Here is a 55,126-nt window from a genome sequence, read left to right as displayed (position 1 = left end):
AACCACCCCGTGAACCACCCAGCCGAACCGGGCCTGAGCACGGTCCTGGACGAGCGGCGGCAGCTGATCAACCTGACGTACCGGCTGCTGGGCTCGCTGGCCGACGCCGAGGACGCGGTGCAGGAGACCTTGACCCGCTGGTATGCGCTGACCCCGGCGCAGCGGGACGTGATCGAGGCGCCGGGCGCCTGGCTGACCACGGTGGCCACCCGGATCTGCCTCGACCTGCTCGGCTCCGCGCGGGCCCGCCGGGAACGCTACGTCGGCGAGTGGCTGCCCGAGCCGCTGCCCGAACCAGCCGAGTGGGGCGGGGCCGATCCGGCCGACCGGATCACCCTCGACGAGTCGGTGAGCATGGCGTTCCTCGTCGTGCTGGACACGATGACCCCGGCCGAGCGGGTCGCGTTCGTGCTGCACGACGTGTTCGGATACCCGTTCACCGAGGTCGGCGCGATCGTCGGGCGTACCCCCGCGGCATGCCGCCAGCTCGCCGTCTCGGCCCGGCGCAGGGTCGGCGCGGCGCGGGCCGCACCGGCGCCCGGGGCGCGGCGCACCGAGGTGGTGCGGGACTTCCGGCTGGCGTGGGAAGCCAGGGACATCGCGGCGCTGCTGGGGCTGCTCGATCCCGACGCGACGGTAGTCGCCGACGGCGGCGGCCTGGTCAACGCGGTGCTGCGCCCGATCGAGGGCGGCGCGCAGGTCGCGCGGTTCGCGATCGGCATGGCCGAACGGCTGGCCGGGACGAGCCTGGTGGAGCGGACCGTCAACGGCCAGCCGGGGCTGGTGGCTCAGCGCGACGGTGCCGTCGTGGCGGTGTTCGCGTTCGAGGTGGCGGACGGGCTGGTCCGGCGCGTGTGGGCGGTGCGCAACCCGGAGAAGCTGCGGCCCTGGACCGCGAGCCGATAACGGGTTGTCGGCCGCTGGGATCATGGACGGATGACCGATCGAAAGCCGATGATCGCCGTCCTCACCGGGGCGGGCATCTCGACCGATTCCGGCATTCCCGACTTCCGAGGTCCGCAGGGTGTCTGGACCAGGGACCCCGACGCGGAGAAGCTGTTCACGTACGAGCATTACATGGCCGACCCGGAGGTACGGCGGCGGTCGTGGCTGGCGCGGGCGGACAACGCGGCCTGGGCCGCATTGCCCAACGCCGCGCACCTGGCGCTGGCCGAGCTGGAGCGGGCCGGGTTCCCGGTGCGGATCATCACGCAGAACATCGACGGCCTGCACCAGAAGGCCGGTTCGACCCCGCGCAAGGTGCTGGAGCTGCACGGCACCATGTTCACGGTGCGGTGCATGGGCTGCGGCGAGCGCGGCACCATGCGCGAGGCGCTGGACCGGGTCGCCGCGGGCGAGCCGGACCCGGCGTGCCTGTCCTGCGGCGGCATCCTCAAGGCGGGCACGGTCATGTTCGGCGAGAACCTGGACGGCGAGACGCTGAGCCAGGCGGGCGCGATCGCGAAGGCGTGCCAGGTGTTCTGGGCGATCGGCACGTCGCTCACGGTGCAGCCGGCCGCGTCGCTGTGCGCGATCGCGATGACGGAGGGCGCCCACATCACCATCGTCAACGCCGAGCCGACGCCGTACGACGTCATCGCCGACGAGGTGGTCCGCACGCCCATCAGCGAAGCCGTGCCGCAGCTGGTCCGGGCGCTGCTCGCGGCCCACGGAAACGGCGTCGCGGGCGGCGGGGGGCGGCGGTAGGGTCTCCGATCATGGCAGCGGCCCTGGAGCTCTATCTCGACCCGGTCGCCACCGCGCGGCTGCGTACGCTGTGGAACGCGCTGGAGGCGGAGGGGGTGCCGACCCTGCGTGACCTCACGCACCGCAAGCACCGGCCGCACCTGTCGATCACCAGCGCTGACGCGCTCGACGGGCCGGCCGTGCAGGCGGCGCTGCAGGGTATGCCGATCGCGCCGCCGATCCGGCTCACGTTCGACCACATCGGGCAGTTCCTGGGCCGGGTGCTGTGGCTCGGGCCGGTGCCCACCGCCGAGCTGCTGGCCCATCACGCCGCCGTGCACGAGCGGCTGACCGCCGCGGGCATCGAGACCGGCTCGTTCTACCAGCCGGGCGCCTGGGTGCCGCACTGCACGCTGTCGATGCGGGTGCCGCTGGTCCGGATGACCGACGCGATCCGCCTCTGCCTCGACATGCTGCCCCTGGAGGCGACCGTCACCGGCGCCGCCGTCGCCGACCACGCCCGCGACCTGTACCACCCGCTTCCCGCGAGCTGATCCGCCACGAGGCCGGGGCCCCGTTCATGCCGCTGGAGTCGCATGAACGGGGCCTCGGCCGGTCGGGGTGCGGTCAGCGCTGGACGCGGGCGGAGCCGCCGCCCATCAGCGCCTCGACCTCGGCGCGGGTCGCCATCGAGGTGTCGCCGGGGGTGGTCATCGCCAGCGCGCCGTGCGCGGCGCCGTACTCGACGGCGCGGGCCAGGTCACCGGTGGTGAGCAGGCCGTAGACGAGGCCGCTGGCGAAGCTGTCGCCGCCGCCCACCCGGTCCAGGATCTCCAGGTTCGGCCGGTGCGTGGCATGGGCGAAGCCGTCACGGCTCCACGCGACCGCGCCCCAGTCGTTGACCGTCGCGCTGCGCACGGTGCGCAGGGTGGTGGCGACCACCTTGAAGTTCGGGTACTCCTGCACCACCTGGCCGATCATCTTCTCGAAGTTCTCGGCCTCCAGTTCGGACAGGTCGTCGGCCGTCCCGGGCACCTCGAAGCCGAGGCTGGCCGTGAAGTCCTCCTCGTTGCCGATCATCACGTCGACGTAGCGGGCCAGCGCGCGGTTGACCTCCTGCGCCCGCGCCTTGCCGCCGATGCCCTTCCACAGGCTGGGGCGGTAGTTCAGGTCGTAGGAGATGATCGTGCCGTGGCGGCGGGCTGCGGCCATCGCGGCCTCGATCACGTCGGGCGTGCCGTCGGACAGGGCGGCGTAGATGCCGCCGGTGTGGAACCAGCGCACCCCGAGGGTGCCGAACAGGTGCTCCCAGTCCACGTCCTCGGGACGCAGCTGCCCGGCGGCGGTGTGACCTCGGTCGGAGACGCCGACCGCGCCGCGTACGCCGAAGCCGCGCTCGGTGAAGTTGAGGCCGTTGCGCACGGTGCGGCCGATGCCGTCGTAGGGCACCCAGCGGATCAGCGAGGTGTCCACGCCGCCGGTCAGGATCAAGTCCTCCAGCAGGCGGCCCACCTCGTTGTCGGCGAACGCGCTGACCAGCGCCGTGCGCATGCCGAAGCAGCGGCGCAGGCCGCGGGCCACGTTGTACTCGCCGCCGCCCTCCCAGGCACGGAACGAGCGCGCGGTGCGCACCCGGCCCTCACCCGGGTCCAGCCGCAGCATCACCTCGCCGAGCGAGACCAGGTCGTAGCGGCACTCCTCGGCCGGGCGGGCGTCAACGGGCATCGTCGGCCCCCTCGGTCAGCTCCCGCGCGGCGGCCACGGCGGCGGCGGTGCGGCGGGTGATCTCGGCGTAGTCGCCGGCCTTGAGCAGGTCGGCGGCGACCATCCAGGTCCCGCCGACGGCCAGCACGGCCGGAACGGACAGGTATGCCCCCAGGTTGGCGGTGGTGACCCCGCCGGTGGGCACGAAGCGCATGCCGGGGAACGGGGCGGACAGCGCCTTGACCATCGGGGCGCCGCCGAGCTGCTCGGCCGGGAAGAACTTGACCGCGGTCAGGCCCGCCTCCAGCGCCATCTGGATCTCGGTCGGGGTGGCCACGCCGGGGAACACCGGCACGTCCAGCTCCTGGCAGCGGCGTACCACCGCGGCGCTGAAGCCGGGGCACACGACGTAACGCGCGCCCGCCTCGACGGCCCGCTCCGCCTGGTCCGGGGTGAGCACCGTGCCCGCCCCGACGAGCAGCTCGGACGAGGCGGCCAGCCGCTTGATCGCGTCGATCGCGGCCGGGGTGCGCAGGGTGACCTCGATGGAGCGCAGGCCGCCCGAGGTGAGGGCGGCGGCCAGCGGCTCGGCCGCGGCGGCATCAGGAAGGATGACCACCGGCAGCAGCCGGTCACCGGCCAGCACGGTGGCGATGTCAGATGAGTGTTCATGTTGGTGAACTACAGTCACGTATGTGACCCTAGTGGCGGACGAAGGGATTGGCAATGAACCAGCAGGGGGCCGCCCGCCCACCGGTGAAGTCCGCCGACCGCACGCTGGAGCTGCTGGAGGCGCTCGCCGCCGGGGGCCCGCGCGGGCTGGTCGAGCTGGCCCGCGAGCTGGACATCCCCAAGAGCAGCCTGCACGGCCTGCTGCGCACGATGAGCCGGCGCGGCTGGGTGGAGACGGACCCCACCGGCACCCGCTTCGGCCTCGGCGTACGCGCGCTGCAGGTCGGCGCCGCGTACCTGGACAGCGACGACGCGCTCGGCCTGGTCAACGCCACCCTCGACGCGCTCGCCGAGCGCTTCGGCGAGACGGTCCACCTGGGCCGCCTCGACGGGCCGAACGTCGTTTACATAGCGAAACGGGAGTCGGCCCACCCGCTGCGCCTGTTCAGCGCGATCGGCCGCCGCCTGCCCGCGCATGCCACCGCACTGGGCAAGGCGCTGCTCGCCCAGCGCACCGACGCCGACGTGGACCGCCTCCTCGACTGGCCCCTGCCCGCCCTCACCGCCCACACCGTGACGACCCCCGAGGCCCTGCACGCCGAGCTGGCCACGATCCGTGACCACGGCCACGCCGTCGACCGCGAGGAGAACACCGAGGGCATCATGTGCCTGGCCGTCGCCGTCCCCCTGCGCCGCCCGGCCGTCGACGCCATCAGCGTCTCCATCCCCCTGGCCCGCCTGCGCCCCACCACCGAGGCCGACATCCTCGCCGACCTCCACCACCACGCCGCCGCCCTGACCGCCGCCGCCCACCTCCTCACCTGACCCCGCCCTCGACCCTCGAACCCGCCCTCGATCGTCGAACCCGCCCTCGATCATCGAAGTTGCCTGGCAGATGGGGGTACCTTGAGCCGGGATACGCCCATCTGCCAGGCAAGTCGGACGATCTTGGGGACTGTGGGTCAGGCGCCTAGGGCGGATTTGACCTTGGTGATGGCGGTGGTCTCGGTGTCCTTCACGCCGCCGGAGGCGGCGGCGACCTGGTCGCAGGCGCTGGTGATGACGGCGCGGAACTCGGCCAGGTCCTGCGGGTCCTTGGCGAGGATGCCGGTGGACTGCTGCAGGGCGGCCAGCACGCCGGACTCCATCTCGGCCGGTGAGCCCTTGGGCACCTCGGGCAGGCCGCCGGCCTTGAAGACGGCCTGCAGGTCGGGCGAGGCGCCGGCGAGCGCCTTGGCGCCCACGATGCTCTCCTTGAAGCTGGCGAAGAAGCCGGGATCGGCGTGCGAGACCAGGAACACGGCGCCGAAGGCGGCGGTGCGCAGGGTCTTTCGCTCTTCATCGGTGTATTCCGTCATGCGGCACATTCTGCGCAGATGAGGCCGTTCGCGAAGGGATTTCATGGCTTTTGCCCCCTTGGGCAGGGCGGCCCCCTAGGGTCGGGGAAGAGCATCCCGCTCCGAACACGGGGGTAACGGAAAATGGCAGTCGACCTCAACCAGATCATGAAGCTGATGAGCGACCCGCAGATCCAAAGCCTGCTCAAGGGCCTGTTCAGTCAGATGTCCGGGGGCGGCCAGGGCGGCGGTGGGCAGCAGGCCAACCTCAGTGGTCTGGTCGACCAGTTGAGCAAGTCGGGCCTCGGCCCCCAGGTGCAGTCCTGGGTGGGTACGGGCCAGAACCAGAACGTCACCGGCGCACAGCTGCAGCAGGCGCTGGGCGGCGGCACGATCGAGCACGTGGCGCAGGAGGCCGGCACGACGCCGCGCCAGGCCGCCGACCAGCTCGCCAAGGTGCTGCCGGAGCTGGTCAACCAGGCCACGCCCGACGGGCAGCTGCCCGACCCGCAGCAGGCGCAGCAGATGATGGGCAGGCTCTTCGGTCAGTGACCGAACACCTGCGCCGGGGCGCCCGTCCACGTGACGGGCGCCCCGGCGTCTTCACACCTGTCAGGCCGCCGCGCGGATGACCTGGAGCAGGCTGGCCTGATGGCGTTCGGCGTCGTACGCCGCCCGCCCGCCGCGCAGCCCGAACAGGCGCTTGCGGTAGACGATGAACACCACCGCGCCGATGTTGACCAGCAGCGCGGCGATCCGGACCCAGGTCACCCGCTCCACGAGTTCGTACACCTCCAGCGGGATGAACAGCGCCGTGGCCACCGCGGTCAGGTACTCGCCCCAGCGGCGCAGCAGCCACAGGCCGGCCGCTTCGGCGAGCTGCAGCAGGCCGTATGCGGCCAGCGCGGCGGCGATCCAGGTCAGCGTCTGCGGCCGGGCCGCGAGCGCGCTGCGGACCAGGTGCACCAGGGGCGAGTCGGCCAGATTCCAGTGCATGCGGTCGGCGAGCGGCTGGAGCAGCGGCAGGTCCTGGTCGAACGCCTCCCGTACGGCGGGCAGCGCGCCGCCGAGCCGCCAGAGCCCGTACGCCCCGGTGAGCAGCAGCAGGCCGCGCAGCAGCCGCTCGACGGCCAGCGCCCGCAGCACCACCGCGTCGCGCAGCAGCTGGCCGCGCAGCGGCACGGGGGCCTCGTCGGCCGGGCCTGCGGCGCGGGGCGCGCCGGGCACGAAGTCACCGCAGCGCAGGCAGCGCCAGGCGGGGCCGTCGACGGTCGTCACCCGCAGGTGCTCGTGTAGCTCGGGCTCGTCCGGGGCATAGGTCAGGTGGTGCCGGGCGCAGGCGAGCAGGTTCCAGTCCATGGCGCCTCCGCACGATCCGACCTGGTGTCCGTTTTAGTCCGCAATCAGGATGATTGTTACGGCATTGTCTGAGCGTGATATGTCCGTATTGCCATCGTCCGAAAGTACTACATCAACAATCCCCGAACGCCCCTAAGAAGGCGGTGACCTGCGCTGTTTTCACGCTCAGCGGTGGCTCCGGTCACCATTTGCGGGTGGGCACCCGTCGATCGGCTTTCTAAGCTCGGCGAATGCGTGGCAACGGAGCACACGAGCAGCGCGAGATCGGGCGTCACCGCGCCCCGGCTCGCCAGAACCCCCTGTCCAGCCCTTTCAAGTCCCTCACCAAGCGGTTCGGCCCGCTCTTCTCGGCCGCCGACTCGCGGAAGCTGATGGCAGTGACCGGCCTGGTCGGCGCCCTGGGCGTCGCGGCGGCCGGCGGAGTGGCGGCCAACGCCGCTCCCGACGAGAAGGTAAACCTGCACACGGCGAGCGTGAGCCGAGTCGAGGCCGAGAACGCGGCCACCCGCTCGATGACCCGTACGACCACCGGCACCGCGCCGGTGGAGACCGCCCCGAAGGCGGCCCCCAAGGCGGCCCCGAAGGCTGCCGTCGAGGCCGCTCCCAAGGCGGCTACCCAGGCGGCCCCGAAGGCCGCACCCAAGACCGCCCCCAAGGCGGCGGCGCCCAAGGCCGCCCCGAAGGCGGCGCCGAAGGCCGCGGCCCCCAAGGCCCCCGCCAAGCCGAAGGCCGCCGCGCAGCCCGTGCTGCGCCCGGTCGCGGGCCTGGACATGGTGCAGATGCGCAACGCGCAGGCCATCGTGCAGGCCGGTAAGGAGCTGGGCCTGCCCAAGCGGGCGTACGTGGCGGCGATCGCCTGCGCGATGCAGGAGAGCCAGCTGTACAACCTGGCCAGCACGGTCTACGCGGAGTCGTACAACTACACCAACCAGGGTGAGGGCTCCGACCACGACTCGGTCGGCCTGTTCCAGCAGCGCCCGACCTCCGGCTGGGGCACCGTCAAGGACCTGATGCAGCCGAAGTACGCGGCCACCCAGTTCTACAACGCCCTGAAGAACGTGCAGGGCTGGCAGGACATGCCGCTCACCCTGGCCATCCAGGAGGTCCAGGTGTCGGCGTTCCCGTACCACTACGCCAAGCACGAGACGCGCGCCCAGCAGGTCGTGGACGCGCTGACGAACTGACGTCAGTTCGGAAACCACCGATTGCCGCCGCCCCGGGCGTCCGAGTCAGCCGACTCGGACTCCCGGGGCGCGTCGCGTCCCGGGGGCAGCGCGGCCAGGTGGAACCGGGTCAGCAGGTGCGGCAGGATGGTCCGCAGCGCGGCCAGCGTGCTGCGGCGGTCGCCGCCCCCGTCGTGCAGCAGCACGATCGCGCCGGGCACGGTCTGCGAGTTCACGTCCGAGGCGATGCGGTAGGCCGGTGAGGAGTCCCAGTCCTGGGGATCGACCCGCCAGTGCAGCGAGGTCATGCCCAGTCGGTGCGCGGCCTCGACCACGCGCTTGGACCAGAAGCCGCCCGGCTGGCGGAAGTAGGAGATGCGCGCCCCCGGCACCGCCGCGCGGATGGCGGCGTTGGCCCGCTCCAGATCGGCCAGCACCGCCTGCTCGTCACGCATGCCCAGCGCCATGTCGTGGTCCCAGCTGTGGTTGCACAGCGTGTGGCCGGCGGCGGCGATGTCGCGTACGAGCTGCGGATACTTCGCGGCCTTGGTGCCCACCAGGCAGAAGGTCGCCTTGACGCCGTAGTCGGCCAGCATGGTGAGCACCTGCGGGGTCCACTGCGGGTGCGGGCCGTCGTCGAAGGTGAGCGCCACCTCGGGCGTGCCGGTGGTGAACCGGCTGCCGAACGGGCCGCCCTGCTCGGCGGGCAGCGGCGGGTGGTTCGGGCCGCTGACCGGCTGCTCGCGGGGCGGCAGCGGCGGGGGCATCCGGGCGGGCGGCGGCGCGAGGCGGGCCCGCGAGGGCCGGTCCGGCGCGGGCGAGTCGCGTTTGGCCACCGGATCACGCCCGCCGGTGAGCTGGCCGAGCAGGAAGCCGGCGCCGAGGAGCCCGAGGACCACCACGACGGCGACGGCGGCCAGCCGTCCCCCACCGCCCGATGCCGAACCGGTACGCATGCTGCCTCCTGCGGCCTACGTACCTGCACCATAACGAAATTGTCCAAAAGGGGCAGATGGTTTCACGTTAAGAAGGGCACCTTCCTCTACGCATAGCGTTAAGAAGGTGCCCTTCCTTTGCTTTAGCGGGTGGCGCGGACCAGGGGGAACGGCAGCGTCTCGCGGATGGAGCGGCCGGTCAGCAGCATCACCAGCCGGTCCACCCCGATGCCGAGGCCGCCCGTGGGCGGCATCGCGTACTCCAGCGCCTGCAGGAAGTCCTCGTCGAGTTCCATGGCCTCGGGGTCGCCGCCGGCGGCGAGCAGGGACTGCTCGGTGAGGCGGCGGCGCTGCTCGATCGGGTCGGTCAGCTCGGAGTACGCGGTGCCCAGCTCGGTGCCGAAGGCGACCAGGTCCCAGCGTTCGGCCAGGCGCGCGTCCACCCGGCTCTGCCTGGTCAGCGGCGACACGTCGGTCGGGAAGTCCTTGTAGAACGTCGGCAGGACGGTCTTCTCCTCGACCAGGCGCTCGTACATCTCCAGCACCACCGCGCCGCGGCCCCACTTCGGGTCGTACGGGATCTTCGCCGCGTCGCACAGCTTGCGCAGCTTCTCCACGTCGGTGTCGGCGGTGATCTCCTCGCCGAGCGCGGCCGAGATCGCCTCGTCCACCGTGCGCACCGACCACTGCCCCGACACGTCGTGCGGCTGCCCGTCGTGCATGATCACGCATTCGCCGTTGGCGGCCAGCGCCGCCTGCTGCACCACCTCGCGGGTCAGCGTCAGCATCGAGTCGTAGTCGGCGTACGCCTGATACGCCTCCAGCATGGAGAACTCGGGGTTGTGCTTGTAGTCCACGCCCTCGTTGCGGAAGGTGCGGCCCAGCTCGAACACCTTCTCCACGCCGCCCACGGCCAGCCGCTTCAGGTACAGCTCCGGCGCGATGCGCAGGTAGAGGCGCAGGTCGTAGGCGTTGATGTGGGTGGTGAACGGGCGGGCGTTGGCGCCGCCGTGGATGCGCTGCAGGATCGGCGTCTCGACCTCGATGAAGCCGCGCCCGGTGAACGACTGGCGCAGGCTGTGCACGGCCGCGCTGCGCGCCCGCAGCAGCGTGCGGGCGTCGGCGCTGGTGATCAGGTCCAGGTAGCGCTGGCGCACCTTCGCCTCCTGGTCGGCCAGGCCGCCGTGCTTGTCCGGCAGCGGGCGCAGGCACTTGCCGGTGATCTCCCAGGTGTCCACGTGCACCGACAGCTCGCCGCGTTTCGTGGTGACCACCTCGCCGGTGACCCCGACGTGGTCGCCGATGTCCACCGCGGCGGTCCAGGCTTCGATGTCGCGGTCCAGCATCAGCTGCAGGTCGCCGCTCCAGTCCCGGATCGTGGCGAAGACCAGGTGCCCGTGGTCGCGCTGCAGCATCAGCCGGCCCGCGACCGAGACCCGGTCCCCGGTGCGCGTGTCGGCGGGCGTGTCCGGGTGCCCGGCTCGGATCCCGCCGCAGGTCGCGGTCGGATGGAAGCCCACCGGGTACGGGTCGACGCCGTCGGCGCGCAGCCGCTCCAGCTTCGCCAGGCGTACCGCCATCTGCTCGTTGACGCTTTCGTCATGGGCCGCACCGGCCAGCTCGGCGGGAGTGGCCGGGGCGGGCAGCCCTTCCAGCACCGGGGCGGCGGTGGCGTCCAGCTCCACCACCGGGGTGCCCGGCACGGTCAGAAAGCCCTCCGCGATGGCCGAGGCCATGCCGACCTTGGCCAGGTCGCGCCGGTCGCCGAAGCACAGGAAGCGCGGCACCCACTCCGGCTGGTACTTGATGTTCGACCGGTACAGCTGCTCCAGCTGCCACCACTTGGAGAAGAACATCAGGATGCGCCGCCACAGCCGCAGCACCGGCCCCGCGCCGATCCGGCCGCCCTCCTCGAACACGGCGCGGAACACCGCGAAGTTCAGCGACACCCGCTCGACGCCGAGCTTGGGCGCCGCGTTCATCAGCGCGGTCACCATGAACTCCATCGCGCCGTTCTCGGCCTCGTGGTCGCGGCGCATCAGGTCCAGCGACAGGCCGTGCTGCCCCCACGGGCTGAACGACAGCAGCGAGCGCGCGATGCCGTCCCGGTCACGGGCCTCGACCAGCACGCAGCGGCCGTCGTTGGGGTCGCCGATACGGCCCAGCGCCATGGAGAAGCCGCGCTCGCTGTCGGTGTCGCGCCAGCGGGTGGCCAGCTCGGCGATCTCCTTCATCTCGTCGGGCGGGATGTCGGCGTGCCTTCGCACCTGCGCGGTGTACCCGGCGCGCTCGACCCGGTTGACCGCCTGGCGCACCTGGCGCATCTCCCGGCCGTCCAGCGAGTAGCGGTCGGTCAGCAGGATCGCCTCGTCGCCCAGCTCCAGCACCTTCAGCCCGGCCTTGTGGTACGCCGTGGCGCCCTCCTCGCTGGCGCCCATCGCCGCGGGGGTCCACGCGTAACTGCGCGCCTCCTCCAGCCAGGCGTCGATCGCGGCGCCCCACGCCTCCGGATCGCCGATCGGGTCGCCGCCGGCCAGGCTCACCCCGTTGACCGGCCGGTACGTGACGGCGGCCTTGCCGCTGGGCGCGAAGATGGCCAGCTTGTCCCGGCGGGTGGCGAAGTAGCCCAGCGAGTCGCGCTCGCCGTAGCGGTCCAGCAGCCCGCGCACCTTCACCTCGTCACCGGGCTCCAGGGCCGCGTTGACCTGCTGCGAGCGCAGCAGCGTGAACAGCGCGGCGAACACGGCGATCGCGCCGAACAGGCCGAGGATGAAGTTCACCCAGCCCGGGGCCGCCCCGATACGGGTCACGTCGAACTCGAACGCGCCGCCGAGCACCTTCTCCGCGGCGTACGCCAGCTGCTCCCCCGCGTCCCTGGGCAGCGTGCCGGGGAACGTGGCGACCAGGGTGTAGCCCAGGCCGATGCCGACCGCGGCGACACCGGCGAACACGCCCAGCGCCTTGAGCACCGCGCCCTTGCGCACCCGGGCGTAGAACTCGCGCCGGGCCAGGAACAGCACGACCAGCGCGGCGACGCCGACGACCACGGCGACGCCGGTGGCCACCCGGCCCCAGCCGCTGAACAGCGGCACGCCCGCGTCATCGACCAGCTCACCGCGCGGCACGAGCGCGATCACGCCGAGCGCGAGCAGGCTGGAGGCCACGTCGATGGCGAAGTACACGACCAGCGTCCACCAGGCCACCCGCTTGCGCCGCGCGGTCGCCCCGGCGAGCACGGCCATGAAGGCGGCGTAGGCGAGGTTGGCCGGGACCGGCACCAGCACGTCGTCGATGAGCCGCCGCAGCGGCTGGGTGCTGTGCCCGATCGCGCCGCCGAGCGCGGCCAGCGCGCTGATCGCCGCGAGGATGCCGAGCAGGATCGCGAACACCTTGGGCACGTGTGCCCGCCAGCCGCTGCCGTTCGTACGCCGTGCCGTGTCCACGCCGTCACCTCATTTCGCGGGGCATCAACACGAACATATGGCACTCACTACACTGAAACGCAGCAAATGCGATGAATACTCAGGTGCCGGAAGCGGGGGTGGGGCGGTGTCGGAGTGGTTCCGCCGCACGATCGTGGAGAGCGGCCGGCTGCCGCTGTTCTGCTTCTTCGCGGGCGTGATCGGCGGCTTCGTCTTCATCCGGGTCTCGGTCCGCATGATCCGGGCCCAGGTAAAGTGGTGGCCCGGCAACGTGACGCCCGGCAACGGCCTGCACATCCACCACGTCGTGTTCGGCGTGATCTTCATGCTGCTGTCCGGCGTGAGCAGTTTCGTGGTGCCCGACGAGCTGGTCGTGTGGCGCTCCATCCTGGCCGGCCTGTTCGGCGTCGGCTCCGCACTGGTGCTCGACGAGTTCGCGCTGATCCTGCACCTGGAGGACGTGTACTGGTCGGAGAAGGGCCGAACCTCCATCGACGCGGTCTTCGTCGCGCTCGCTGTGACCGGGCTGCTGGTGCTCGGCGTACGGCCGGTCGGCATCGAGGACTTCCTCCGCGCGGGCACACCCGACGGCATGCCGACGTACTCGCTGGCCGCCCTGGCCGCCGCGGCCAGCCTCGGCCTCGCCGCGATCACCCTGCTCAAGGGCAAGATCTGGACCGGCCTGCTGGGGCTGTTCATCCCCGTGCTGCTGTTCGTCGGCGCGATCCGGCTGGCCCGCCCGCACTCCCCGTGGGCCCGCTGGCGCTATACGAAGGCCACACCCAAGGCCGCCGCGAAGCTGGCCAAGTCGACATGGCGGGAGGTGCAGCTGCGCCGCCCCGTCATCAAGAGCAAGATCTGGCTCCAGGAGCTCGTGGCCGGACACCACGACGCGCCGCCCCAGGGTTAGGCGCCCGCCACTATGGTCGATCCGTCACCGTCGCCTGTGGAGGAGCCGCCGAAGGTGCGCCGCACTCACGTCATCGCCGTCTGGGCAGCATGCACCGTGGTGGGCGGATTCCTGCTCGCCCTGCCCGACGACGGCCCCCGCCTCATCTCGTTCAGCGAGGCGCACGGCCCCGGCCTGCTCGACACCGTCGGCGCCCTGCTCATCGCCGCCGGCTCCGCCCTGGCCTGGTGGTGGATCTGGCGCGACCGCCGCCGCCTCGCCGCGGCCCCCCTCTGGTGGCAGCTCGCCGCCCCCATCACCGGCGGCCTCGGCCTCGGCTTGATCACCGCCTCCGTGCTCGCCGACTTCCACCTCTGGTGGGCGGTCGGCGCCCTCCTGGTCACCCTCGTCCAGATCGGCCTCTTCGTCTCCGTCAGCGGCATCGGCGCCCACCGCCCCACCCGCGTCCGCGTCACCGGCTACGTCACCCGCGGCCAGGGCGACGCCATGCAGCTGCTCGTCTTCGAATACGCCGACCACCCCGGCACCCACCTGCCCGGCGGCGGCGTCGAACGCGGCGAACTCCTCAACGACGCCATGGTCCGCGAAACCTACGAGGAAACCGGCATCACCGGCCCGCTCACCGTGGTCAGCGTCGTAGGCGTCCAGAGCGGCCGCTTCACCGACACCCGCCGCCCCTACCTCAACGTCTACTTCCACCTCCACACCGACGACCCCCGCCCCACCTGGCCGCACACGATGATCGGCGACCCCGGCGTCTGGGACACCGGCGCCCCCGTAACCGCCACCTTCCTCCCCCTCCCCCAGGCCCGCGACCTCCTCCGCACCACCGGCAACCACCAACACGCCTTCCTCCACCTCCTCCCCACCCCCACCGCCCACCCGCTCTCCCCCCACCCCCTCTCCCCCGGCGATCTTGCGTGAACTGTGGGTACGACACGCGCGTTCCGGGCATAAGGGCAACAGTTCGTGCAAGATCGTCGGGTAGGTGCGGTGCGTTACGATCCGGGCCGTGGTTTCCCCTCATGACCGTTATCCGCTGCTGTTCGCGCCGCAGCGCTGGGAGTGGGCCGGTGTGGACGCCCGCTTCTCCGTGGTCGCGCCCGAGGACCGGCTGGTCACCAACGTGCACGTGGTCGGGTTCGCCGGCGACGAGGTGGTGCTCTGCCGGGACGGGCGCGACGTGTGGTTCCTGCCGGGCGGCACCCGCGAGCCGGGCGAGACGGTGACCGAGTGCGCCGCGCGTGAGCTGCACGAGGAGGCGGGGGCGGTGCTGAAGGGCCCGCTGTACGTGATCGGCGCGCACCACGCCGTGTCCGACCGGCCCGCGCCGTACCGGCCACACCAGCCGCACCCGGAGATGGCCTGGCTGTGGTGCTACGCCGAGGTCAGCGTGGAGCGGCCGCCGGCCAACCCCGACGACGGCGAGACGGTCCTGGAGGTGCGCGCCCACCCCCTCGACGAGGCCCGCCGCCTCCTCCTCACCGACGCCCCCTGGTACCCCGACCTCGTCTCCCTGGCCGCCCACCAACGCGCCACCAACACCGCCCACCCCCTCTAACCACCCCACCTCCCCCCCCCACCCGCCCCGTCCGAGGCCGCCTTCGGCGGCCAAGGTCATCGGACTTGCCAGGCAGATGGGCGAATGCGGCCGCAAGATACGCCCATGTGCCAGGCAAGTCGGACGATCAAGGCCGCCCGGCGTGGGCGGCACGGGCCGTGGCTGGGCGGCGGTCGGGGTCAGGGCGGCGGTCGGGTCAGTGGTCGGGGTCGGTGGTGGGGCGGAGCGGGACGACGAGGTAGCGCAGGTCGGCGCCCGGGTCGGGGGTGGCGGCGGTGAAGAGGGTCGGGCGCAGGGCGGACTGGATCTGCAGGCGCACCGGGGCGCCGGTGAAGGGGCGCAGCGCGTCGAGCAGGTATCGGGCCTGGTACTGCCGGGTGAGGCGGTCGCCGAGCAGGTCGGCCTTGAGGGTCTCGGCGGATTCGCCGGACAGCGGGTCGCTGCCGCGCACGCACAGCTCGCCGTCGCCGAGTTCGAGCGTCACCGCGCCGCGCGGACCGGCGTAGTGCGCCGCCCGGCCCACGGCGGCGGCCAGCTCGTCGGCGTCGACGCGTACCGTCGCCTCGGGTTCGACCCGCAGCAGCTGGTCGAGCTGCCGGTCGGGGAAGGTCACCGCCAGGGAGGCGGTGCCCACGGCCCAGCCGGGCCAGGACAGCGCGAAGCGGCCGTCGGCGGCGTGCAGGGTCAGCTCGACGGCGCGGCCCGCCTGCCGGGCCAGCTCCGCGACCAGGCCCGCCGGGATCAGCACGTCGAGCGAAGCAGAAGGCTCCCCGGTCGGCCCGGCGGCAGCGGCAGCGGCGGCCTCACGCCACGCGGGACGCGCCGCGGCGAGCCGGAAGCGGTCCGTGGCCAGCAGCGACAGCGTCGCGCCCAGCGAGCGCATCCGCACCGCCGTGAACAGCGGCAGCGCGTCCTCCCGCGAGGCGGCCGAGGCGACCGGCCCCGCCGCGGCCCGCCAGTCCGCGCCGCTCAGCACGCCCACCGCCTGCGGCGGGTGCGGGGGCCGGGGGTACGCCTCCAGATCGAGCTGGGGCAAGGCGAACCGGGCCCGGTCGGTGCGCACGGCCAGCCGCGCGCCCTCGGCGCACAGCCGCAGCCGCGGCGCATCGAGCGTGCCGAGCGTCTCGGCCAGCGCCCGCCGCGACACCACGACCTCCCCGTCCTCGTGCACCTGCGCCGGAACCTGGACCCGCGCCCACACCTCCCCGTCAGAGGCCGACAGCTCCACCCCACCGGCGTCCGCACTCAGCAGCACCCCCGCCTGCCCCGGCTGCGCGGACCGCACCGGCAGCAGCTTCAACAGCTGGGCCGCCGCCTCAGCAAGCCCCCCGCTCTCCACGCTCATATCCAGCCCCATGCCGCGCACCGTATCCACGCCCCCCGACAAGATCGCGTCGATCTTGCGCGAAGTGTTGCCCCTTTGCCCGAAAAGCGCGTGTCGCACCCACAGTCCGCGCAAGATCGCCGCAGCAGAGGGATCGCGCAAGATCGCCGCGGCAGAGGGGGGCGGTACGGTGCGCGGCATGGGTGATGAGGTGGTGTGGCGGGCTGTGGGGGCTGCTGTGGGGTGGCTCGACGGGCACGGGGGAAGCGGGGTGCAGGAGCAGACGATGCGGATTCTCAAGGTGACCGAGGAGGCGGGGGAGGTCGCGCGGGCGTGGATCGGGGTGCAGGGGCAGAACCCGCGGAAGGGGGTGACTCACGAGGCGCGGGAGGTGGCCGACGAGCTGGCCGATGTGGTGCTGTCGGCGCTGGTGGCGATACAGAGCCTGGGGTTCGATCCGGCCGAGGTGCTGTCGGGCAAGGCGGCGAAGGTGCTGGACCGGATGGGGGCGCACGAGGCGCGCGAGGGAGGACCGGAAAGCGCCGCGCGCCGTGATCATGCGTAGCCCTCGCTCGTTGCACCCTCGGTAGCTCCCTCGACCCATGGAAGAGAGCCCGATGGTGGAGATCAGGCGGCGTTCGCTGCTGGGCGGCGCGGCCGTGGCGGGTGGTCTCCTCGCCGCCGGGCCGTTCAGCGGCTTCCTCGCCCGCGAGCGCGCGCCGGAGGTGCCGCGCAGCAGGGTCGGGCCGGTCGCCGACCTGCGGGACGGGGTGGCCCGGCTGTGGGTGCCGGAGGGCTTCGCATACCGGTCGTTCCACGACACGGAGTGGCCGGTGGTGCTCGACGACGGCTCCCGGCTGCCGGGCAGCCACGACGGCATGGGCGCGTTCCAGGCGCCGGGCGGCAACACGATCCTGGTCCGCAACCACGAGGTCAAGGTCACCGGGCAGGCGTTCGGGCCGGGCGCGGTCACCTACGACCCGGCGGCCTGCGCGGGCGCCACCACGGTCGAGGTCACCCGGTACGGCGAGGTGGTGCGGGCGCACACCAGCCTGAGCGGCACGCACACCAACTGCAACGGCGGCCGGATGCCGTGGGGCACCTGGATCAGCTGCGAGGAGACCGTGCACGGGCCGGACGTGGCCGGGGCGGGCAACTACCTGCTGCGCGAGCGGCACGGCTACATCTTCGAGGTGCCCGCGAGCGGCGTGGTCGAGCCGGAGCCGATCACGGCGGCGGGCCGCTTCTCGCACGAGTCGGTGGCGTACGACCCGAAGGGCGGGATGCTCTACCTGACCGAGGACAACTTCGGCTCGGCCAGCTGCTTCTACCGCTACCTGCCGCCGCGCCCGCCGGACCCGTACCGCGCGGACCGGCGCGGGCTGGCCGACGGCGGGCGGCTGCAGGCGCTCGCGGTGAAGGACCGGCCGCGCGCCGATCTCGCGTGCGCGCAGCCGCCGGGCACCGTGCTGCCGGTGACCTGGGTCGACATCGACGACCCGGCGCCGCGCTTCCCGTACACGGAGGGCATCCCCGCGCCCACGTCGCAGGACAAGGCGCTGCGCTACGTCGGCGAGCAGGGGCGCGACGGCGGCGCGGCGATGTTCTCCCGCCTGGAGGGCTCCACGTTCCGGCAGGGCGTCGTGTACTTCACCTCCACGCAGGGCGGCGGCGAGCCGGAGGAGGACGACGGGCCCTTCGACGGCGGCTACGGCAACGGGCGCGGGCAGATCTGGGCGTACCACTGCGCGGAGGAGGTGCTGCGGCTGGTCTACCAGGCGCCCCGCGTGGACGGGCTGGACTTCCCGGACAACGTCACCACCAGCCCCAGCGGCACCCTGATCGTGTGCGAGGACGGCGAGAACAACAACTACGTACGCGGGCTGACCCGGCGCGGGGAGCTGATCGACATCGCGCTCAACCGGCTCACCAACCGCGCGGGGGTGTCGCGGCAGCGCGACGAGTTCGCGGGCGCCGTGTTCAGCCCCGACGGGCACACGCTGTTCGTGAACGTGCTGGCGCTGCACGGGATGACGGTGGCCATCTGGGGGCCGTGGGCGCGGCTGGGAATCTGAGCGCGGGTTCACGCGTACGGCCGCAGCAGGCTGGAAAAACTGCTAGGAGCCCACGTCCAAATGCGAGATCATCGAGACATGGGCACTCTGCCACAGCTGCCGACCAGCCTCACTCTCGATGACGCGGACACACCCCGGGACATCGTCGACGCGATGATCCTCGCCCCGTTCAGCACGGGCGAGCAGCCGTACGCCCACACCGCCCGCCTGCCCCGCGTACGCAAGGACGCGCGCCTGCTGCCGGAGGAGGGGCACCTGCTGCGGGTGGCCACGGACGACGGCCTGCGCAGCCACCTGGCCGCCGGCGAGGGCTGGACCCTGCGCGCGGCACGCTGGCGCGGCGGGGTCGCCGAGGTGACCGTCACCGCCACCACCGACGAGCTGGCGCTGCGCATCCTCGACGACGCCACCCGCGGCGCCCGGGAGGAGCGCGTGGAGCGCACCGACAGCGTGCCGATGGGCTTCTGGCACCACTCGGCCAAGCGCGGCGCGCAGCGCAGCACCCGGCCGATCACCACGCCCGCGTGGAGCCAGATCCGGGACAACTACGCCGCCGACGTGGCCGAGTCGCTGGAGCGCCTGATGACGCTCACCCCGGAGGCGATCTCGGGCCGCCTGCTGCTGCTGCACGGCGTGCCCGGCACGGGCAAGACCACGGCGCTGCGCGCGCTGGCGCAGGCGTGGTCGCCGTGGTGCCAGGTCGACTGCGTGCTCGACCCGGAGAACCTGTTCCACGACTCCAGCTACCTCATGGAGGTGGCCATCGGCGACGACGAGCAGGAGGAGCGCCGCTGGCGCCTGCTGCTGGTCGAGGACTGCGACGAGCTGATCTCCGCCGCGGCCAAGCAGTCCAGCGGCCAGGCGCTGTCGCGCCTGCTCAACCTCACCGACGGCCTGCTCGCCCAGGGCCGCGACGTGCTGGTCGGCCTGACCACCAACGAGCCCCTGAACCGCCTGCACCCCGCCGTGGTGCGCCCCGGCCGCTGCCTCGCCCAGATCGAGGTGGGCCCGCTGCCCTTCGCCCAGGCGAGCGCCTGGCTGGGCAGCACGGTCGGCCTCAGCTCCGGCGGCGCGACCCTCGCGGAACTCTTCGCCCTCCAGCGCGGCGACCGCGACCTCGTCACCAGCGCCCCGGAGCCGTCGACGGGCTGTTACCTCTGACCACGGCGGTATGCGTCAAGAAGGTGCCCTTCCTCTACGTATTCCGATAACAAGGTGCCCTTCCTTACGCTCGGTGCTTGGCTGGGGGTGCGGGGGTCTGCCATCGTGGGGGCCGTGACTCTGTCCGAGGCGGATGACTTCGCCGCGCCGCGCCCGTCGCACGTCGCCCTTGCCACGCGCAGGTGGGCCGATGCGCTGGTGGACGACTCCGGGCGCAACCAGCTGGCCTACTACCGGGATCTGAAGGCGGGCACGCTGCGCCTGGACGCGGCCCGGCCCGAGGCGCTCACCGTGCTCATGGCGGGCCGGACGGTGACGCTGCGGCAGCTGTTCCCGGACGACGCGGCGCACGCCGACGCGCTGCGGCGCACCCGCACCATCCGCACCCGGATGCGCACGCTGGCCGAGGAGCGCGGCGTCGACGTCGGCTACCTGGCCGCCGGCCTCGCCACCTGGTACGAGGCCGAGCGCACGCCGCGCTCCCCCGTGCTGCTGCACCGGCTCACCGTGCGCACCACGTCGGCGGCGGAGACCGAGTTCGCGCTCACCGTCGACCCGGAGCCCGCGGTCAACCCGGTGCTGCTGTTCAAGCTGTTCAAGGAGCACCGGCTGGAGGTGGACCCGGAGGCGCTGCTGGACGCGCTGCCGGAGGGGCCGTACGACCCCGCGCCGGCGTTCGAGCAGCTCGCGAAGGCCGCGGAGGACGTGCGCGGCTTCACGGTGACCCCCGAACTGCTGGTGGGCACGTTCCTGTACGAGAAGCTGCCCATGGTCGCCGACATCACCGAGCACGGCGAGCTGCTGGAGAGCAGCGAGGTGATCGCCGCGCTGGCGGGCGACCCGCGCGCGCTGAGCGAGCTGTACGCGCAGGCGCCGGTGGAGGCCGACGCGCCGGACCGGGTCGAGCCTGACGACGAGTTCCTGGTGCTGGACGCGGACTCGTCGCAGAGCTACGCGGTCAACGCGGCGGTGGCCGGGCACCACCTGGTGGTGAAGGGCCCGCCGGGGACCGGCAAGAGCCAGACCATCGCCAACATGATCATGGCGCTGGCCGCGCGCGGGCGCACCGCGCTGTTCGTGGCGGAGAAGCGCGCCGCCATCGACGCCGTGCTGGACCGGCTCCACCAGGTCGGCCTGGACGACCTCGTGCAGAACCTGCACGGCGACCAGGGCAGCCGCCGCGAGCTGGCCCGCGCCCTGGACTCCCGCCTGCAGCGGGCCCGCCACGAGACCCGCCCCACGACCGAGGACACCGACCGCAGCCTGACCGGCTCCCGCGCCGCGCTCGCGCGCCACCACGCCGCGCTGCACACCCGGCACGAGCCGTGGGGCCTGTCGGTGTTCGAGCTGCAGTCGCGCCTGCTGGGCATCGCGCCCGAGGACATGACCCCGCAGCGCTGGGCGGGCGAGGAGCTGGCCCGGCTGGACGCCCCGGCCGCCGCGCGGCTGCGCGCGATCGTGGTCGAGCTGGCCCAGCTGGGCGCGTTCGACCCGGCGCCGGGGCCGGGGCCGTGGGTGCGCTCCACGGTGCCCGACCGGGCCGCGGCGCAGCTGGCGTACGCGCTGGCCGGGCAGGCCGCGACCACGCTCACCCCGGCCCGGCAGCAGCTCTCCGCGCTCGCCGCACGGCTGGGGCTGGCGGTCCCCGCCACGCTCGGCTCGGCGCAGAAGATGGCCGCGCTGCTGTCCGAGGTGGAGGAGACGCTGCGGCGGCTGCGCCCGCAGGCGTACGCGGCGGACCTGCCCGCCTGGATCACCGCGACCGCCACCGGCGAGCAGCGCGGGAGCATGGGCTTCTGGCAGCGCCGCCGCGTGGTCAAGGAGATCCGGGCGCACTGGCTCGCGCCGGGCCGCCCGAGCACGGCCGAGCTGCACCAGGCCGCCGTGGCCGCGGCCGACCAGCTCGCCCGCTGGCGCGTGGTGAGCCTGGACGGGCAGCCGCCGCGCACCGACCCGGGCACGGCCCCGGCGCTGGCCGCGTTCGCCGAGTTCACCGGCGCGCTGCAGCCGCTGCGCGGGTACGTGCCGGTGGACGCCGACGACCTGGACGCGGTGCAGCGGCAGCTCGACGCGCTGGCCGGCGACCAGGCCGACCTGCTGCGCACGGCGCGCCGCAACGAGCTGGCCGCCTCGCTGGTTCAGTGGCGGGCCCGGCGGCTGCTGGACGAGCTGGCCGCGCGCGGCGTGGGCGGCGACACGGCCCGCGCGGGCGCGGCGTTCGACCACGCCTGGCTCAGCTCGGTGCTGGAGCACCTGCGCTTCAGCGACGAGCACCTGGCCACGTTCCACGGCGCGGCGCTGCACGCGGCGGTGGCCGAGTTCCACACCGCCGACGCCGCGCACATCACCGCCGCCGCGCAGCGGGTGCGGCACCTGGCCGCCCGCAACCTGATGGCCGTGCTCGACGAGTTCCCCGACCAGCAGCAGCTGGTCCGCCGGGAGGCCGCCAAGAAGGCCCGGCACCTGCCCGTACGCCACCTGTTCGAGCAGGCCCCGGAGGCGCTCACCGCGCTCAAGCCGTGCTGGGCGATGAGCCCGCTGCTGGTCAGCCAGGTGCTGCCGGCCCGGGTGCTGTTCGACGTGGTCATCTTCGACGAGGCCAGCCAGGTCGAGCCGGTGGACGGCGTGCCCGCCATCATGCGCGGCCGCCAGGTGGTCGTCGCGGGCGACGAGCACCAGCTGCCGCCGACGAACTTCTTCCAACGCGGCGACACCGACGGCGACGGGATTCCCGACGACGGCACCGCGCTCGGCGACGACGTCGAGTCGCTGCTGCAGGCGTTCGCGCACACCCTGCCGCTGCCGCAGGTGCGCCACCTGGCCTGGCACTACCGCAGCCGGGACGAGCGGCTGATCGCCTTCTCCGACCGGCACGTGTACAGCCCGAGCGGCAACGCGCTGACCACGTTCCCGGGCGCGGACGCGGCCGACTGCATCAGCCACGTGCTGGTGTCCGGCGAGGCCGACCCGGAGGCGTCGGTGGAGAGCGGCAGCGCGGAGGTGCGCCGCGTGGTCGAGCTGATCCTGGCGCACGCGCAGCAGCGGCCGGCCGAGTCGCTGGGCGTGATCACCATGGGCATCACCCACGCCGAGCGGGTGGACACGGCGCTGCGCCGCGCCCTGGCCCAGCGGCCGGACCTGGAGCCGTACTTCTCCGAGAACGGGCACGAGCCGTTCTTCGTGAAGAACATCGAGCGGGTGCAGGGCGACGAGCGCGACGCGGTGATCCTGACCATCGGCTACCCGAAGGGCCTGGACGGGCGCATGCTCTACCGCTTCGGGCCGCTGAACACCAAGGGCGGGCACCGCCGGCTCAACGTGGCGATCACCCGTGCCCGCCGCCGGATGACCGTGGTCAGCTCGTTCACCCACCTGGACATGGACCCGCAACGGCTGCGCGCCGAGGGCGCCGTGATGCTGCGCGACTTCCTGGAGTACGCCGCGTCGGGCGGCCGCCGCGAGATCGCCGCGCTCACCGGCGCCCCGGCGCTGAGCGCGTTCGAGGCGGACGTGCTGGCCCGGCTCACCGCCGCGGGCATCCCGCTGACCGTGCGGCACGGCGTCGGCGGGCACCGGATCGACTTCGCGGCGACCCACCCGGACGACCCGCACCGGCTGGTGCTCGCCATCGAGGCGGACGGCCCGTCGTATCACTCCTCGCCGACCGTGCGCGACCGCGACCGGCTGCGCCAGCAGCATCTGGAGCGGCTCGGCTGGCGCTTCCACCGGATCTGGTCGACGGACTGGACCCGGCAGCGCGAGGTCGAGATCGCCAAGGCGCGGGCCGTGTACGACCTGGCCGTGTCGTCGGCGGCGGACCTGCTGCCGGACACCGTGGCCGACGGGGTGACCCTGCGGCTGCCCTCGGCCCGGCAGCGCGCCGGCACGCGCCCGGAGCTGCCCGCCGCGGAGCGGATCACGGACGTGCCGCAGGAGTCGCTGGTCGAGCTGGTGCGCTGGATCGAGAGCGACGGCCTGAACCGGACCGAGGACGAGGTGGTCGCGGAGGCGTACGCGGAGCTGGGCCTGCCCCGGCGCACCCCGCGCACGACCGAGGCGCTGCGCGCAGCCCGGCGCGAGGCGGTGGGCGAACCCTCCTAGGAGCGGCCGCTACTTCTTGAGCGCGGTGCGCAGCACGTCGCGCACCGCGTCGAGCATGGGGATCTGGTCCAGTTCGGACGCGCTGTGCCAGCTGGGCTCGACCATGATGCCGTCGGGCTGCGGGCGCAGGTCGCCGCCGAGCACGGTGACGCCGTAGAGCATGAACACGCCGTGGAAGTCGATGCCGCCGGTGAGCTGGCGGTGGTCGGAGCCGACCTCCAGCAGCGTGTCGACCCGAACCTCCAGCCCGGTGGTCTCGGCGAACTCGCGCACCACCGTCTCGGCGGGGTGCTCGCCGTGCTCGATGGTGCCGCCGGGCGGCATCCACTTGCCGAGGTCCCCGTGGGCACTGCGGCCGATCTGCACGAGCAGCACGGTGTCGCCCTCGCGCGCCAGCCCGTACGCCGAGACCCGCTGCCACTGCCTGACCATCGTCACGATGAGAAAGCCTGCCACGTTCTCGCGCGGCCGCACAGATGGGCGAAGCGCTGATTCGCCACTCAGAACGCTTCGCGCTGGTCACACCGCCCAGAATTCGGCCCGCGCGGGCTCCCCCGCCGCACGCGCGACCCGGCCTCTTTTTCGCCGTTCGGCGGAGCCCAAGTCGCCCTTTCGGCGAAACCTCGGGGACGCACCTCCGGTCTTATAGTCGCGGTCATGGCGCGTGACCCCGATTTCGATCCGTGCAAGCTGGTCGAGCACGACTCCGGCGAGTACAGCCTGGTGTTCGACGACTTCGATGACTATGTGGACATTTTCGACGAGCAGGGCTGGCTCGGCAACGGCTACGCCTGGGAGGGCGTGGTGCAGGTGCTGCTGGCCGAGCGCTCCCCCGAGGTGCTCGACCAGGTCGAGTTCGACTCCGAAGCCGACCTGTTCTCGGTGCGCGCGGGCGACCCCGAGCCGCTGGCGGAGGTGGCCGCGGCCATCCGCGACGCGGTGGTGGACCTCGACGTGCTGGCCGACGCCATCACCCGTGCGGAGGAACAGGGCCTGCTGGACTGAATCCGGCTGCCGCGGCCGGGCGGATCGGCTAGGTTGCGCCCATGGCCGAGATGATCCACCCGCCGAAACCCCGCCCGGGGGACCGCATCGCGGTCCTGTCCCCCTCCGCCGGGCTGCCCGCGATCTTTCCCGGGGTGTACGAGCAGGGCCTGGCGCGGCTGCGCGAGGACTTCGAGCTGGTGCCGGTCGAGTTCCCGACCACCCGGGTGATGGGCGCCGATCCGCGCGCTCGTGCCCGCGACATCACCGCCGCGTTCGCCGACCCGTCCCTGACCGCGATCATCGCGAGCATCGGCGGCGACGACCAGATCACCGTGCTGCGCCACCTCGACGACGAGGTGATCCGCGCCAACCCCAAGCCGTTCTTCGGCTTCTCCGACAACACCAACCTGCTCAACCACCTGTTCGGGCTCGGCGTGGTCGGCTACCACGGCGGCGCGGTGATGACCTCGCTGGCCCGGCCCGGCCGGATGCACCCGCTGACCGAGCGCAGCCTGCGCGCCGCCCTGTTCACCAGCGGCCGGTTCGAGCTGACCCCGTCCGTCGAGTACGGCGACGAGCCCCACGACTGGGCCGACGACACGCTGCGCGACACCGAGCCGCGCATGCTGCCCGCTGAGGGCTGGACCTGGTCCGGCGCGCACCGCACCGTGGAGGGCCCGCTCTGGGGCGGCTGCCTGGAGATCCTGTCCTGGCTGCTGCAGGCCGGGTTCGTGGCGCCGCCGGAGCGCTTCGACGGGCACGTGCTGGTGCTGGAGACCTCCGAGGAGATGCCGAGCGCCGAGGAGGTGTTCCGCACCCTGCGCAACATGGGCGAGCGCGGCATGCTGGAGCGCTTCGCGGCGGTGCTGGTCGGCCGGGCCAAGGCGTGGCACTTCGACCGGCCGCACACCCCCGAGCAGAAGGCGGCCTACCGCGCCGAGCAGCGGGCCGCGGTCGAGCGGGCGGTGGCCGCGTACGCGCCGGACGCGGTGCTCGTGTTCGACCTCGACATCGGGCACACCGACCCGCAGCTGATCCTGCCGATCGGCGGCGCCGCGCTGGTCGACGCCGAGCACCGGCGCGTGAGCGTCACCTACTGACCGTCCGCGGGCGCCGGCGGCGTGAGCGCCACCCGGGTGCGCGGCAGGCCCTCCGGGTGGTGCTCGCGCACGTACTCGATGAGCTTCTCGCGGATCTCGCAGCGCAGGTCGTACGCGTGCTGCGCGTCGGGCGCGGAGGCGAGCACGCGCACCACCATGGTGGTCTCGGTCGTGTCGACCACCTGGAGCACCCAGTCCCGCCTGTCCCAGTGCGGGGAGGCGGCGACGACGCGCTCGGCCTCGGCGCGCAGCGGGCCGACCGGCATCCGGTGGTCCAGGTGCAGCACGGCCGCGCCGAGCACCCGGGACTCGTTGCGGGTCCAGTGCTGGAACGGCGTGGTGGTGAAGTACGTGGTGGGCAGCACCAGCCGCCGCTCGTCCCACAGCCGCACCACCACGTAGGTCAGCCGCAGCTCCTCGATGCGGCCCCACTCGCCCTCGACCACCACCACGTCGTCGATGTGCAGCTCGTCGGTGAACGCCAGCTGCAGCCCGGCGAAGATGTGGGCCAGCGTGGACTGCGCGGCCAGCGCGGCGACCACGCCGGCCAGGCCCGCGGAGGCGAGCAGCGAGGCGCCCAGGGTGCGCAGGGGCGCGAACGTCATCAGGATCGCCGCGATGGCCAGCAGGGTCACCACGACGGCGGTGAGCCGCCGCAGGATGCCGATGCGGGTACGCGCCCGGCGCATGCGCCGGTTGTCGGCGACGTCCATCGGCAGCCGCCGGAACGCGGCGTCCTCTAGCACAAACAGCACCCGCACCGCGAGCCAGGCCGACGCCCCGATCAGCGCGATGACCAGGCCGTGGTGCACCATCTCGCGGGCCGAGCCGGTCAGTGTGCTGAACGGCAGCGCGATCACCAGCGCGACCACGGCCAGCAGCACCCGGAACGGCCAGCGGCAGCTGCGGCTGAGGTTGTCGAAGAAGTGCTGGTAGCGGCGGCGGCCGAGGCGGCGTACCACGAAGCGGGCCAGCCATCCGGCGACGACCGCGGCCAGCAGCGCCGCGGTCACCACGATGGCCGCCCGGATCAGCTGCTCGGCGTCCATGGGCGGCGAACCTCCAGCGGCGGTTACGGATCAACGTTCCCACCGCTACCCGGCCCGCCGCACGGAAAACGCCCCACCGCCTCGGCGGTGGGGCGTTTCTGATCACATGGTCAGAGGCTGCCCAGGATCGAGGCGGGCGCCTCGACGATCTTGCCGGACGGCTTCTCGATCGTCACCGGCTCGCCGTAGTTGCTGTAGGTGATCACCATGTCGCCGACGCCGGCGGCGGAAGCCACCTGGCCCATGCCCACGGTCATGGTGAGCAGGCGGCCCTGCTCGTCGAGCGTCGCGGTGAACGGCACCGCCTTGGCCTGCTCGCCGAGCGCCGTCGCGGCAGCCGCGTTGGCGCCGGCGGCCTTGCTCAGATCCAGGGTGCCCTTGATCTTGCTGGTGCCGTCCCACTCGACCGAGGAGGCCACCTTCAGCAGGTTGGCGCTGTACGACGGGTCCTCGATCGAGGAGCGCAGCGAGCTGGCCGCGCCAAGCTTGGCGGTGTCGACGTGCATCCAGTCCTTGGGCAGGGCCGGCACGCCCGCCATCTTCATCCACACCTCGTCGCCGATCTGCACGACGTCGATGTTCATGTTCGTGCCGGCGACGCCCATCTTCATCGACGACAGGCTCTTCTTGCCCGGACCGTCGAGGCTCCCCGTGACCTCGATACCGGCCGCGCCGCTCATGCCCATCTTCATCTTGACGGTGGTGTCCTTGAACTTCGCGCCGGCGGCCGTGAGCGCGTCCGCGGCCGACGCCTGGACCTGCGCGGAGGCACCCGCGGACGCGGACGCGCCGGGCGTCGCCGCCGGCTTCTCGTTCTGGCAGGCGGCCAGTGCCGCGATCGTGGCCAGACCGGCCACCGCCACTGCGAAACGACGTACTCTCACGTGTCTTCCCTCCCCATCAGGCTCCGAGCAGCAGCCCGGAGCACAAGGCAGCAGCCTAGTCAGTCGATGCGAGGCGCGCCCGGCGAGCCGGGCGGCCTTGACGGAGCGTGCCGCGCCGCTCATGATCAGCGTTGCACCTGTCGCGACCTCGGCGGACCGCACCGGATGCGGGCCGCGCGGGCTGAAACGTCGACTCACCTACCCCGGAAGGCATCGCGACATGCGTGGTCCTAATCACGACCCTCTCGACGTGCTCGTGCTCGGCGGCGCGGGCGTCGACACCATCGTCGAGGTCCCGCGGCTGCCCCTGCCGTACGCGGACAGCTACCTGGTCCCGGCGATCACCACCCGGGCCGGGCACACCGGCGACAACGTGGCGCTCGGCCTGCACGCGCTGGGCCTGCACATCCACCTGCTCGACGTGCTCGGCGAGGACGCCGAGGGCGCCCTGGTCCGGGACCTGCACCAGCGTTCCGGCAGCGGGTTCACCGCCCTGGCCACGGCCGCCGGCACCAAGCGCGCGGTGAACCTGGTCGGCCCGGACGGCCGCAGGCTGTCGCTGTACGACGGCAGCCGCGGCGCCGAGCAGGACCGCTTCCCCACTCCTCTGCTGGCCGAGCTGCTCGAAGGCTGCCGGCACGTGCACGTGTGCATCACCCACCCGGCCGCGTACGCGCTGGACCAGCTCACCGCGGCCGGGATCGGCGTCTCCACCGACCTGCACGACTGGGACGGCGAGAACCCGTACCACGCGCAGTTCGCGGCCCAGGCCGACGTGGTGTTCCTGTCTGCGGCGGCGCTGGCCGACCCCGAGGCGGTCATGCGCCACGTGCTCAAGCTGGGCCGGGCGCACACCGTGGTCGCCACCGCCGGCGACCGCGGCGGCCTGCTGCTCACCCGCGACGGCGACGGGGCGCGCCGGTGGACGGCGGTGGCGCCGCCGCGGCCGGTGCGCGACTCCAACGGCGCGGGCGACGCGTTCGTCGCCGGGTTCCTGTTCGGCCTGCTGGAGGGCCGCGACCTGGACGAATGCGCCCGCCTCGGCGCGCTGGCCGGGGCGCACGCCTGCACCGTCGCGGCGACCGAAGTGGACCCGATCGACCGCGCCGCACTGTTGGCACACGACACCACGTTTTGAGTGGCGCGCACAGGGTTACATGGGACGCATGAGCCTGCTGTTCCGAAAGACGTGGAAACTGGGCCCCCTGCGGTGGAACTTCACACAGGGCGGTCTGTCCTCTTGGAGTTTGAAGATCGGCCGCTGGTCGTGGAACTCCCGCACCCGGGCACACCGGGTGGACCTGCCCGGCCCGTGGTCCTGGAAGCAGGACAAGGGCGGCAAGCACTGACCTGACCGTCACGAAGGCGCGCGTCCCGGCGGGGGACGCGCGCCTTCGCCCTACCGCATCACGCCGCGCTGCCCGCGCTCACCCCGCGTCGCGCAGCTCGCCGAGGGCGGCGGCGATGCGTTCCAGGCCCTCGGTGAGCACCGGCTCGTCGGCGCTGAGGCTGATCCGGAAGCAGCGGCCGTCGTGGCGGCCGAAGCCGGCCGGGGCGACCTCCCCGGTGAAGAAGGGCCGGCCGGGCACCAGGAACACGCCCTTCTCCTTCGCGCGGGCGTAGAGGGCGCGGTCGTCGAACCACGGCTCGTCCACCCATACCCAGCAGAACATGCCGCCGGACGTGCCGGCGTGCAGCCGCCAGTTCACGTCGGCCGGCAGGATGTCCGCCAGCAGCTTCTCCCCCAGCCGGCGCTTGTGCGCGTAGTACGGCCGGATCACCTCCGCGGTCAGGCGGTCGAGCTCCCCGGTGGCCAGCGCCCGCGCGGTGACCTGCTGCGCGAGCTGGCCCGCGTGCAGCGTCGAGTTGGCCACGAACGAGACCATCGGCTCGATGAAGCGCGGATCGCCGACGGCGAAGCCGATCCGCTCGCCGGGCAGGCCGGCCTTGGAGACGGTGAAGACGTTGATGATGTTCTCGTGCCAGCGCGGCGGCTCGGGCGTCTCCACGATCTGCGGGAACGGCGCGCCGTACGCGTGGTCGAAGAAGATCGGCACGTCGCGGTCCGCGGCGATCTCGAGCAGCGCGTCCAGCTCCTGCGGGCTGACGCAGCGGCCGGTCGGGTTGCTCGGGCTGGACAGCAGCAGCAGGCCGATGTCGTCGCTGCGGCGCAGCGCGTCCGGATCGAGGTGGTAGCGGAAACGCCGGTCCCCGCACAGCTCGATCCGGGGCGCGATCCCGGCCACCCCGCCGGGGAACAGGTAGACCCCCTGGTAGCCGGTGTAGTCGGGCAGGGCGGGCAGCACGGTCTTCGTGTCCCGTGCGGCACCCGGGCCGGTGAACACGGCGGAGGCGACGAAGCTGAGCATCTGGCTGCCGGAGCCGACCACGACGTGCTCGGGCGTCAGCGGCCAGCCGTACCGGCCGGAGAAGTACTCGACGATCGCCGCGACGAGGTCGTCGGTGCCCCGCGACGGCCCGTAGAGGCAGCTCGCCCTGGCGAAGCTCGCGTCGAGAGTCTCGTCGAACAGACGCCGCCAGGTGCCGACGACCTCGGGGATCGGTGCCGGGTTGCCGATGCTCAGGTTGAGCAGGCTGCCCGTGGACGCGCCCCGCATGGAGGTGGCGATGTCCTCCATGATGCTGCGGATGCCGGAGGCGTGCGCCATCTTCGTGCCGCTGAGTGACAGAACCATCCGTCGGCCCCTTTCTTCCGTGTCGTGGGGCACGCTCGTCCTCGGGCTCCCCCGCGCGTCGCCCTGGCCATCCGGCCAGTCTGCCTTAGACATCGACGAGCACCAACGGAGAATGGCGTCGCGGGGCGGCTCGGCCACGGCTCAGACCGGCAGCGTCCACTGCTCGCGGGTCCGGATGCGGCGGAATCCGAGCCGCTCGTTGATCCGCAGCATGTGCACGTTGGACGGTTCGGTGGTGGTGCGGATGCGGCGCACCGCACCGCCGTCGGCGGCCAGCCAGCGCAGCATCTCCGCCTTCACCCACAGCCCGAGGCCGTGCCCCCGGTGCGCGGGCACCACCACCGTGTCCTCCTGGTGCGCCAGCTCCGGCGCGAGCGACGGGTACTCCAGCACGGTCAGCCCGGCCACCGCCCCACTGCCCTCGTGCACGGCGGCGACGACCCGGCGCGCCCGGCCCGCCTGGCGGGCGTGCCGCTCGACGGCCCGCACGTGCTGCGGCGAGTTCGGCGCGGACACGTAGCCCAGGCCGCCGTCGGGCGAGTCCGCCATCGCGTCGACGGCCGCCGCGTACGCCCCCAGCAGTGCTTCGGGCACCCCGTCCGGCCAGCGTTCCAGCCGGTAGCCGGGCGGCGCGGTGTCGCCCGGCGCGACCGGCACGGACAGGTCCGCCTCGGACTCCCACAGCCGCTGCACCCGCCGCGCGCCCAGCGCCGCCGCCCAGGCCGGGCCGGGCGAGTCCGCCGCCGCGTCGAGCACCAGCGTGTCCCGGCCCGCTTCTGCCGCCGCGGCGCGGGCCGCCGCCAGCAGCGCGCTGCCGTGTCCGGCCCGGCGGTGCGCCGGGTGCACGGTCACCCTGGCGAAACCCCAGGCCAGGTTCTCCCGATCGGACAGGAACAGCTCGGCCAGCCCGACCGGCGTGCCGGCGGCGCACGCCAGCCAGTGCCGCACCCGGCCGTCCGGACGTAGGGCGGCGAGCTCCGCGAAGCGCACGGAGGCGGGCGGCGCCGGGTGTCCCGGGTCGTCGTGCCCGGCCGCGGCCGACGTCACCTCGTGCCAGCAGGCCAGCTGCTCACGCAGACCCAGCCGGGGATCGAACGCAGTCACCGCCATACCGGAGTTGTAGCGCGGCTTCGCCGCCCGCGCCAGCGACTTCCGGGCGGGTCAGAGCAGCTCGACGATGGTGGCGTTGGCCATGCCGCCGCCCTCGCACATGGTCTGCAGGCCGTAGCGGATGCCGTGGTCGCGCATGTGGTGCAGCAGCGTGGTCATCAGGCGGGCGCCGCTGGCGCCGAGCGGGTGGCCCAGCGCGATCGCGCCGCCGCGCGGGTTGAGCCGGGCCGGGTCGGCGCCGGTCTCGGCGAGCCAGGCCAGCGGCACCGGGGCGAACGCCTCGTTCACCTCGTACGCGCCGATGTCGGCGATGGACAGCCCGGCCCGGCGCAGCGCCTTGGCCGTGGCCGGGATGGGCGCGGTGAGCATGACGACCGGGTCGTCGGCGGCGACGACGGCGGTGTGCACCCGGGCCAGCGGGGTGAACCCGTGCGCGGCGGCCCACTCGGAGGTGGTGACGGCGAGCGCGGCGGCGCCGTCGGAGATCTGCGACGCCGAGCCCGCGGTGACCACGCCGTCCTCCTTGAACGGGGTCGCGAGCTGGCCCAGCTTCTCCAGCGACGTCTCGCGCCGGATGCCCTCGTCGGCGTGCACGTCGCCGACCGGCACGATCTCGGCGGCGAACAGGCCGCCGTCCGAGGCGGCGGCCGCCTTGGCGTGGCTGGCCAGCGCGTACTCGTCGAGCTGCGCGCGCCCGAAGCCCCACCGGGCGGCGATCATCTCGGCGCCGACGCCCTGGTTGAACGGCACCGGCGCGTCGCCCGCGAAGCCCGGCACGCCCGCGTAGCGGGTGCGCACCTCGGGCCCGTAGGGCAGGCCCAGCTCGCCGACCGACGAGCCCATGGGCACCCGGCTCATCGACTCGACGCCCGCCGCGACCACCAGGTCGGCCTGGCCGGACAGCACGGTGGCGGCGGCGAAGTGCAGCGCCTGCTGGCTGGAGCCGCACTGCCGGTCCAGCGTGGTGCCGGGCACGGACTCGGGCCAGCCGGCGGCGAGCACGGCGTTGCGGCCGATGTTCCAGGACTGCTCGCCGGCCTGCGAGACGCAGCCCAGGATCACGTCGTCCACGTCGGCCGGGTCGAACCCGGTCCGGTCGCCGAGGTCCTGCAGCACCTGGCCGGCCAGGTCGACCGGGTGCACGCCGGACAGGCCGCCGTTGCGCCGCCCGACGGGGGTACGCACCGCTCCGATGATCACCGCATCTCGCATGACCGAAGCCTACTGCCAAGTAACCTGAACGGCCGATCAGGCCCGGGACTCAGATGACGATCTCGGCGCCGACCAGCAGCACCAGCGCGGCGGCCGTGATGATCCGCACCCGCGCCGGCACCCTCGGGTCCGCGAGCACGGCGGCCAGCGCGTACGCCGCCATCATGCCCACCACCCACAGCTGCGGCGTGCCGAGGAACAGCCGGCGCAGCAGGCCGAGCGCGAGCAGCACCACCACGGCCGGGCCCGCCAGCGCGACCACCCAGGCCGGGCGCACCCGGACCAGGCGCAGCAGCGGCCACATGGTCACCGCGGCGCCGATCAGGCACAGGAAGATGATGCCGAGCGCGTCGCCCAGGCACTCCATCCCGCCCTCGCAGCCGCGCAGCTGGATCACCGCGTACGCGATGCCCATCCAGACGGCCAGGGACACGAAGGCGCAGCCGGCGGCGCGGGCCGCCCGGGAGGCGATGCTCACCGTGGGATCGGGCTCGAAGCGGGTCATGGCCGTCATCGTGGCAGATCGGCCCCGGGCGGGCCACCGTCCGACCGGCGCTAAGGTGACCGTCATGAGCATCTACGACGTACAGATCAAGACGCTGCAGGGCGCCGACGCGGACCTCGCGCAGTACCGCGGCAAGGCCGTCCTCATCGTCAACGTCGCCTCCCGCTGCGGGCTCACCCCCCAGTACACCGGCCTGCAGAAGCTCGCCGAGACCTACGGCGAGCAGGGCCTGACCGTGCTCGGCGTGCCGTGCAACCAGTTCGGCGGGCAGGAGCCGGGCACCGCCGCCGAGATCGCCGAGTTCTGCGACGTCAACTACGGCGTCACCTTCCCGCTGACGGAGAAGATCGAGGTCAACGGCGCCGGCCGGCACCCGCTCTACGACCTGCTCACGCAGACCCCCGACGCCGCCGGCGAGGCGGGCGACGTCAAGTGGAACTTCGAGAAGTTCCTGGTCGACCGCTCCGGCGCGGTGACCCGGCTGCGGCCGCAGGTCACCCCCGAGTCGGCCGAGCTGACCGGCGCGGTCGAGCGCGCGCTGGCCTGATCATCCGCCGTCCGCGCCGGGCCGTTCCTCCGGTGCCGCGGGCAGCAGCCGGTCCGTCGACAGCGGCACGTCCGCGGACGGCGGTTCCTGCTTCGGCACGTCGCGCAGCGGGAGGTACGGCTCGGCGCTGGCGGGCAGCCCCGCCGCGATGGCGCGGGCCCGGCCCAGCTCCGCGTCGAACTTCGCGCCCAGCAGCACCGCCACGTTCGTCAGCCACAGCCAGACCAGGAAGATGATGACGCCGCCGAGCGCGCCGTAGGTCTTGTTGTACGAGTCGAACGTGGCGATGTAGTACGCGAAGCCGCCCGACACCGCGATCCAGGTCAGCATCGCCACCATGGTGCCCGGCGTGATCCAGCGGAAGCCGCCCTGCCGCGCGTTCGGCGCGGCCCAGTAGAGCAGCGCCAGCAGCATGTTGATCACGACGACCAGCACCGGCCACTTCACCACGTCGAAGATCTGCACGGTGGCGTCCTCGACCTCGAAGGCCCGCCCCACGCTGGTGGCCACCCGCCCGCTGAGCACCACCGCCAGCGCGCTCGCCGCCAGCGAGACACCCGTGACCGCCGTGACGAACAGCTGCACGGGCACCGTCTTCCACAGCGGCCGCCCCTCGGGCACCCGGTAGATCACGTTCGCGGCCCGCATGAAGCCGCCGATGTAACTCGTCGACGACCAGAACGCGATGGCCAGGCCGACCGCCGCGGCGATGCCCGCCGCCCGCTGGTCGTAGCGCAGGTTGTCGATGATGTCGAGGATCGCGTGCCGGGCCGGCGGCGGCGTCAGCTCGCTGAGGTTCTCCGCGACCGCGTCGCTGGTCGAGCGGCCGAACAGGCCCACCCCGGCGACCAGCACCAGCATCCCCGGGATGATCGACAGGACGCTGTAGTAGGTCAGCGCCGCGGCACGGTCGGCCAGCTCGTCGCCGAGCAGCTCCACCACGGTCCGGCGGCACACCCGCAGCCAGGCCCGCAGGCCCAGGTCCGACGGGCGGCGCGGCCCCCGGGCCAGGATGCTGACCAGCCGGTCCCGGTGCGCCCGGCCGGGTTCCCTCGTACGCGCCAACGTCGCCTCCGCGGCAGAACGGTGTTGTCGATCCGTGACCGTATGACATCAGAGCGGCCGCGGCCGGACAAGGCCGTCGTCAGTGGATCTCACCCGCGGCCGCGGCCCGGCACGTAGTATCAGGTCACCCCCCGGTGACGGCTTGCAGGAGCGGTACGCACGACGGGGGTTCGGCATGGGCTGGAAATACCACTCGCCACCGGGATGGCCCGCGCCTCCCGAGGACTGGACGCCGCCCCCGGGCTGGCGGCCCGACCCGAGCTGGCCCCAGCCGCCCGACGACTGGCAGTTCTGGGTGCCCGACGGCGCCGACGACCCGACACTGCTGTTCGAGCTGACCGATGAGGACGGGTTCGCCGCCGGGCCGCTGGACAGCGTCGACGAGTTCGTCCGCGAGCAGGCCGAGCAGGGCGAGCAGCTGCCGGTGGCGGGCGTGCCGCTCGGCGAGCCCGCGCCCGCCATCGCCCCGGTCTGGGCGGCCGAGGCAGCCGGTGCCGATGCCGATGCCGGTGCCGCGATGGAGCCGGACACGGCCGGTGCGCCACCCGTCCCCGCCGCGCACGCCACCGCGGCGCCCGTGATGGAGCCCGTGGCGGCGGAGCCCACGGCGGCGGAGCCCGTGGCGGCGGTGCTGGCGACGCCCGCGACCGCGGACGCACCGTCCCCGCCGGTCACCGAACCGGTGGCCGCGACACCGCTGACCGCAGACCCGGCGAGCCCGCCGGTGACGGCCCCGGAACCGGTCGCGGAACCGGTGGCCGTACCCGCGATGACTCTTGATCCGCTGCCGGAACCGCAGACCGCACCGGCGATGCCCGCCGAGCCGATCGCAGAGCCCGCCCCGGCATTCGCGATGAGCTCCGCCCCGCCGGTCACCGCCGACGGCTCACAACTTCTGGGATGTACCCACATCCCAGAAGTTGTGGACGCAAAACAGGTATCGGCCGCGGCGACACTGCCGGAGGCCGCATGGCAGGGCACCGCGCAGCCGGAGACCGGGCAGCCGGAGACGGTGCCCGCCTGGCGGGACGAGCGAGCGGCGCTCGGCTGGCCCGCCGACGCGGGCAGCTCGGCCGAACCGGCCTGGGCGGCGACCGGCCCCGCCGAACCGGCCTGGACACCGTCCGGCGCCGGGGAACAGGCGCAGGTCGCGGGTCTCGCCTGGCCGCAGCCCGCGGCGGACACGCCCGCCGAGGAGCCGCCCTCCCCACCGTCCAGCGCGGAGCCGCAGCCCGAGCCGGTCGCCGACCTGCCGCCGGTCGCCGCGCCCGCGTATGAGCCGGTGCCGGAACCGGCGATGACCAGCTCTGCCGGGTTCGCCATGGGCACGGACGGCCCGGCCGCCGCGCCGGTGAGCGCGCCCGCCGCGCACGTGCCCGCGCACGCCGCCCCGCACGTCCCGGCGCATGCCAGGCCGGCGACCCCGCGTCCGTGGTGGATCTGGGCGCTGGGCGGCGCGGCCGGGCTGCTGCTCTGCTCGGTGCTGGGCGTCGGCGGCTTCCTCGCGCTGCGCCCGGACGGGTCGCCGTCGGCGGTCGCCGAACCGGGCGCGACCGCGGTGCAGGCGCCGGGCGAGGCCGCGCCGTCGCAGGAGGCGCAGGCCCGGCCGATCCCGTCGCCGAGCCGCCAGGCCGCCCAGGCGCAGCCGCAGGACCAGGTGTTCGAGGGCACCGGCCCGCAGACCGTGCCGGTCGAGCTGGGCGACACGTTCCACACGGTGGCGCTGACCTACGCGGGCGCGGGCGACTTCGTGGTGCGCACCGTCAAGGCCGACGGCGAGGAGATCCAGACGCTGGTCGCCACCACCGACAGCTACGAGGGGGTACGCCCGCTGGACCTGGGCGACATCCGGCCCGCCGCGGTGAACATCGAGGCGTCCGGCGGCTGGCGCATGGTGGTGCGGCCGCTGGCCGCGTCGCCGACCTGGAGCGGGACGGCGTCCGGGGTGGGCGCGGACGTGCTGCTGATTCCGCGCAGCGCGGCCGACTCGACCCGGGTCGCCTTCGACCACCGGGGCAAGGGCAAGTTCACCGTGCAGGCGATCGGCTCGGACAGCGCGACGCTGATCAGCCAGGAGGGCGACTACACCGGGGAGATGGTGCTGCCGCGTGGCACGGTGGTCGTGGTGATCGACACGAACGGGGTGTGGACGTTCAGCCGCGACTGACCGGCCGGTGACCGGGCGCGTGAACCGTCTGACCGGGCGGTTTGCGCGCCCGATCTAGCGTCGGGGCATGACGACGAGCATCGTGTACGACCGCAAGGAGCAGCTGCAGCAGATCCAGAGCGGCCTGCTGCCCGGCGAGCAGGTGATCGCCGTGTACGACGCCATCGGCGCGGGCACCGGCTTCATCGGGCTGACCGACCGGCGCGTGATCATCCAGGACAAGTCCTTCGTGGGCAAGAAGATCGCCATCACCAGCATCCCCTACGGCAAGATCACCAGCGTGAGCGTGGTCAGCAACAAGTCCTGGGCGGGGCAGTTCTTCTCGACCGGAGCGATCGCCATCAACGTCGGCACGCACGTGTACGAGATGGAGTTCCGCGGCGACGAGAAGACGCACCACGTCCACGACCTGATCCTGCACCGGATCACGACCTGACCCGCCCGCGCCCGCAACCAAGCGTCCGGCCTTGCGCGTTTCGTTATCCGGCGGGGTGACAGGCGGCGACCGGGAGATGGCAGTATGTCGCCTGAACTCGCGGGGAGTGTCCGGTCAGGACGCGGCGGCAGGCCGTGCCCGGCCGGGCGAAGAGGACGGGAGACCTGCCCACCATGGTCGGCGCCGAAGCAGCACGGCCCCTGCGGCCGAAGGATCCGCGTGAGCTGGGTGGCTACACCCTGCTCGGCCGGCTCGGCGAGGGCGGCATGGGCAGTGTGTACCTGGCCCGCGACCCGAAGGACACGCTCGTCGCGGTCAAGGTGATCCGGGCCGACCTGGCCGGCGAGCCCGAGTTCCGGCAGCGCTTCCGCAGCGAGGTGGAGCGGGCCAAGCAGGTGCCGCCGTTCTGCACCGCCGAGGTGCTCGACGCCGACCCCGACCACGAGTCGCCGTACCTGGTGGTCGAGTACGTGGACGGCCCGAGCCTGTCCAGCGTGGTGGCCCAGCGCGGCCCGCTGACCCCGGCCAACCTGCACGGGCTGGCCATCGGCGTGGCGACCGCGCTGACCGCGATCCACGGCGCGGGCGTCATCCACCGCGACCTGAAGCCCAGCAACGTGCTGCTCGCGCCGGGCACCCCGAAGGTGATCGACTTCGGCATCGCGCGGGCGGTCGAGGGCCAGCCCGGCAACACCCGCACCGACCAGCTCATCGGCACCGTGGCGTACATGGCGCCGGAGCGGCTGGACACCAAGGCCCGCAAGGCGCTGACCCCGGCCGCCGACGTGTTCGCCTGGGGCGCGGTGGTGGCCTTCGCGGGCACCGGCCGGACGACGTTCGCGGCGGACTCCATGCCCGCCGTCGCGGTGCGCATCATGACCTCCGACCCGGACCTGGACGGCCTGTCCGGGCCGCTGCGCGAGCTGGTGCTGGCGGCCCTGTCCAAGGACCCGGCCGACCGGCCCACCGCCCGCGACCTGCTGGACCGTCTGCTCACCAGCGGGCCGGACCGGGCGCTGAGCTCCGGCGAGCTGCCGCGGCAGGCCGCGGCGGCGGCCGAGGCGGGCAGCCGGTTCGCGGTCGTGGACGCCGATCCCACCAGCATGCAGGACCCGGCGCCGCGTCCCGGCGGCCCGCGCTGGGCCAAGCCGGTCGCGGTCGGGCTGGGCGTGTCCACGGTGCTGCTGGGAGGGCTCACGGTGGCCCTGCTGACCGGGGCGCTGCCGCTGCCCGCGGGTTTCGCCGCCGATCCGTCCGCCTCGCCGTCGCCGAGCGCGAGCGCGTCGCCCTCGCCGAGCCCGTCGCCCTCGCCGTCGGCGTCGCCGAGCCCGTCGGCCAGCCCGTCGGCGTCGCCGTCGCCGAGCGTGGCCGCCACGCCGGCGCCGTACCTGACCGACGCGCTCGCGGAGGAGCGGCGCTGGACCAGCCGCGCCGACGACCCCAACGGAGCCACCTGCCTTTTCGAGGACAAGTCCTACGTCGCGACCACCCTGAAAGACTGGTCCTACCTGTGCCCGGGGCCGAAGGACACCCTCACCGACTTCCGGTTCGAGGTCGACGCGGCGCTGCTGACCAAGGGCAGCTGCGCGGGGGTCTCCTACCGTATGACCGCGTACGCCGGCTACGAGCTGCGCGTGTGCCAGCAGAAGATCACCGTGCTGCGGCGCGCGCAGGGCGATCCTCAGGACGGCCGGATCCTGCGCGAGCTGCCGCTGGACAAGGAGCTGACGCTGGGCAGGTACCAGCGCATCGGCGTGCAGGGGCAGGGGGCGCAGTTCCGGTTCTTCCTGGCCGGCAAGGAGCTGAGGGAGATCGCGCTGACCGACGCGACCTTCGCCGAGGGCCGGATCGTCATCGGCGTGGACACGGTGGGGCACACCGGCGAGGCGCCCTGGCAGGTGCGCTTCCGGCGGGCGGCGATCTGGGCATCCGCGGTCTGACGGGCTCCGGCTCCGCTCCGGCTCCGGCTCCGGCTCCGGCTCCGGCTCCGGCTCCGCGGCATGATCGGGGTTTCGTGTCGGATTGTGCGGCTGGGCCTTAGGTTTGGACACGAACTCGCGATCAACCCCCAACCCGCGGGACCGGCGCCCACACCGAGCCCGGGTGCGGCCCCCGGCGATCGGCTGTGCGCCGGCCGGGAGACTGCTGGACGCCCGCCGGGCCGGGATCGCTCCACAGGGGAATCCGCCGCATAAGCATCAGTGAATCTTCCTCACCTCGGTATGCTGAGCTGCCTATATTCGTGGCTATGGTGCAGCGGTTAATCAGCTTCTTCAGCCGGTACAGCGGTCTGCTGCGAGCCGGCGTCCTGGGCGGGGTGGTCGTGGCCCTCGCCCTGCTACCGCTGGCCGTTCCGGCGGGCATCGGAGCCAAAAAGGGCGCGGCCATCTACGACAACCTCCCCACCCAGCTGAAAGATCATCAGGTCGGCCAGACGACGTACGTCTACGCCAACGACGGCAAGTCGCTGATCACGATGTTCTACGACGAGCACCGCAAGTTCGTGCCCCTGTCGTCGGTGAACCCGAACGTGGTCAACGCGGTGCTGGCCGCCGAGGACGCCCGCTTCTTCACCCACAGCGGCGTCGACCTGCAGAGCATCGCCCGCGCCTTCGTGGCCAACCGCCAGCAGGGCGAGGTGGCCCAGGGCGCGTCCACGCTGACCATGCAGTACGTGCGCATGGCGCTGCGGGACAGCGCGGTGACCGCGCAGGAGGCCATCGCGGCGACCGAGCAGACCCCGATGCGCAAGATCAATGAGATCCGGCTCGCCATGAAGCTGGAGGGTCAGTGGACCAAGACCCAGATCATGGAGGGTTACCTCAACATGGCCTACTTCGGCCATCGCGCATACGGCATCTACGCCGCCGCCCAGATCTTCTTCTCCAAGGAGCCCAAGGACCTGACCCTGGTCGAGGCGGCGACGCTGGCCGGCCTGGTCAAGGCGCCGTCGGCGTTCGACCCGGCCAACCAGACCACACCCGCGCTGGACCGGCGCAACTACGTGATCCGGCGGATGGCCGAGCTGAAGTTCATCACCGCCGACCAGGCCAACCGGGCCACCGCCGAGCCGATCAAGCTGAAGCTGTCCGCCCCGCCCCGCGACTGTGCGGCCGTGCCCGCCGCCAACCGGGACTGGGGCTACTTCTGCGACTTCTTCAAGAACTGGTGGATGCAGCAGCCCGCGTTCGGCCCCAACCCGGTGGCCCGGCTCGACGCGCTGCGCACCGGCGGCTACCGGGTGGTCACCAGCCTGGACCCGAAGCTGCAGGCGTTCTCGATGAAGGACCTGCTCAGCCGCTCGTCGGTGGACATGCGCCTGGCGTACGGCAACGTGATGGTGGAGCCGGGCACCGGCCGGGTCGTGCTGATGGCGGTCAACCGGATCTACTCCATGGACCAGAGCAAGAACGGGCCGAACTCCGACCCGATCAAGCGCTCGTTCGACGTCAAGGGCAGCTACCCGAACACGGTCGCGCCGCTGCTGGGCGGCGGTGACATCCCGGGCTACCAGGCCGGGTCGACGTTCAAGATGTTCACCATGGTGGCGGCGCTGGACGCGGGCATGAAGCTGTCCAAGTCGTTCTACGCCCCGCACCGCTACACCTCGATCTACGTGGTGGAGCCGGGCGGGCCGGCCGCCTGCGGCAACCGCTGGTGCCCGTCGAACGCCAGCGGCAGCATGACCGGCAAGCACAACATGTACTCCGGCTTCGGCAAGTCGGTGAACACGTACTTCGTGCAGCTGGAGCAGGCCGTGGGCTCGGACAAGGCGGTGCGGATGGCCGAGAAGATGGGCCTGACCTGGCACACCGACGTGGACCGGCTGCACGCCTCACCCAAGCACGCCGACAAGTGGGGCGCGTTCACGCTCGGCGTGGCCGACACGACCCCGCTGGAGATGGCCAACGCGTACGCCACAGTCGCCGCCGAGGGCATGTACTGCAAGCCCAGCCCGGTCCTGTCGATCAAGGGCCCGGACGGCGCCGAGTTCACCACCACCGTGGACGGCAAGCAGGTGGACGCGGCCGCGCCGCAGTGCACCCGGGCGTTCAGCCAGGACGTGGGCCGCGCCGCGACCGACGCCGCGCGCTGCCCGACCGGCTACAAGGCGTCCCGCGGCAGCTGCGGCGACTGGTCCACCGGTTCGCGGGTGTACGCGCTGATGGAGCGCCCGATCGCGGGCAAGACCGGCACCACCGACGACACCCGCGCCGCCTGGTTCGTGGGGTTCACGCCGGAACTGGCCGCGGCCAGCTTCATCGCCGACCCCGACTACGTGAAGAACGTCGCCGGTGACGGCAACTACAACATGCCGCTGGACGCCGTGGCCAACTCCCTGAAGTTCGCCCTCAAGGACAAGCCCGTCCGCGACTTCAACCCACCACCCACGTCCATCCTCAACTGACAGGAGTAGGAAGGGCGCCTCCGCAACGCGGAGGCGCCCTTCCTTTCAGGAGAGGACGGAGCGTTGTTCGGGGACGCGCCAGTCGTTCATCCAGGACTGTTCCAGGGCGAGGGTGTGGGCTAGGGACTCGGCGTTCCACTCGTCGTAGGGCGGGGGGACGGGGACCTCGTCGGCGCGCAGGCGGCGACAGGCGGCGGCGAACAGGCGGGCGTCGTGGCGGCCGCCGTCGCCGAGCAGGCGGCGGGCCTTGACCAGCTCCTCGACCAGGGCGCGTTCGACCTGCCCGGCCAGCAGCGGCGGCTTGGCCTCGACGTCGACCCGGCGGCCCGGCATCCGCACGATCGTCACGGCGGCCACCAGCAGCACGGACAGGCGGAACAGCAGCGCGAGGGCGTCCTGCAGGCCGCCGCCGGCCAGCGCCGCGGGGCGCTCCCAGCCGAGCACCTCGGTCAGGTTGAGCAGCGGCACCAGGTCGGCGAGCTGCCAGGCGTAGTCGGCGGCGGCGGCCACCGCGACGTCGAGCGCGGGCAGCACGTCGGGGTTGGGCACCCGCCCGTTGAGGTGTACATCGCCCGGCACGATCGCGGGCGCGGCGGCGGCGAGCCAGCCCGCCCGCCAGGCGCCGACGGTGAGCACGGCGGTCAGCGCGGTGACCACGGCGAGCCGCGGCGGGGCGGCGCGCAGCTCTCGGCTGAGCGCCCAGCGCCGGGCCCAGGTGACCCGCTCGGCGTGCGGCACGGCCTGGCCTGCGGGCCGCACCCAGCGCAGCAGGCGGCGGTGCAGCGGGTCGCGCAGCCACGCGGGCGGGTCGAGCAGCACGGGCTCGTGCTCGAAGCGGCCGGGCGGGCGCCGCCAGGACCAGTACTCCCCCGCCACGGCGGCCTGCCAGCCGGCCGGGCTGCGGCGGCGCAGCCGCCGGGCGAGGTGGCCGAGCACGGCCGCGAGCGCCACCGCCGTGACCGGCACCACGAGTGCGCCGGGCACTCCGGGCTCGACGGTCGAGGCCGCGACCGCGCCGACGCACAGCGCGGCCGCGGCCAGCCACACCACCAGGCGCAGCAGCGCCGCGAGCCCGACCCACAGCCACATCGCGGCCGGGAACGGCAGCACGCCGTCACGTTCCCGGCGCGGCAGCCGTTCTGTCCGGACCGCCAGCTCGTTGACCCTCGTGAAGTCCGGCTGCAGCCGGGTGGCGCCGCCGACGGTCCTGACGTCCATGTCACTCCCCAGTGTGCGCGCAATGCGGCGACGGTAATCAAGCCGCACACTAGGGCAAATCACATCGAAGTACAGTCAAGTGTTTTACACCTGAACGTACAGGGTGTGCGACGTGTACCCCCTCAGAGTCGGGCGAACCAGTCGCGCACCGCGTCCACTCCCTGGTCGCCGCCGTTGCCGAGCGCGGCCATCAGCGCCACCCGGGCCTGCTCCGGGCGCAGCCCGCGGGCGCCGATCGCGCCGAGCCGCTCGGCCATCGCCTGGTCCGCGGGCAACCCGTCCTCCGGCGGGTGGTGGCTGCGCGAGGCGATGACCACGGGCACGTCGCCGTCCAGCAGCTCGCCGATCGCCGCGAACAGGCTCGCGGGCACGTTGCCCCGGCCGGTCCCCTCCAGCACCACGCCGCGCGCGCCCCCGTCGGCGAGCGAGGCGAGCAGCTCGGGGTTGATGCCGGGATATGTCTTGAGCAGGACCACGTCCCATTCGGGCGGGCCGTGCACCGCGGGCGGGCGGGGCGGCGGGGCGGCCAGCAGCCGCACCCGGCCGTCCACCACTCGGCCGACCGGCCCGTACGGCGCCGAGCCGAACCCGTCCGGGCGCGACGCGTCCACCAGCGTCACCCACCGTGCGGCGTGCAGCTCGCCGTGCGCGCAGGCCACCGCGCCGAGCCCGCGCACGGCCGGATCGGACGCCGCGGCCAGCGCCCCGGCGAGGTTGGCCGGCCCGTCGCTGTCCGGATCGTCCAGCGCCCGCACCGCGCCGGTCAGCACGATCGCCGTACGCGCGGCGTCCGCTCCCAGCACCAGGTCGATCAGGTACGCCGTCTCGGCCATGGCGTCGACGCCCTGGGTGAGCACGATCCCGCCGTACTCCCCCGAGGCGGCCGCCTCGCGCACCCGGCGCGCAAGGGCGAGCAGGGTGGTGGGCGACAGGTCCCAGCCCGGCTCGCTTATCACGTCCACGGCTGTCACCCCGGCGGCGACCGGGCCGGCCGCGGCGAGCAGCTCGGCCCCGGTCGCCACGGACTCGTGCCCCGGGCGGCGGCGGTAGGCGACGGTGTCCTTCGTCGCCAGCAGCAGCACCCGGTCAGCCACGCGCGGCCACCCGCTCCTCCAGCCGCTCCACCCGCGCCACCAGCGGCGCCAGCTCGCGGCGGACGATCTCGGCCAGCGCCGCGGGGTCGGCGGCCGCCGCCGCGCCCTGCGTCTTGGCGCGCAGGTGGACGAACCCGGCGAGCGCGGCCGCCACGGCGCGGCGGGCCGGGCGCAGCTCGACGCCGCCCCCGCGCAGGGCCCGGCCGCCGGTGCCGTCCGGCTCGGCGACCAGGCCCAGCAGCAGGTGCTCGGTGCCGAGGTAGTTGTGGCCGAAGCCGGTCGCCTCGGTGGCGGCCAGCTCCAGCACGCCGGCGGCGGGCACGCTGAACCGGCGGGTGCCGTCCGGACCGGCGCCGGCCTCGGCGTCGCGCTCGGCGGCCAGCCACCGGGCGACCTCGGCCGGCTCGATCTCCATCGCGCCGAGCACCCGCAGGGCCAGGTTGTCGCCCTCGGCGAGGATCGCGCCGAGCAGGTGGCCGGTGCTGACCACGGCGGAGCCCGCGTCGCGGGCCTGCTCGGCGGCCAGGCGCAGCACGGTGTGGGTGCGCCCGGTGGCGTGCGGCAGCCGGGTGGTGAGGTCGGCACCGTCCAGGTCCGACAGCGCGGTCGCCCGGATCATGGTGACCCGGCGTACGGCCTGCTCCAGCGCCCGCTGGCAGACGGCGGAGACGGGCACCCCGGCCTCGCGCACCGCGTCGGCCAGGTCGTCGGGCAGGTAGACGTTGATCTTCGGCATGGCGGCTCCCTCCGTAGGCGAACAGTGAGTTTTATATACCCCTACTCGGGTTATACGTCTATAACCCCATCCTTGAGCAGCAAAAACTCCGACCGGGTAGCCCGGCCGGAGTCTTCGTTGCGGAGGTCAGCTCACGCGGTGGGCGGGTTCAGCGCGGCGGGCAGGGTGATCCGGCCGCCCAGTGCCGCGAAGACCCGGAACACGGCGTAGCCGGCCAGCGCCACCAGCCCGAGCCGGGCGACGGTGAGCACGATCGCGCCGAGCGCCTCGACGGTCTCCGGGAACGTGTCGACGTAGCCGAGCCCGCCCAGTCCGATCAGGAACGTGATCGCGCCGAAGAACACCGCAACGGCGTACTCCACGAGCGCGACCAGGGTGAACACCTTGGCGGCGGCGAGCTGCGGCGTGACGTGCGTGGCGATCAGCACGGCGACCAGCGGGAACGACATCACGAACAGGTCCAGGAACCCGGCCCCCTGCGAGCGGGAGACCAGGGTGGTGCCCATCGCGGGGATGATCCAGATCAGCAGCCGGAAACCGAGGTGGAGCGCGGCGTACCCGAGCAGGGCCAGGCTGAACAGCAGCCGCAGCGGCTTGAGGCTCTGCTCCGCGCCGGTGGTGACAGGAGTGGTCATGCGGCGCATCCTAGACGCCGCCGCGAACGGCGCGCCGCTTGACGAAGATCGTACAGGTGTTCGAGAATGCGCAGGTGAAGCACAGGGCACAGGCGATCGTCGCGGTCCACCTGATCCTCCGGCGCGGCGACGACGTGCTGCTGGGACTGCGGCTCAACACGGGCTGGTCGGACGGCTGCTGGCACCTGCCCGCGGGCCACGTCGAGCCGGGCGAGACCCCGCTGGACGCGCTGGTCCGGGAGGCGGCCGAGGAGCTGGGCCTCGCCCTCGACCCCGCGCACGCCGAGCTGGTGCACCTGCTGCACTACGCCGAGCAGCCGCCCCGGCTCAACCTGTTCTTCGAGGTGCGCCGCTGGTCCGGCGAGCCGGTCAACGCGGAGCCGGGCAAGTGCGCCGACCTGCACTGGTTCTCCCTGCACAAGCTGCCCACGCCGCTGGTCGGCTACGCCGGCGCGGCCCTGGCGCACCGGCGCCGCGGCGTGCCCTACAGCGAGTGGGCCGAGGCCGGGTCGGCCGCCGCGCGGTAGGCCAGGTGCCGCAGGCCCCGGCGCAGCCGCAGCCGCGTGGTGAGACGCAGGTCGGCGGCCCACTCCGGGTCGGGCTCGCCGCGCTGCCACGCGTAGTGCGCCAGCGCGTACGCGTACAGCGGCAGGTTCATCCCGGGGCGGCGCCGTGCGCACCGCACCGCCGTGGCCGCGCCGAAGACGCCGAGGCCGAAGTAGACGGTGACGAGGTCGGCCAGCCGCTCGGAGTCCGGCTGGTCCGCGGCGATGCGCCCGTCGCCGAGCAGCAGCACGTGCGCGAGTTCGTGGGCGATGGTGGCGATCAGCGGCACGGGCGCGGCGGCGTGCCCGAAGCCGACCGCGATCACCGGGTGCCCGGCCCGCACCCGGTGGTGCTCCTCGGGCAGCGGCCCGGCGTGCAGCTCCAGCTCGACCCGGACCGGGTCGACGCCCATGCGCACGCACACCGCGTCGAGCAGGGTGCGCGCCTCCTGCACGTCCCCGCGGTAGCCCTCGGGGACGAGGTCGGCGGGGCGTACCGGCGGCGGCTTGAGCGGGTCCCGCCCGAACTCCGCCGACAGCCACGCCAGGGACGTGTCGAGCCAGGCTGCCTCCGCGGGGCGGACAGGGCGCCGCGGTCCGAACCAACGCATGATCAGCATTGTGCGACGAGCGCGCCACTGAGAGCCAGTGCCCGCGCCGCACCCGTCCGCGCCGCGGGCCGCCCGTCCCGACGTCTTACCTGGTCAGAGTCGTTGTCGGACGGTCACATATCCGACCGTACAACTTCTGCGTCCGGACGGTGCGGGCCGCGGGCGGAAAGGTCCGCCCGCGGCCCGCGTGCCGCCGGGTCAGCGCGCCCAGGCGGTGTCCGTGCCGACCTTCCCGGGGGCCGGGTTGCCGGGCAGGCTGAGCACGTACACCCGCAGGTTGCCCTTGCCGGACACGGTCGCGGTCAGGGTCCCGTTGGTGACGGTGACCGACGTCCCGGTGACGGCGTCGGTGTAGACGCCGTTCGGGATGCCCGTGAACGTGCCGGTGCCGGAGACGGTGACCAGCGCGAAGCTGTCCACCGTGCCGCTGGTGTAGCGGCGCTTGAACGCCATCTGGCCGGTGACGCCCTCGGTGGAGTACTGCCCCATCTGCAGCGCCGGGACCGCGCGGCGGATCTGGTTGAGCCGCTGCACGTGCTTGACCAGCGGCTTGCCGAGCGTCGTGGCGACCGCGCCGGAGGCGCTGGACACCACGCCGAAGTCGGCGGCGGTGACGCTGCCCTCCAGGTTCGCGCCGTAGTACGCCCGGCCGGTGTTCGCCAGCGGGCAGCTCGGCCCGCAGTCGATCTGCTTGCCGGCCTGGAACTCGATCTCGGAGCCGTAGTACAGCGTCGGCACGCCCCGGAACGTCCACATCAGCGACACGTTCTCGGCCCAGGCGTCGGTGCCCCCGGCGTAGCGGGTGCTCGACTTGTTCGGCCCGTAGTCGTGCGAGTCGACGTACACCACGTTGTAGGTGGCGTCGTTGACGCTGTCGTCGGAGTCCTTGCCGTTCCAGAACGCGTTGGGCGCGTCACCGAAGTTCATGTGCATGCGCATGTCGATGATGTTCATGCCGGAGAACTTCGACTTGTCGGGCGCGTGGTAGACGTTGCCCTGCAGGAACGCGTTGGTGCTGGTGGGCTGGTTGCCCGTGCCCAGGTTGTTCTCGTAGTTGAACTGCTCGATCGCGGCCGTGGCGTCGTCGGCGCTGTAGGTCGCGCGCTCCTTCCAGGTGAAGAACTGGGCGGAGTGGTTGACCGAGCCGCGGTTCCACTTGTCGTTGACGAACGCGGCGACCTCGCCGAAGACGTAGAAGTCCTTGGCCTTGGCCGCGCCGTACTTGCTGATCAGCTTGTTCTCCAGGGCCGGCAGGAAGCGCCGGTTCCAGGTGACCCGCGGGATGTGCACGGCGGTGTCGATCCGGAACCCGTCCACCCCCATGTCGATGAACCGGTTGTACGCGTCGATCAGGTACTGCTGCACCGCCGCGTTCTCGGTGTTGAGGTCGGCCAGGTCCTCGTGCAGCCAGCAGCTGCGCGCGTCCTCGCCCTCCCAGTTGCCGATCCAGCACTGGTGGAACAGGTTGCTCGGGAACATGCCCGAGGTGGGGCTGGGCCACTGGCAGTTGTAGACCTTGTAGCCCTCGGCGCTGTAGCTGCCGGTGAACACCCCCCAGTTGCGGCAGGTGTTGCCCGCCGGCTCCGGGGTCGACCACAGGTCGCCGGTGTAGTAGCTCTTGCCCGAGTTCGGCTCGACGGACAGGCCGTCGTAGGTGAACGACGGGTTGGGCACGTCGTAGTACCAGCTCCACTGGGTGTCGCGCACGCCGTACACCTTCGGCGTGAACAGGCCCTTGGCGCCCCAGCGGGAGGTGTGGTTGTAGACCACGTCCTGGTAGATCTTCAGGCCCTTGGCGTGGGCGGTGTCGATGAGCTGCTGGTAGCTCGCGCCGGGCGACTCCAGGCGGGCGTCGACCCGGAAGAAGTCGTAGCCGTGGTAGCCGTGGTAGTCGTAGTCGGACCGGTTGAGCACCACCGGCGTGATCCAGACGGCGGAGAAGCCGAGCGCCTTGATGTAGTCGAGCTTGGCGATCAGGCCGGAGAAGTCCCCACGGAACATGGGGTCGTTGTTCGCGGCGTTGCCGGACTTCGTGTGCTGGCTGCCGCCGCGGTTGTTCGAGGCGTCGCCGTCGTAGAAACGCGCCGTCATCACGAAGTAGATCGAGTCCTTGCGCGGGTCGCCGCCCAGCATGGTGCCGGTGGTGGCGGGCGGCGGGGTGCTCGGCGACGGCGAGGGCGCCAGCGACGCGGACGGCGAGGGTAACGCGGACGGCGACGCCGAGGGCGACGGCGACGGGCTCGCGGTGGCGCACGGGTCGCCGGTGCCCTTCACCCCGCCGGACACGGTGACATTGCCCGTGCCCAGGGCGTAGTTGGCTCCCCCGTTGTTGTCCCAGGTCCCCGAGCCGTTGTTGAAAACCACCTGCAGCCCGGTGGCGGTGCCCAGGTCGATGGTCTTCTTACGCCAGCCGGTGCAGGCGGTGTCCATGGCCACGCCGGGCACGGCGGTCCAGGAGCCGCCGGTGGGCGCGTAGTGGATGTTGACCGTCGTCCAGCTCGTGTTCGGGCGGTAGAAGACGGTGACGGTGCTGGCGGCCGACGCGGGCAACGTCAGCAGCGGGACCAGGCTCGCGACGAGACCGGTCAGGGCGAGCAGCGTTGCTCCCCACCGGGCGCGAGCACGACGAGTTGCGCTCACGACGACTCCTCACACGCGGCCGTGCGCCATCGACGGAGGACGCTCATGTGGAGCGGCGGCGGCCACCGTTCTTGCGCAAGGCGATTGAAAGTTTCTGAAAGCTAGCAACAGATTTCAGCCATGTAAAGAGTCCAACACATCTATGGCATGCCCCTGACCCCGCCACACCACCCCTGAAAACCCTTTCAACCTCTGGGGGTACGCGGGACGGGAAGTCACGCGGTTTGGGGGATGATCGCCGTCTCGTGTCGAGAAGTGTGGCTACACCGCAGGTTTGGACACGGGATAGCGATCTTCAGCCGCGCTACCCACGGGAAGCCGCTGACGACGCCCTCCCGACCCGGTCCGCGGGCCGCCGCGGGCGGCCGGGTGGAGGCCGCCGGGAGTGGGTCAGGCGATCAGGCGCGCCGAGAGCGGCGTCTCGGTGACCAGGCCGTCGGAATCGGCCTCGACGCGGTAGGCGTGGGCGCTCGGGGCGCAGGTGACCGCCTCGGCCAGCTCGGTGCCGACGTAGTGCAGGCCGGTGCCGTCCTCCGTGGCGTAACCCGCGGGCAGCAGGCCCGAGCCGATGTACTCGTGCAGCCGCTCGCGGCGCGGCTGCGGCGGGTAGTCGTGGTGCACGCCGTTGCTGTACGGCAGGAAGGCCAGCGCGTCGGTGACCGGGTCCAGGTCGTCGGAGAACGAGTCGGTGCTGCCGCCGACGTGCCAGCAGATGCTGCCCGCGCTGCCGCCGCCGAGCACCACCCCGGCCTCCCACGCCTCCCGCAGGATCGCGTCCAGCCGGTGCGCCCGCCACACGGCGAGCAGGTTGACCACGCTGCCGCCGCTGACCCAGATCAGGTCCTGCGACAGCAGGAACTCGCGCAGCCCGCCGTGGTTGGGCTGCGGAAACAGGCGCAGGTGGCTGATCCGGTGGTCGGTGTCGGAGAACGCGTTGTGGAACGCGGCGATCGCGGCGGGGTCGTCGCCGACCGCGGTGGGCACGTAGCAGATCCGCGCCCGCGCCACGCCGGTCAGCGACACGGCGTGGTCCAGCAGCGGGCTGCGCCGGCGCGGCGGGCTGCCCGGCGGCAGCCGCAGCATGCCGGACGCGGCGAAGATCTGCGCGGGTCTGCCCATACCGCGATCTTGCCACACGGCGGCCGGGACGCCGACCGCCGCGCCAAGCACTCTGTCCGATATGGAACCCAATCGAATCGAGGACAGCTCCCCCGGAGCGGCGCTCATAGCATCGACGCACGTGCAGGTCCGACAGGAGGGGGAACCATGAGGACGTGGCGCAACATCGCGGTGGGGCTGTGCCTGGCCGCCGCGACGGTCCTGGTGCCGGCGTCGTCGGCCGCGGCCGTGAGCCCGGGCACGCCGGGGCAGGTCGCATTCATCCGGGGCGGCAACCTGTTCGTCGCCGAGCCGTCCGGCGCCGTCTGGCAGGCCACCACCGGCGGTGGCTACCTGTGGCCGCGCTGGCAGCCCGGCCCCGGCGGCGGGCTGGCCGTGCTGCGGCACGGCGACCTGTACTACGGCCACTACAGCAGCACCACGCACACGTTCACGGCCGCGCAGCGGCTGACCACGTCGGGCTTCGTCGGCGCCGGGGCCTGGTCGCCCGACGGCGCGAAGCTGGCGTACGCGTACGGCCCGAACGTGTACGCCCCGACCGTCTACATCGCCGACTTCGCCGCCCCCGGCGCCGCCGTCGGCGCCACGGTGACCCGGGTCGAGACCCGCCTGTCCCCCGCCGCGCAGCGCCTGGCCGACCGGCTGCCGAAGAAGCAGACGCGGGCGGCCGTGCTGCCGTCCGGCTTCGACGTGCTGCACGACTCCCTGGCCGTGGCCTGGTCGCCCAACGGCCGCTGGCTCGCGTACCCGAACGGCGAGTGCTGGGCCATCTTCGACGACTGCCTGTCGGTGCTGGAGCTGAGCACCGGCGAGGAGTGGTGGGCGGCCGCGTTCGGCGGCGGCGGTGCCACGCTCGACGGCTTCGCGACGGTGCCCGCGTTCACCGCCGACTCGTCGCGGGTGCTGTGGACCCAGCAGACCCGGCCGCGCTACGAGCCCGACGCGCAGGTCGGCCCGCTGCAGATCATGTCGGCCCCGTCGACCGGCGGCGCGGCCGTGCAGGTCGGCGCGAACTGGGAGCACTCGGCGGTCCCGTCCCCGGCCGGCGGCGGCGCCGTGCTGGTCACCGCGGGCCGCAACGGCAAGGCGTGGGTGACCCTGCGCAACGGCAGCAGCCGCACCTACCTGTACCAGGGCTACGAGCACGACTGGCAGGCCGTCTGACCTGACTGCGGACGGGGGTCGCCCCGGCGCGGGACCGGCGCGGTCCCGCGCCGGGGTGTGCCCGGGCACTGGCGCGGGGGTTCTACCGTGCAGCGCAGACGCAGAAGGGGACCGAGATGACCGACCAGACGCCGCCGCCCGTCCCGCCGCAGTACCCGCCGTACCAGCAGCCGCCGCAGTACAACACGTACGCGATCCTGGCCCTGGTGCTGGCCATCTTCGTGCTCCCGCCGCTGGGCATCTACTTCGGCGGCAAGGCCAAGCAGCAGATCGCCGTGACCGGCGAGCGCGGCGTCGAGTTCGCCACCGCCGCGGTCGTCATCGGCTGGGTCCTGACCGGCCTGTTCATCGCCATGATCGCGCTCTGGTGCGCCATGGCCGGCATCTTCGCCGGCGGCGCCACCATCGGCATGTGACCACCCGCGCGGCCCCGGGCGGCCGGCACGGGGCCGCGCGGGGCGGGCGGATCCGTTAGCGTGACGCGGATGTTGACGTTGGTGGATCGGAGCGGCGTGCAACAGGATCAGTATCTGCGGTTGTGGCAGGAGGAGCGGGCGGACATCCGCCAGCGCCTGCTGCTGGCCGCGGTGTGCAGCGCCGCATGCCTGGTCGCGGCCGGGCTACTGCTCGGGCTGACGCTGCTGGCGGTGGTCGGCGAGGGCCGCGACGACGCGCTGGGCGCGCTGGTCCCGGCCGCGTTCACCCTGATGGGACTGGGCGGCGCGGGCTGGGCGGTGGTGGCCATGTGCCGCCGCGACGTCGCCGAGCACCACCGCCGCGCGGCGCAACTCCAGCGCACCCTGCCCCTGCCGGTCGACGTGCAGCTGCAGGAGCTGACCCCGCCCGGCATGCCCCGGCCGCAGGGACGGCGCCCGCAGAGCGGCCAGGGCCTGCTGACCTCCCTCTACTTCGTCCACTCGGGCGTCTTCCTCAGCGGCCTCATCGCCCTGCTCGCCGCGACGGCGAGCTGAGCGCCATGGACCAGCGTGAGATGTACCTGCGGCTGTGGCTGGAGGAGCAGGCGCAGATCCGGCACCGCCGCCAGCTGGCCCTGCTGTTCAGCGCCGGGTGCCTGGTCGCGGACGCGGTGATCCTGGGCCTGCTGATGCTCTCCGACCAGGCGAGCTCGCGGCTGCCCACGGGCAGCTCCCTGGTGTGGAGCGCGATCGCCGTGGCGGTGCTCGGCGTGCTCGGCATGGCCATGGTCACCACCTGCCGCTGGGTCATCGAGCAGCACCGCGAGCGCGCCGCCAGACTCCACGCGGGGCTGGTCGCAGCGTCCGACGGCGACGAGCTGGTGAAGGGCGACGGCAAGACGACCGCCGTGGCACCACCGGACCGCGCCGCGCTCGGTCCGGCGTACACCGCGCATCTGCTGGCGCTGGCCACCGGGATCGTTCTGCTGCTCGCCCAGCACCCGGCGTTCCAGTAGCGGTCAGGAAGCCGGGGGGACGCGGTCGAGGATCGCGGTGAGGTCGAGGCCGGGCGGCAGGGTGCCGAAGGCCAGGCCGCGGTCGCCCGCGAGCCGGGAGGCGCAGAACGCGTCGGCGACCGCCGCCGGGGCATGCCGGACCAGCAGCGAGCCCTGCAGCACCAGCGCCATCCGCTCGACCAGCCGCCGGGCGCGCAGCTCGCGCTCGCCGGGGTCGGCCAGCTCCTTGCGCAGCTCCTGCCACGCCTGGTCGAGCCGGCCGTCGCCGCCCAGGCCGAGGGACACCTCGTGCTCGTACGCGGCCAGGCTCTGCGGCTCCCTGGCCAGCGCGCGCAGCACGTCCAGGGCGTTGACGTTGCCGGAACCCTCCCAGATGCCGTTGAGCGGCGCCTCGCGGTAGAGGCGCGGCATGCCGGAGTCCTCGGTGTACCCGTTGCCGCCCAGGCACTCCAGCGCCTCGGCGACCAGCGCGGGCTGCCGCTTGCACACCCAGTACTTGGTCAGCGCGGTGGCCAGCCGGGTGAACTCGCGCTCGGCGGCGTCGCCGCGCGCGGCCCGGTCGACCGCGCCCGCGACCCGCATCGCCATCGTGGTCGCGGCCTCGGACTCGACCGCGAGGTCGGCCAGCACGTTGCGCATCAGCGGCTTGTCGTACAGCGCCCCGCCGAAGGCGTGCCGGTGCCGGGCGTGGTGCACGGCCTGCATCAGCGCGGCACGCATGCCCGACGCCGAGCCGAGGCTGGAGTCCAGGCGGGTCAGCGACACCATCTCGATGATGACCGCGACTCCCCTGCCCTGCTCGCCGACGAGCCAGGCGACGGTGTCGTCGAACTCGGGCTCGCCGCTGGCGTTGCTGCGGTTGCCGAGCTTGTCCTTGAGGCGCTGGATGCGGAAGACGTTGCGGGTGCCGTCGGGCAGCACCCGGGGCACCAGGAAGCAGGACAGCCCGCCGGGCGCCTGCGCCAGCACCAGGAACAGGTCGTTCATCGGGGCGCTGGTGAACCACTTGTGCCCGCGCAGCAGCCAGCTGCCGTCGGTGGCGGGGGTCGCCGTGGTGGTGTTGGTGCGCACGTCCGAGCCGCCCTGCTTCTCGGTCATGCCCATCCCGGCGAGCAGGCCGCGCTTGCCCTCGGGGGCGCGCAGGCCGGGGTCGTACTCCCGTGAGGTGAGCAGCGGCTCGAAGCGCGCGGCGAGGTCGGGCTGGGCGCGCAGCGCGGGCACCGCGGCGTACGTCATCGACACCGGGCAGGCGTGACCCTGCTCGACGACGCTCCACACCAGCAGACCGGCGGCGCGGGCCACGTGCGCGCCGGGGCGCGGGTCGGCCCACGGCGCACCGGCCAGCCCCTCCCCGACGGCGACGCGCATCAGCTCGTGCCACGCCGGGTGGAAGTCGACCTCGTCCACCCGGTTGCCGTACCGGTCGTGGGTACGCAGCACCGGGGTGTACCGATTGGCCTCGTCGCCCCAGCGCTGCGCCTGCTCGGTGCCCGCGAGGCGGCCCAGCCGGTGCAGGTCTTCGAGGTGCCAGCCGGCGCCCTCGCGTACCACCGCTTCGAGCAGCGCGGGGTCGGCGGCGACGTCGTGGCCGAGCAGCGGCGGGACCTGGTTGGAGACCTCGTGGGTGGCGGCCATCCCCACATCCTGCCCTACCGGCTGAACGAACGTTAGCCTTCGGCGACCGCCCTGGTGTCGCCGTCGCGCGGGCCGCGCACCAGCCTCACCCAGCCCGCCAGGTTGCCCAGCGCCACGAGCACCAGCGCCAGCAGCGAGAACGCGAACCCGCCCTGGTCGTGCACGAAGTCGCCGATCTCCTTGCCGGGCGGCAGCGGCGCACTGAGCTGCTCGCGCAGCCGCTCCTCCACCAGCACCCGCACCGTGGCCTGGTTGACCAGCAGGAACAGCGCCGCGATCGCGGCCAGCGCGGCGACCACCCCGCGCCGCGTCCGGGCCCGGCCCACGCCCACCGCGACGAGCACTCCGATCACGACGACCACCAGCACTGTCCCGGCCAGCGGCTGCGGCGGCAGCACGTCGTCGCGCCGCTGCCCGGCCGGGAGCAGGTGATCCTCGGTCACGTCGGGCGTCCCGCCGGTGGCCAGATCCCAGCCCGTGTACGTGGTCGTCCCGCCGGGCGCGGCCCGCCCGTACCCGCCCGGCGCGTCACACGACACCGCCAGGAACGGCGCCAGGAACAGCAACCCCGCCAGCACCAGCCCCGCCGGGCTGAACACCCGGCCCCATCGACCCCGATCCACCTTCACCACGCCGCCACCCTAAGCCCGCCACGGCCCCCACGGCGCGCCGATCTTGCGCGGGTTGTGGGTGCGACACGCACTTACCGGGCAGAGAGGCA

The 55,126-nt window shown here is 73.0% G+C and carries 52 protein-coding genes (1 of these 52 running past the window's edge); 28 read left to right on the top strand and 24 right to left on the bottom strand.

The genetic code is table 11. The annotated features are described in order from the left end of the window. Positions 1-9: 9 nt before the first annotated feature. Genes sigJ through Cba03nite_RS31025 form a run of 3 tightly spaced genes read left to right on the top strand, consistent with a single transcriptional unit; the run spans position 10 to position 2,240 of the window. Positions 10-906 (top strand): RNA polymerase sigma factor SigJ, encoded by an 897-nt coding sequence (gene sigJ, locus Cba03nite_RS31035; RefSeq protein WP_239126131.1) that lies wholly within the window; start codon positions 10-12, stop codon positions 904-906. A 30-nt stretch (positions 907-936) separates the two neighbouring features. Beyond that, entirely contained in the window at positions 937-1,707 is a 771-nt protein-coding gene (locus tag Cba03nite_RS31030; RefSeq protein ID WP_239126130.1) for an SIR2 family NAD-dependent protein deacylase, read from the top strand. A gap of 11 nt (positions 1,708-1,718) precedes the next feature. Next, positions 1,719-2,240, top strand: coding sequence for a 2'-5' RNA ligase family protein (locus tag Cba03nite_RS31025; protein WP_203753883.1), 522 nt, complete (start codon positions 1,719-1,721; stop codon positions 2,238-2,240). Between the two features lie 73 nt (positions 2,241-2,313). Here Cba03nite_RS31025 and Cba03nite_RS31020 read toward each other — a convergent pair whose 3' ends face one another. After that, complete coding sequence (locus tag Cba03nite_RS31020) at positions 2,314-3,411, bottom strand: sugar kinase (RefSeq protein ID WP_203753881.1); 1,098 nt, start codon at positions 3,409-3,411, stop codon at positions 2,314-2,316. Beyond that, on the bottom strand, positions 3,401-4,081 hold the full coding sequence (locus Cba03nite_RS31015; protein ID WP_203753878.1) for a bifunctional 4-hydroxy-2-oxoglutarate aldolase/2-dehydro-3-deoxy-phosphogluconate aldolase: 681 nt from the start codon (positions 4,079-4,081) through the stop codon (positions 3,401-3,403). The genes Cba03nite_RS31020 and Cba03nite_RS31015 overlap by 11 nt, the downstream gene beginning before the upstream one ends. Before the next feature lie 35 nt (positions 4,082-4,116). Between Cba03nite_RS31015 and Cba03nite_RS31010 the strand changes: the two genes are divergently transcribed. Continuing rightward, complete coding sequence (locus tag Cba03nite_RS31010; protein ID WP_203753875.1) at positions 4,117-4,887, top strand: IclR family transcriptional regulator; 771 nt, start codon at positions 4,117-4,119, stop codon at positions 4,885-4,887. 137 nt (positions 4,888-5,024) lie between these two features. Here Cba03nite_RS31010 and Cba03nite_RS31005 read toward each other — a convergent pair whose 3' ends face one another. After that, positions 5,025-5,420: a hypothetical protein gene (locus tag Cba03nite_RS31005; protein WP_239126129.1), complete on the bottom strand. Its 396-nt coding sequence runs from the start codon at positions 5,418-5,420 to the stop codon at positions 5,025-5,027. A 123-nt stretch (positions 5,421-5,543) separates the two neighbouring features. On the opposite strand from Cba03nite_RS31005, the gene Cba03nite_RS31000 reads away from it, so the two are divergent. Beyond that, positions 5,544-5,951 (top strand): YidB family protein, encoded by a 408-nt coding sequence (locus tag Cba03nite_RS31000; protein WP_203753870.1) that lies wholly within the window; start codon positions 5,544-5,546, stop codon positions 5,949-5,951. A 60-nt stretch (positions 5,952-6,011) separates the two neighbouring features. Here Cba03nite_RS31000 and Cba03nite_RS30995 read toward each other — a convergent pair whose 3' ends face one another. After that, positions 6,012-6,758: a DUF2127 domain-containing protein gene (locus Cba03nite_RS30995; RefSeq protein WP_203753869.1), complete on the bottom strand. Its 747-nt coding sequence runs from the start codon at positions 6,756-6,758 to the stop codon at positions 6,012-6,014. Between the two features lie 230 nt (positions 6,759-6,988). Here Cba03nite_RS30995 and Cba03nite_RS30990 point away from each other — a divergent pair, with 230 nt between their 5' ends. Further along, a complete protein-coding gene (locus Cba03nite_RS30990; RefSeq protein WP_203753867.1) occupies positions 6,989-7,942 on the top strand; it encodes a hypothetical protein in 954 nt (317 codons plus the stop codon). A 2-nt stretch (positions 7,943-7,944) separates the two neighbouring features. Here the strand turns inward: Cba03nite_RS30990 and Cba03nite_RS30985 are convergent, their stop codons facing one another. Together Cba03nite_RS30985 and lysX are read right to left on the bottom strand one after the other, a co-directional pair. Then, positions 7,945-8,877, bottom strand: coding sequence for a polysaccharide deacetylase family protein (locus Cba03nite_RS30985; protein WP_203753865.1), 933 nt, complete (start codon positions 8,875-8,877; stop codon positions 7,945-7,947). Positions 8,878-8,999: 122 nt separating this feature from the next. Beyond that, positions 9,000-12,299, bottom strand: coding sequence for a bifunctional lysylphosphatidylglycerol synthetase/lysine--tRNA ligase LysX (lysX, locus tag Cba03nite_RS30980; RefSeq protein WP_203753863.1), 3,300 nt, complete (start codon positions 12,297-12,299; stop codon positions 9,000-9,002). A gap of 106 nt (positions 12,300-12,405) precedes the next feature. Between lysX and Cba03nite_RS30975 the strand changes: the two genes are divergently transcribed. From Cba03nite_RS30975 to Cba03nite_RS40435, 3 genes are all read left to right on the top strand, one after another. After that, entirely contained in the window at positions 12,406-13,188 is a 783-nt protein-coding gene (locus Cba03nite_RS30975; protein ID WP_203753861.1) for a hypothetical protein, read from the top strand. Between the two features lie 54 nt (positions 13,189-13,242). After that, complete coding sequence (locus tag Cba03nite_RS30970) at positions 13,243-14,112, top strand: NUDIX domain-containing protein (RefSeq protein WP_203753859.1); 870 nt, start codon at positions 13,243-13,245, stop codon at positions 14,110-14,112. A gap of 88 nt (positions 14,113-14,200) precedes the next feature. Beyond that, on the top strand, positions 14,201-14,749 hold the full coding sequence (locus Cba03nite_RS40435) for an NUDIX hydrolase (protein WP_275411632.1): 549 nt from the start codon (positions 14,201-14,203) through the stop codon (positions 14,747-14,749). Between the two features lie 196 nt (positions 14,750-14,945). Here the strand turns inward: Cba03nite_RS40435 and Cba03nite_RS30960 are convergent, their stop codons facing one another. Continuing rightward, a complete protein-coding gene (locus tag Cba03nite_RS30960) occupies positions 14,946-16,106 on the bottom strand; it encodes a DNA polymerase III subunit beta (RefSeq protein WP_203753856.1) in 1,161 nt (386 codons plus the stop codon). On the opposite strand from Cba03nite_RS30960, the gene Cba03nite_RS30955 reads away from it, so the two are divergent. The 4 genes from Cba03nite_RS30955 to Cba03nite_RS30940 all read left to right on the top strand — a co-directional run bounded on the left by Cba03nite_RS30955 (position 16,105) and on the right by Cba03nite_RS30940 (position 23,410). Further along, positions 16,105-16,638, top strand: a complete 534-nt coding sequence (locus tag Cba03nite_RS30955; protein WP_239126128.1) for a MazG-like family protein — start codon at positions 16,105-16,107, stop codon at positions 16,636-16,638. The genes Cba03nite_RS30960 and Cba03nite_RS30955 overlap by 2 nt on opposite strands. A 52-nt stretch (positions 16,639-16,690) precedes the next feature. Further along, positions 16,691-18,148, top strand: a complete 1,458-nt coding sequence (locus Cba03nite_RS30950) for an alkaline phosphatase PhoX (RefSeq protein WP_203753852.1) — start codon at positions 16,691-16,693, stop codon at positions 18,146-18,148. A 78-nt stretch (positions 18,149-18,226) separates the two neighbouring features. Then, positions 18,227-19,309, top strand: a complete 1,083-nt coding sequence (locus Cba03nite_RS30945) for a DUF5925 domain-containing protein (protein WP_203753849.1) — start codon at positions 18,227-18,229, stop codon at positions 19,307-19,309. 114 nt (positions 19,310-19,423) lie between these two features. Next, positions 19,424-23,410, top strand: a complete 3,987-nt coding sequence (locus Cba03nite_RS30940) for a PDDEXK-like endonuclease domain-containing protein (RefSeq protein ID WP_203753846.1) — start codon at positions 19,424-19,426, stop codon at positions 23,408-23,410. A gap of 9 nt (positions 23,411-23,419) precedes the next feature. On the opposite strand, the gene Cba03nite_RS30935 is transcribed toward Cba03nite_RS30940, so the two are convergent. Next, positions 23,420-23,842, bottom strand: a complete 423-nt coding sequence (locus tag Cba03nite_RS30935; protein ID WP_239126134.1) for an NUDIX hydrolase — start codon at positions 23,840-23,842, stop codon at positions 23,420-23,422. Between the two features lie 225 nt (positions 23,843-24,067). Here Cba03nite_RS30935 and Cba03nite_RS30930 point away from each other — a divergent pair, with 225 nt between their 5' ends. Then, positions 24,068-24,415 carry an Imm51 family immunity protein gene (locus Cba03nite_RS30930; protein ID WP_203753840.1) on the top strand — a complete coding sequence of 116 codons (348 nt, stop codon included), beginning with the start codon at positions 24,068-24,070 and terminating at the stop codon, positions 24,413-24,415. Positions 24,416-24,456: 41 nt separating this feature from the next. Then, entirely contained in the window at positions 24,457-25,497 is a 1,041-nt protein-coding gene (locus Cba03nite_RS30925; RefSeq protein ID WP_203753837.1) for a S66 family peptidase, read from the top strand. On the opposite strand, the gene Cba03nite_RS30920 is transcribed toward Cba03nite_RS30925, so the two are convergent. Then, complete coding sequence (locus tag Cba03nite_RS30920) at positions 25,491-26,546, bottom strand: mechanosensitive ion channel family protein (RefSeq protein WP_203753835.1); 1,056 nt, start codon at positions 26,544-26,546, stop codon at positions 25,491-25,493. The two genes, Cba03nite_RS30925 and Cba03nite_RS30920, sit on opposite strands and share 7 nt — an antisense overlap. A 110-nt stretch (positions 26,547-26,656) precedes the next feature. Further along, entirely contained in the window at positions 26,657-27,430 is a 774-nt protein-coding gene (locus tag Cba03nite_RS30915) for a hypothetical protein (protein ID WP_203753832.1), read from the bottom strand. Positions 27,431-27,650: 220 nt separating this feature from the next. On the opposite strand from Cba03nite_RS30915, the gene Cba03nite_RS30910 reads away from it, so the two are divergent. Both Cba03nite_RS30910 and Cba03nite_RS30905 read left to right on the top strand, forming a co-directional pair. Further along, a complete protein-coding gene (locus Cba03nite_RS30910; protein WP_203753830.1) occupies positions 27,651-28,568 on the top strand; it encodes a carbohydrate kinase family protein in 918 nt (305 codons plus the stop codon). A 28-nt stretch (positions 28,569-28,596) separates the two neighbouring features. Then, complete coding sequence (locus Cba03nite_RS30905) at positions 28,597-28,779, top strand: DUF4236 domain-containing protein (RefSeq protein WP_203753827.1); 183 nt, start codon at positions 28,597-28,599, stop codon at positions 28,777-28,779. A gap of 78 nt (positions 28,780-28,857) precedes the next feature. On the opposite strand, the gene Cba03nite_RS30900 is transcribed toward Cba03nite_RS30905, so the two are convergent. The 4 genes from Cba03nite_RS30900 to Cba03nite_RS30885 all read right to left on the bottom strand — a co-directional run bounded on the left by Cba03nite_RS30900 (position 28,858) and on the right by Cba03nite_RS30885 (position 32,953). After that, positions 28,858-30,126, bottom strand: a complete 1,269-nt coding sequence (locus tag Cba03nite_RS30900; protein ID WP_203753824.1) for an aminotransferase class I/II-fold pyridoxal phosphate-dependent enzyme — start codon at positions 30,124-30,126, stop codon at positions 28,858-28,860. Between the two features lie 141 nt (positions 30,127-30,267). After that, the gene (locus Cba03nite_RS30895; protein WP_203753822.1) at positions 30,268-31,236 is read right to left on the bottom strand and encodes a GNAT family N-acetyltransferase; all 969 of its coding nucleotides are present in this window, start codon (positions 31,234-31,236) and stop codon (positions 30,268-30,270) included. Positions 31,237-31,287: 51 nt separating this feature from the next. Then, the gene (locus Cba03nite_RS30890; protein ID WP_203753820.1) at positions 31,288-32,448 is read right to left on the bottom strand and encodes an acetyl-CoA C-acyltransferase; all 1,161 of its coding nucleotides are present in this window, start codon (positions 32,446-32,448) and stop codon (positions 31,288-31,290) included. A 49-nt stretch (positions 32,449-32,497) separates the two neighbouring features. Further along, positions 32,498-32,953 carry a hypothetical protein gene (locus tag Cba03nite_RS30885; RefSeq protein ID WP_203753818.1) on the bottom strand — a complete coding sequence of 152 codons (456 nt, stop codon included), beginning with the start codon at positions 32,951-32,953 and terminating at the stop codon, positions 32,498-32,500. 64 nt (positions 32,954-33,017) lie between these two features. Here Cba03nite_RS30885 and Cba03nite_RS30880 point away from each other — a divergent pair, with 64 nt between their 5' ends. Further along, positions 33,018-33,500: a glutathione peroxidase gene (locus Cba03nite_RS30880; RefSeq protein ID WP_203753816.1), complete on the top strand. Its 483-nt coding sequence runs from the start codon at positions 33,018-33,020 to the stop codon at positions 33,498-33,500. Here the strand turns inward: Cba03nite_RS30880 and Cba03nite_RS30875 are convergent, their stop codons facing one another. Then, positions 33,501-34,565, bottom strand: a complete 1,065-nt coding sequence (locus Cba03nite_RS30875) for a YihY/virulence factor BrkB family protein (RefSeq protein WP_203753814.1) — start codon at positions 34,563-34,565, stop codon at positions 33,501-33,503. A 175-nt stretch (positions 34,566-34,740) separates the two neighbouring features. Here Cba03nite_RS30875 and Cba03nite_RS30870 point away from each other — a divergent pair, with 175 nt between their 5' ends. From Cba03nite_RS30870 to Cba03nite_RS30855, 4 genes are all read left to right on the top strand, one after another. Continuing rightward, entirely contained in the window at positions 34,741-36,732 is a 1,992-nt protein-coding gene (locus tag Cba03nite_RS30870; protein ID WP_203753812.1) for a hypothetical protein, read from the top strand. A 67-nt stretch (positions 36,733-36,799) separates the two neighbouring features. Beyond that, positions 36,800-37,168 carry a PH domain-containing protein gene (locus Cba03nite_RS30865; RefSeq protein WP_203753810.1) on the top strand — a complete coding sequence of 123 codons (369 nt, stop codon included), beginning with the start codon at positions 36,800-36,802 and terminating at the stop codon, positions 37,166-37,168. A 173-nt stretch (positions 37,169-37,341) separates the two neighbouring features. Beyond that, positions 37,342-39,108: a serine/threonine-protein kinase gene (locus tag Cba03nite_RS30860; RefSeq protein ID WP_203753807.1), complete on the top strand. Its 1,767-nt coding sequence runs from the start codon at positions 37,342-37,344 to the stop codon at positions 39,106-39,108. 308 nt (positions 39,109-39,416) lie between these two features. Then, a complete protein-coding gene (locus tag Cba03nite_RS30855; protein WP_203753804.1) occupies positions 39,417-41,576 on the top strand; it encodes a transglycosylase domain-containing protein in 2,160 nt (719 codons plus the stop codon). Positions 41,577-41,621: 45 nt separating this feature from the next. Here the strand turns inward: Cba03nite_RS30855 and Cba03nite_RS30850 are convergent, their stop codons facing one another. From Cba03nite_RS30850 to Cba03nite_RS30835, 4 genes are all read right to left on the bottom strand, one after another. Next, entirely contained in the window at positions 41,622-42,794 is a 1,173-nt protein-coding gene (locus tag Cba03nite_RS30850) for a hypothetical protein (RefSeq protein ID WP_203753801.1), read from the bottom strand. Positions 42,795-42,916: 122 nt separating this feature from the next. Continuing rightward, positions 42,917-43,888, bottom strand: a complete 972-nt coding sequence (locus Cba03nite_RS30845) for an asparaginase (RefSeq protein ID WP_203753798.1) — start codon at positions 43,886-43,888, stop codon at positions 42,917-42,919. Next, positions 43,881-44,624, bottom strand: coding sequence for a Clp protease N-terminal domain-containing protein (locus Cba03nite_RS30840; protein ID WP_203753795.1), 744 nt, complete (start codon positions 44,622-44,624; stop codon positions 43,881-43,883). The genes Cba03nite_RS30845 and Cba03nite_RS30840 overlap by 8 nt, the downstream gene beginning before the upstream one ends. Before the next feature lie 131 nt (positions 44,625-44,755). Next, positions 44,756-45,259, bottom strand: a complete 504-nt coding sequence (locus Cba03nite_RS30835) for a hypothetical protein (protein ID WP_203753792.1) — start codon at positions 45,257-45,259, stop codon at positions 44,756-44,758. A gap of 74 nt (positions 45,260-45,333) precedes the next feature. On the opposite strand from Cba03nite_RS30835, the gene Cba03nite_RS30830 reads away from it, so the two are divergent. Then, on the top strand, positions 45,334-45,786 hold the full coding sequence (locus tag Cba03nite_RS30830; RefSeq protein ID WP_239126127.1) for an NUDIX hydrolase: 453 nt from the start codon (positions 45,334-45,336) through the stop codon (positions 45,784-45,786). On the opposite strand, the gene Cba03nite_RS30825 is transcribed toward Cba03nite_RS30830, so the two are convergent. The 3 genes from Cba03nite_RS30825 to Cba03nite_RS30815 all read right to left on the bottom strand — a co-directional run bounded on the left by Cba03nite_RS30825 (position 45,744) and on the right by Cba03nite_RS30815 (position 50,174). After that, on the bottom strand, positions 45,744-46,415 hold the full coding sequence (locus Cba03nite_RS30825) for a hypothetical protein (RefSeq protein ID WP_203753789.1): 672 nt from the start codon (positions 46,413-46,415) through the stop codon (positions 45,744-45,746). The two genes, Cba03nite_RS30830 and Cba03nite_RS30825, sit on opposite strands and share 43 nt — an antisense overlap. A 198-nt stretch (positions 46,416-46,613) precedes the next feature. Beyond that, positions 46,614-49,055, bottom strand: a complete 2,442-nt coding sequence (locus Cba03nite_RS30820; RefSeq protein ID WP_203753786.1) for an alpha-amylase family glycosyl hydrolase — start codon at positions 49,053-49,055, stop codon at positions 46,614-46,616. 390 nt (positions 49,056-49,445) lie between these two features. Then, positions 49,446-50,174 (bottom strand): Type 1 glutamine amidotransferase-like domain-containing protein, encoded by a 729-nt coding sequence (locus tag Cba03nite_RS30815; protein WP_203753784.1) that lies wholly within the window; start codon positions 50,172-50,174, stop codon positions 49,446-49,448. 147 nt (positions 50,175-50,321) lie between these two features. On the opposite strand from Cba03nite_RS30815, the gene Cba03nite_RS30810 reads away from it, so the two are divergent. The 4 genes from Cba03nite_RS30810 (at position 50,322) to Cba03nite_RS30795 (ending at position 52,770) form a co-directional block, all read left to right on the top strand. After that, positions 50,322-51,338 carry a TolB-like translocation protein gene (locus Cba03nite_RS30810; protein ID WP_203753782.1) on the top strand — a complete coding sequence of 339 codons (1,017 nt, stop codon included), beginning with the start codon at positions 50,322-50,324 and terminating at the stop codon, positions 51,336-51,338. 116 nt (positions 51,339-51,454) lie between these two features. Continuing rightward, on the top strand, positions 51,455-51,754 hold the full coding sequence (locus Cba03nite_RS30805) for a DUF4190 domain-containing protein (protein ID WP_203753780.1): 300 nt from the start codon (positions 51,455-51,457) through the stop codon (positions 51,752-51,754). Between the two features lie 69 nt (positions 51,755-51,823). Then, positions 51,824-52,309 carry a hypothetical protein gene (locus Cba03nite_RS30800; RefSeq protein WP_203753778.1) on the top strand — a complete coding sequence of 162 codons (486 nt, stop codon included), beginning with the start codon at positions 51,824-51,826 and terminating at the stop codon, positions 52,307-52,309. 5 nt (positions 52,310-52,314) lie between these two features. Then, positions 52,315-52,770, top strand: coding sequence for a hypothetical protein (locus Cba03nite_RS30795; protein WP_203753776.1), 456 nt, complete (start codon positions 52,315-52,317; stop codon positions 52,768-52,770). 3 nt (positions 52,771-52,773) lie between these two features. Here the strand turns inward: Cba03nite_RS30795 and Cba03nite_RS30790 are convergent, their stop codons facing one another. Both Cba03nite_RS30790 and Cba03nite_RS30785 read right to left on the bottom strand, forming a co-directional pair. After that, a complete protein-coding gene (locus Cba03nite_RS30790; RefSeq protein WP_203753774.1) occupies positions 52,774-54,405 on the bottom strand; it encodes an acyl-CoA dehydrogenase family protein in 1,632 nt (543 codons plus the stop codon). A gap of 32 nt (positions 54,406-54,437) precedes the next feature. Continuing rightward, on the bottom strand, positions 54,438-55,037 hold the full coding sequence (locus Cba03nite_RS30785; RefSeq protein ID WP_203753756.1) for a hypothetical protein: 600 nt from the start codon (positions 55,035-55,037) through the stop codon (positions 54,438-54,440). Positions 55,038-55,091: 54 nt separating this feature from the next. Here Cba03nite_RS30785 and Cba03nite_RS30780 point away from each other — a divergent pair, with 54 nt between their 5' ends. Further along, positions 55,092-55,126: the 5' end (the start) of a nucleotidyltransferase domain-containing protein gene (locus tag Cba03nite_RS30780; protein WP_308442772.1), read on the top strand. The gene runs 850 nt beyond the window's last position; 35 of the gene's 885 nt are visible here — the first part of the coding sequence; the start codon lies at positions 55,092-55,094; its stop codon lies beyond the right edge, outside the window.

The sequence above is a fragment of the Catellatospora bangladeshensis genome (genome assembly GCF_016862575.1).
Classification (GTDB): Bacteria; Actinomycetota; Actinomycetes; order Mycobacteriales; family Micromonosporaceae; genus Catellatospora; species Catellatospora bangladeshensis.
This window is presented reverse-complemented; position numbering and strand designations above follow the sequence as displayed.

Excerpts from the sequence above, each read along its gene's own strand:
- Cba03nite_RS31030 (WP_239126130.1), top strand. The coding sequence starts at position 937 with ATGACCGATCGAAAGCCGATGATCGCCGTCCTCACCGGGGCGGGCATC.
- Cba03nite_RS31025 (WP_203753883.1), top strand. The coding sequence starts at position 1,719 with ATGGCAGCGGCCCTGGAGCTCTATCTCGACCCGGTCGCCACCGCGCGG.
- Cba03nite_RS31020 (WP_203753881.1), bottom strand. The coding sequence starts at position 3,411 with ATGCCCGTTGACGCCCGCCCGGCCGAGGAGTGCCGCTACGACCTGGTC.
- Cba03nite_RS31010 (WP_203753875.1), top strand. The coding sequence starts at position 4,117 with ATGAACCAGCAGGGGGCCGCCCGCCCACCGGTGAAGTCCGCCGACCGC.
- Cba03nite_RS31005 (WP_239126129.1), bottom strand. The coding sequence starts at position 5,420 with ATGACGGAATACACCGATGAAGAGCGAAAGACCCTGCGCACCGCCGCC.
- Cba03nite_RS31000 (WP_203753870.1), top strand. The coding sequence starts at position 5,544 with ATGGCAGTCGACCTCAACCAGATCATGAAGCTGATGAGCGACCCGCAG.
- Cba03nite_RS30995 (WP_203753869.1), bottom strand. The coding sequence starts at position 6,758 with ATGGACTGGAACCTGCTCGCCTGCGCCCGGCACCACCTGACCTATGCC.
- Cba03nite_RS30990 (WP_203753867.1), top strand. The coding sequence starts at position 6,989 with ATGCGTGGCAACGGAGCACACGAGCAGCGCGAGATCGGGCGTCACCGC.
- Cba03nite_RS30985 (WP_203753865.1), bottom strand. The coding sequence starts at position 8,877 with ATGCGTACCGGTTCGGCATCGGGCGGTGGGGGACGGCTGGCCGCCGTC.
- Cba03nite_RS30955 (WP_239126128.1), top strand. The coding sequence starts at position 16,105 with ATGCCGCGCACCGTATCCACGCCCCCCGACAAGATCGCGTCGATCTTG.
- Cba03nite_RS30960 (WP_203753856.1), bottom strand. The coding sequence starts at position 16,106 with ATGGGGCTGGATATGAGCGTGGAGAGCGGGGGGCTTGCTGAGGCGGCG.
- Cba03nite_RS30950 (WP_203753852.1), top strand. The coding sequence starts at position 16,691 with ATGGTGGAGATCAGGCGGCGTTCGCTGCTGGGCGGCGCGGCCGTGGCG.
- Cba03nite_RS30945 (WP_203753849.1), top strand. The coding sequence starts at position 18,227 with ATGGGCACTCTGCCACAGCTGCCGACCAGCCTCACTCTCGATGACGCG.
- Cba03nite_RS30935 (WP_239126134.1), bottom strand. The coding sequence starts at position 23,842 with ATGGTCAGGCAGTGGCAGCGGGTCTCGGCGTACGGGCTGGCGCGCGAG.
- Cba03nite_RS30930 (WP_203753840.1), top strand. The coding sequence starts at position 24,068 with ATGGCGCGTGACCCCGATTTCGATCCGTGCAAGCTGGTCGAGCACGAC.
- Cba03nite_RS30925 (WP_203753837.1), top strand. The coding sequence starts at position 24,457 with ATGGCCGAGATGATCCACCCGCCGAAACCCCGCCCGGGGGACCGCATC.
- Cba03nite_RS30920 (WP_203753835.1), bottom strand. The coding sequence starts at position 26,546 with ATGGACGCCGAGCAGCTGATCCGGGCGGCCATCGTGGTGACCGCGGCG.
- Cba03nite_RS30910 (WP_203753830.1), top strand. The coding sequence starts at position 27,651 with ATGCGTGGTCCTAATCACGACCCTCTCGACGTGCTCGTGCTCGGCGGC.
- Cba03nite_RS30905 (WP_203753827.1), top strand. The coding sequence starts at position 28,597 with ATGAGCCTGCTGTTCCGAAAGACGTGGAAACTGGGCCCCCTGCGGTGG.
- Cba03nite_RS30900 (WP_203753824.1), bottom strand. The coding sequence starts at position 30,126 with ATGGTTCTGTCACTCAGCGGCACGAAGATGGCGCACGCCTCCGGCATC.
- Cba03nite_RS30895 (WP_203753822.1), bottom strand. The coding sequence starts at position 31,236 with ATGGCGGTGACTGCGTTCGATCCCCGGCTGGGTCTGCGTGAGCAGCTG.
- Cba03nite_RS30890 (WP_203753820.1), bottom strand. The coding sequence starts at position 32,448 with ATGCGAGATGCGGTGATCATCGGAGCGGTGCGTACCCCCGTCGGGCGG.
- Cba03nite_RS30885 (WP_203753818.1), bottom strand. The coding sequence starts at position 32,953 with ATGACCCGCTTCGAGCCCGATCCCACGGTGAGCATCGCCTCCCGGGCG.
- Cba03nite_RS30880 (WP_203753816.1), top strand. The coding sequence starts at position 33,018 with ATGAGCATCTACGACGTACAGATCAAGACGCTGCAGGGCGCCGACGCG.
- Cba03nite_RS30870 (WP_203753812.1), top strand. The coding sequence starts at position 34,741 with ATGGGCTGGAAATACCACTCGCCACCGGGATGGCCCGCGCCTCCCGAG.
- Cba03nite_RS30865 (WP_203753810.1), top strand. The coding sequence starts at position 36,800 with ATGACGACGAGCATCGTGTACGACCGCAAGGAGCAGCTGCAGCAGATC.
- Cba03nite_RS30860 (WP_203753807.1), top strand. The coding sequence starts at position 37,342 with ATGGTCGGCGCCGAAGCAGCACGGCCCCTGCGGCCGAAGGATCCGCGT.
- Cba03nite_RS30855 (WP_203753804.1), top strand. The coding sequence starts at position 39,417 with ATGGTGCAGCGGTTAATCAGCTTCTTCAGCCGGTACAGCGGTCTGCTG.
- Cba03nite_RS30850 (WP_203753801.1), bottom strand. The coding sequence starts at position 42,794 with ATGGACGTCAGGACCGTCGGCGGCGCCACCCGGCTGCAGCCGGACTTC.
- Cba03nite_RS30840 (WP_203753795.1), bottom strand. The coding sequence starts at position 44,624 with ATGCCGAAGATCAACGTCTACCTGCCCGACGACCTGGCCGACGCGGTG.
- Cba03nite_RS30835 (WP_203753792.1), bottom strand. The coding sequence starts at position 45,259 with ATGACCACTCCTGTCACCACCGGCGCGGAGCAGAGCCTCAAGCCGCTG.
- Cba03nite_RS30825 (WP_203753789.1), bottom strand. The coding sequence starts at position 46,415 with ATGCGTTGGTTCGGACCGCGGCGCCCTGTCCGCCCCGCGGAGGCAGCC.
- Cba03nite_RS30815 (WP_203753784.1), bottom strand. The coding sequence starts at position 50,174 with ATGGGCAGACCCGCGCAGATCTTCGCCGCGTCCGGCATGCTGCGGCTG.
- Cba03nite_RS30810 (WP_203753782.1), top strand. The coding sequence starts at position 50,322 with ATGAGGACGTGGCGCAACATCGCGGTGGGGCTGTGCCTGGCCGCCGCG.
- Cba03nite_RS30805 (WP_203753780.1), top strand. The coding sequence starts at position 51,455 with ATGACCGACCAGACGCCGCCGCCCGTCCCGCCGCAGTACCCGCCGTAC.
- Cba03nite_RS30800 (WP_203753778.1), top strand. The coding sequence starts at position 51,824 with ATGTTGACGTTGGTGGATCGGAGCGGCGTGCAACAGGATCAGTATCTG.
- Cba03nite_RS30795 (WP_203753776.1), top strand. The coding sequence starts at position 52,315 with ATGGACCAGCGTGAGATGTACCTGCGGCTGTGGCTGGAGGAGCAGGCG.
- Cba03nite_RS30790 (WP_203753774.1), bottom strand. The coding sequence starts at position 54,405 with ATGGCCGCCACCCACGAGGTCTCCAACCAGGTCCCGCCGCTGCTCGGC.